This window comes from Pseudarthrobacter sp. DSP2-3-2b1 (genome assembly GCF_049895945.1).
Classification (GTDB): domain Bacteria; phylum Actinomycetota; class Actinomycetes; order Actinomycetales; family Micrococcaceae; genus Arthrobacter.
In genome coordinates this window covers 1-56718 of sequence record NZ_JAFCTI010000009.1, presented here as the reverse complement: position 1 = coordinate 56718, position 56718 = coordinate 1, and the positions used below count along the sequence as shown (strand labels likewise).

The 56718-nt window shown below is 62.5% G+C and carries 51 protein-coding genes and 4 pseudogenes (1 of these 55 only partly in view); 24 read left to right on the top strand and 31 right to left on the bottom strand.

The genetic code is table 11. The features are described from left to right. Positions 1-891 carry the 5' portion of a cytochrome P450 gene (locus ACP7AX_RS12420; protein ID WP_426226718.1) on the bottom strand. Its footprint begins 282 nt before the window's first position, so only the first 891 of its 1173 coding nucleotides appear in the window; its start codon is at positions 889-891; its stop codon lies beyond the left edge, outside the window. A 139-nt stretch (positions 892-1030) separates the two neighbouring features. After that, on the bottom strand, positions 1031-2668 hold the full coding sequence (locus ACP7AX_RS12415; protein ID WP_426226717.1) for an MFS transporter: 1638 nt from the start codon (positions 2666-2668) through the stop codon (positions 1031-1033). Between the two features lie 256 nt (positions 2669-2924). On the opposite strand from ACP7AX_RS12415, the gene ACP7AX_RS12410 reads away from it, so the two are divergent. The 6 genes from ACP7AX_RS12410 (at position 2925) to ACP7AX_RS12385 (ending at position 9782) form a co-directional block, all read left to right on the top strand. Beyond that, positions 2925-3935, top strand: a complete 1011-nt coding sequence (locus tag ACP7AX_RS12410; RefSeq protein WP_426226716.1) for a phosphotriesterase — start codon at positions 2925-2927, stop codon at positions 3933-3935. A 42-nt stretch (positions 3936-3977) separates the two neighbouring features. Next, a complete protein-coding gene (locus ACP7AX_RS12405) occupies positions 3978-4931 on the top strand; it encodes a phosphotriesterase family protein (protein ID WP_426226715.1) in 954 nt (317 codons plus the stop codon). A gap of 64 nt (positions 4932-4995) precedes the next feature. Then, on the top strand, positions 4996-6123 hold the full coding sequence (locus ACP7AX_RS12400) for an FAD-dependent oxidoreductase (RefSeq protein ID WP_426226714.1): 1128 nt from the start codon (positions 4996-4998) through the stop codon (positions 6121-6123). A gap of 5 nt (positions 6124-6128) precedes the next feature. Then, positions 6129-7061 (top strand): alpha/beta hydrolase, encoded by a 933-nt coding sequence (locus tag ACP7AX_RS12395; RefSeq protein ID WP_426226713.1) that lies wholly within the window; start codon positions 6129-6131, stop codon positions 7059-7061. Further along, positions 7058-8056 carry an MBL fold metallo-hydrolase gene (locus tag ACP7AX_RS12390; protein ID WP_426226712.1) on the top strand — a complete coding sequence of 333 codons (999 nt, stop codon included), beginning with the start codon at positions 7058-7060 and terminating at the stop codon, positions 8054-8056. The genes ACP7AX_RS12395 and ACP7AX_RS12390 overlap by 4 nt, the downstream gene beginning before the upstream one ends. Further along, a complete protein-coding gene (locus tag ACP7AX_RS12385) occupies positions 8049-9782 on the top strand; it encodes a CocE/NonD family hydrolase (RefSeq protein ID WP_426226711.1) in 1734 nt (577 codons plus the stop codon). Before ACP7AX_RS12390 ends, ACP7AX_RS12385 begins: the two co-directional genes overlap by 8 nt. 26 nt (positions 9783-9808) lie before the next feature. Here ACP7AX_RS12385 and ACP7AX_RS12380 read toward each other — a convergent pair whose 3' ends face one another. Further along, positions 9809-10411, bottom strand: a complete 603-nt coding sequence (locus ACP7AX_RS12380) for a DUF6919 domain-containing protein (RefSeq protein ID WP_426226710.1) — start codon at positions 10409-10411, stop codon at positions 9809-9811. Positions 10412-10504: 93 nt separating this feature from the next. On the opposite strand from ACP7AX_RS12380, the gene ACP7AX_RS12375 reads away from it, so the two are divergent. After that, positions 10505-11164 carry a phosphotransferase enzyme family protein gene (locus ACP7AX_RS12375; RefSeq protein WP_426226709.1) on the top strand — a complete coding sequence of 220 codons (660 nt, stop codon included), beginning with the start codon at positions 10505-10507 and terminating at the stop codon, positions 11162-11164. A 24-nt stretch (positions 11165-11188) separates the two neighbouring features. Here ACP7AX_RS12375 and ACP7AX_RS12370 read toward each other — a convergent pair whose 3' ends face one another. Then, positions 11189-11836: a hypothetical protein gene (locus tag ACP7AX_RS12370; RefSeq protein WP_426226708.1), complete on the bottom strand. Its 648-nt coding sequence runs from the start codon at positions 11834-11836 to the stop codon at positions 11189-11191. Positions 11837-12054: 218 nt separating this feature from the next. On the opposite strand from ACP7AX_RS12370, the gene ACP7AX_RS12365 reads away from it, so the two are divergent. The 6 genes from ACP7AX_RS12365 (at position 12055) to ACP7AX_RS12340 (ending at position 18075) form a co-directional block, all read left to right on the top strand. After that, positions 12055-13728: a Mu transposase C-terminal domain-containing protein gene (locus ACP7AX_RS12365; protein ID WP_131685160.1), complete on the top strand. Its 1674-nt coding sequence runs from the start codon at positions 12055-12057 to the stop codon at positions 13726-13728. Further along, the gene (locus ACP7AX_RS12360; RefSeq protein ID WP_426226707.1) at positions 13722-14639 is read left to right on the top strand and encodes a TniB family NTP-binding protein; all 918 of its coding nucleotides are present in this window, start codon (positions 13722-13724) and stop codon (positions 14637-14639) included. The genes ACP7AX_RS12365 and ACP7AX_RS12360 overlap by 7 nt, the downstream gene beginning before the upstream one ends. After that, on the top strand, positions 14636-15838 hold the full coding sequence (locus tag ACP7AX_RS12355; protein WP_131685161.1) for a TniQ family protein: 1203 nt from the start codon (positions 14636-14638) through the stop codon (positions 15836-15838). The genes ACP7AX_RS12360 and ACP7AX_RS12355 overlap by 4 nt, the downstream gene beginning before the upstream one ends. A 102-nt stretch (positions 15839-15940) precedes the next feature. Beyond that, a complete protein-coding gene (locus ACP7AX_RS12350) occupies positions 15941-16552 on the top strand; it encodes a recombinase family protein (RefSeq protein ID WP_131685162.1) in 612 nt (203 codons plus the stop codon). 108 nt (positions 16553-16660) lie between these two features. Beyond that, on the top strand, positions 16661-17254 hold the full coding sequence (locus tag ACP7AX_RS12345; RefSeq protein WP_131685163.1) for a sigma-70 family RNA polymerase sigma factor: 594 nt from the start codon (positions 16661-16663) through the stop codon (positions 17252-17254). After that, positions 17251-18075 (top strand): peptidase M56 family protein, encoded by an 825-nt coding sequence (locus ACP7AX_RS12340; protein ID WP_131685164.1) that lies wholly within the window; start codon positions 17251-17253, stop codon positions 18073-18075. Before ACP7AX_RS12345 ends, ACP7AX_RS12340 begins: the two co-directional genes overlap by 4 nt. Positions 18076-18652: 577 nt before the next feature. On the opposite strand, the gene ACP7AX_RS12335 is transcribed toward ACP7AX_RS12340, so the two are convergent. Beyond that, positions 18653-19120 carry a hypothetical protein gene (locus ACP7AX_RS12335; protein ID WP_426226706.1) on the bottom strand — a complete coding sequence of 156 codons (468 nt, stop codon included), beginning with the start codon at positions 19118-19120 and terminating at the stop codon, positions 18653-18655. 683 nt (positions 19121-19803) lie between these two features. After that, positions 19804-20193 carry a heavy metal-responsive transcriptional regulator gene (locus ACP7AX_RS12330; protein WP_031216440.1) on the bottom strand — a complete coding sequence of 130 codons (390 nt, stop codon included), beginning with the start codon at positions 20191-20193 and terminating at the stop codon, positions 19804-19806. A gap of 172 nt (positions 20194-20365) precedes the next feature. Here ACP7AX_RS12330 and merA point away from each other — a divergent pair, with 172 nt between their 5' ends. Next, positions 20366-21808 (top strand): mercury(II) reductase, encoded by a 1443-nt coding sequence (gene merA, locus ACP7AX_RS12325; RefSeq protein WP_011691634.1) that lies wholly within the window; start codon positions 20366-20368, stop codon positions 21806-21808. 52 nt (positions 21809-21860) lie between these two features. Here merA and istB (ACP7AX_RS12320) read toward each other — a convergent pair whose 3' ends face one another. From istB (ACP7AX_RS12320) to ACP7AX_RS12310, 3 genes are all read right to left on the bottom strand, one after another. Then, positions 21861-22676 carry an IS21-like element helper ATPase IstB gene (istB, locus tag ACP7AX_RS12320; protein ID WP_011691635.1) on the bottom strand — a complete coding sequence of 272 codons (816 nt, stop codon included), beginning with the start codon at positions 22674-22676 and terminating at the stop codon, positions 21861-21863. Next, on the bottom strand, positions 22673-24349 hold the full coding sequence (istA, locus tag ACP7AX_RS12315) for an IS21 family transposase (protein ID WP_011691636.1): 1677 nt from the start codon (positions 24347-24349) through the stop codon (positions 22673-22675). The genes istB (ACP7AX_RS12320) and istA (ACP7AX_RS12315) overlap by 4 nt, the downstream gene beginning before the upstream one ends. A gap of 736 nt (positions 24350-25085) precedes the next feature. Beyond that, on the bottom strand, positions 25086-25388 hold the full coding sequence (locus ACP7AX_RS12310) for a hypothetical protein (protein ID WP_426226705.1): 303 nt from the start codon (positions 25386-25388) through the stop codon (positions 25086-25088). Positions 25389-25717: 329 nt separating this feature from the next. Between ACP7AX_RS12310 and ACP7AX_RS12305 the strand changes: the two genes are divergently transcribed. The 4 genes and pseudogenes from ACP7AX_RS12305 (at position 25718) to ACP7AX_RS12290 (ending at position 27455) form a co-directional block, all read left to right on the top strand. Then, entirely contained in the window at positions 25718-26068 is a 351-nt protein-coding gene (locus ACP7AX_RS12305) for an ArsR/SmtB family transcription factor (protein WP_426226704.1), read from the top strand. Then, positions 26065-26529: pseudogene (locus tag ACP7AX_RS12300) on the top strand (SRPBCC family protein); the annotation flags it as partial. The gene ACP7AX_RS12305 and the pseudogene ACP7AX_RS12300, both read left to right, overlap by 4 nt. Before the next feature lie 48 nt (positions 26530-26577). Continuing rightward, a complete protein-coding gene (locus tag ACP7AX_RS12295) occupies positions 26578-26979 on the top strand; it encodes a VOC family protein (protein ID WP_426226813.1) in 402 nt (133 codons plus the stop codon). Next, positions 26976-27455 (top strand): DUF664 domain-containing protein, encoded by a 480-nt coding sequence (locus ACP7AX_RS12290; RefSeq protein ID WP_426226703.1) that lies wholly within the window; start codon positions 26976-26978, stop codon positions 27453-27455. The genes ACP7AX_RS12295 and ACP7AX_RS12290 overlap by 4 nt, the downstream gene beginning before the upstream one ends. 57 nt (positions 27456-27512) lie before the next feature. On the opposite strand, the pseudogene ACP7AX_RS12285 reads toward ACP7AX_RS12290, so the two are convergent. Next, positions 27513-27770 (bottom strand): annotated as a pseudogene (locus tag ACP7AX_RS12285) (transposase); the annotation flags it as partial. A 74-nt stretch (positions 27771-27844) separates the two neighbouring features. Here ACP7AX_RS12285 and istA (ACP7AX_RS12280) point away from each other — a divergent pair. Then, positions 27845-29062 (top strand): IS21 family transposase, encoded by a 1218-nt coding sequence (gene istA / locus ACP7AX_RS12280; protein ID WP_426226702.1) that lies wholly within the window; start codon positions 27845-27847, stop codon positions 29060-29062. Beyond that, positions 29062-29850, top strand: a complete 789-nt coding sequence (istB, locus tag ACP7AX_RS12275) for an IS21-like element helper ATPase IstB (protein WP_426226701.1) — start codon at positions 29062-29064, stop codon at positions 29848-29850. Before istA (ACP7AX_RS12280) ends, istB (ACP7AX_RS12275) begins: the two co-directional genes overlap by 1 nt. A gap of 117 nt (positions 29851-29967) precedes the next feature. Here istB (ACP7AX_RS12275) and ACP7AX_RS12270 read toward each other — a convergent pair. From ACP7AX_RS12270 to ACP7AX_RS12225, 10 genes and pseudogenes are all read right to left on the bottom strand, one after another. Then, positions 29968-30137 (bottom strand): annotated as a pseudogene (locus ACP7AX_RS12270) (IS256 family transposase); the annotation flags it as partial. Between the two features lie 189 nt (positions 30138-30326). Beyond that, positions 30327-30692, bottom strand: coding sequence for a nuclear transport factor 2 family protein (locus ACP7AX_RS12265; protein WP_426226700.1), 366 nt, complete (start codon positions 30690-30692; stop codon positions 30327-30329). Between the two features lie 1039 nt (positions 30693-31731). Next, positions 31732-33009: an ROK family protein gene (locus ACP7AX_RS12260; RefSeq protein WP_426226699.1), complete on the bottom strand. Its 1278-nt coding sequence runs from the start codon at positions 33007-33009 to the stop codon at positions 31732-31734. A 70-nt stretch (positions 33010-33079) separates the two neighbouring features. Then, positions 33080-34186 carry a Gfo/Idh/MocA family protein gene (locus ACP7AX_RS12255; protein ID WP_426226698.1) on the bottom strand — a complete coding sequence of 369 codons (1107 nt, stop codon included), beginning with the start codon at positions 34184-34186 and terminating at the stop codon, positions 33080-33082. 123 nt (positions 34187-34309) lie between these two features. Continuing rightward, on the bottom strand, positions 34310-35098 hold the full coding sequence (locus tag ACP7AX_RS12250; protein WP_426226697.1) for an SDR family NAD(P)-dependent oxidoreductase: 789 nt from the start codon (positions 35096-35098) through the stop codon (positions 34310-34312). A gap of 31 nt (positions 35099-35129) precedes the next feature. Continuing rightward, a complete protein-coding gene (locus ACP7AX_RS12245; protein WP_426226696.1) occupies positions 35130-36458 on the bottom strand; it encodes an ABC transporter substrate-binding protein in 1329 nt (442 codons plus the stop codon). A gap of 21 nt (positions 36459-36479) precedes the next feature. Continuing rightward, complete coding sequence (locus ACP7AX_RS12240) at positions 36480-37544, bottom strand: Gfo/Idh/MocA family protein (RefSeq protein ID WP_426226695.1); 1065 nt, start codon at positions 37542-37544, stop codon at positions 36480-36482. Then, entirely contained in the window at positions 37537-38211 is a 675-nt protein-coding gene (locus ACP7AX_RS12235) for a DUF624 domain-containing protein (RefSeq protein ID WP_426226694.1), read from the bottom strand. Before ACP7AX_RS12235 ends, ACP7AX_RS12240 begins: the two co-directional genes overlap by 8 nt. A 19-nt stretch (positions 38212-38230) precedes the next feature. After that, positions 38231-39091: a carbohydrate ABC transporter permease gene (locus ACP7AX_RS12230; protein ID WP_426226693.1), complete on the bottom strand. Its 861-nt coding sequence runs from the start codon at positions 39089-39091 to the stop codon at positions 38231-38233. After that, complete coding sequence (locus tag ACP7AX_RS12225) at positions 39088-40047, bottom strand: carbohydrate ABC transporter permease (protein WP_426226692.1); 960 nt, start codon at positions 40045-40047, stop codon at positions 39088-39090. The genes ACP7AX_RS12230 and ACP7AX_RS12225 overlap by 4 nt, the downstream gene beginning before the upstream one ends. 97 nt (positions 40048-40144) lie before the next feature. Between ACP7AX_RS12225 and ACP7AX_RS12220 the strand changes: the two genes are divergently transcribed. Continuing rightward, complete coding sequence (locus ACP7AX_RS12220) at positions 40145-40906, top strand: ABC transporter substrate-binding protein (protein ID WP_426226691.1); 762 nt, start codon at positions 40145-40147, stop codon at positions 40904-40906. 2 nt (positions 40907-40908) lie between these two features. On the opposite strand, the gene ACP7AX_RS12215 is transcribed toward ACP7AX_RS12220, so the two are convergent. The 7 genes from ACP7AX_RS12215 to ACP7AX_RS12185 form a co-directional block, all read right to left on the bottom strand. After that, positions 40909-41118 (bottom strand): LacI family DNA-binding transcriptional regulator, encoded by a 210-nt coding sequence (locus ACP7AX_RS12215; RefSeq protein WP_426226811.1) that lies wholly within the window; start codon positions 41116-41118, stop codon positions 40909-40911. Positions 41119-41509: 391 nt separating this feature from the next. Next, positions 41510-43045: an alpha-amylase family glycosyl hydrolase gene (locus tag ACP7AX_RS12210; RefSeq protein ID WP_426226690.1), complete on the bottom strand. Its 1536-nt coding sequence runs from the start codon at positions 43043-43045 to the stop codon at positions 41510-41512. Between the two features lie 64 nt (positions 43046-43109). Beyond that, complete coding sequence (locus ACP7AX_RS12205) at positions 43110-44816, bottom strand: glycoside hydrolase family 13 protein (RefSeq protein ID WP_426226689.1); 1707 nt, start codon at positions 44814-44816, stop codon at positions 43110-43112. A 123-nt stretch (positions 44817-44939) separates the two neighbouring features. After that, positions 44940-45608, bottom strand: coding sequence for a YesL family protein (locus ACP7AX_RS12200; RefSeq protein ID WP_426226688.1), 669 nt, complete (start codon positions 45606-45608; stop codon positions 44940-44942). A gap of 7 nt (positions 45609-45615) precedes the next feature. Further along, positions 45616-46593 carry a carbohydrate ABC transporter permease gene (locus ACP7AX_RS12195; RefSeq protein WP_426226687.1) on the bottom strand — a complete coding sequence of 326 codons (978 nt, stop codon included), beginning with the start codon at positions 46591-46593 and terminating at the stop codon, positions 45616-45618. Between the two features lie 13 nt (positions 46594-46606). Then, entirely contained in the window at positions 46607-47599 is a 993-nt protein-coding gene (locus tag ACP7AX_RS12190) for an ABC transporter permease (RefSeq protein WP_426226686.1), read from the bottom strand. A gap of 104 nt (positions 47600-47703) precedes the next feature. Beyond that, entirely contained in the window at positions 47704-49278 is a 1575-nt protein-coding gene (locus tag ACP7AX_RS12185) for a hypothetical protein (protein WP_426226685.1), read from the bottom strand. Between the two features lie 864 nt (positions 49279-50142). On the opposite strand from ACP7AX_RS12185, the gene istA (ACP7AX_RS12180) reads away from it, so the two are divergent. The 3 genes from istA (ACP7AX_RS12180) to ACP7AX_RS12170 all read left to right on the top strand — a co-directional run bounded on the left by istA (ACP7AX_RS12180) (position 50143) and on the right by ACP7AX_RS12170 (position 53283). Beyond that, entirely contained in the window at positions 50143-51699 is a 1557-nt protein-coding gene (istA, locus tag ACP7AX_RS12180; RefSeq protein ID WP_426226684.1) for an IS21 family transposase, read from the top strand. Next, complete coding sequence (gene istB / locus ACP7AX_RS12175) at positions 51689-52477, top strand: IS21-like element helper ATPase IstB (RefSeq protein ID WP_426226683.1); 789 nt, start codon at positions 51689-51691, stop codon at positions 52475-52477. Before istA (ACP7AX_RS12180) ends, istB (ACP7AX_RS12175) begins: the two co-directional genes overlap by 11 nt. A gap of 566 nt (positions 52478-53043) precedes the next feature. Further along, positions 53044-53283: a hypothetical protein gene (locus ACP7AX_RS12170; RefSeq protein ID WP_426226682.1), complete on the top strand. Its 240-nt coding sequence runs from the start codon at positions 53044-53046 to the stop codon at positions 53281-53283. Here the strand turns inward: ACP7AX_RS12170 and ACP7AX_RS12165 are convergent. From ACP7AX_RS12165 to ACP7AX_RS12150, 4 genes and pseudogenes are all read right to left on the bottom strand, one after another. Beyond that, entirely contained in the window at positions 53259-54038 is a 780-nt protein-coding gene (locus ACP7AX_RS12165) for a ThuA domain-containing protein (protein ID WP_426226681.1), read from the bottom strand. The two genes, ACP7AX_RS12170 and ACP7AX_RS12165, sit on opposite strands and share 25 nt — an antisense overlap. Beyond that, positions 54038-55159, bottom strand: a complete 1122-nt coding sequence (locus ACP7AX_RS12160; protein ID WP_426226680.1) for a Gfo/Idh/MocA family protein — start codon at positions 55157-55159, stop codon at positions 54038-54040. The genes ACP7AX_RS12165 and ACP7AX_RS12160 overlap by 1 nt, the downstream gene beginning before the upstream one ends. A 286-nt stretch (positions 55160-55445) precedes the next feature. Continuing rightward, complete coding sequence (ppgK, locus tag ACP7AX_RS12155) at positions 55446-56231, bottom strand: polyphosphate--glucose phosphotransferase (protein ID WP_426226679.1); 786 nt, start codon at positions 56229-56231, stop codon at positions 55446-55448. Between the two features lie 224 nt (positions 56232-56455). After that, positions 56456-56718: pseudogene (locus ACP7AX_RS12150) on the bottom strand (alpha-amylase); the annotation flags it as partial.

Here is a 56718-nt window from a genome sequence, read left to right as displayed (position 1 = left end):
GCCGGCGGGGATGGTGACGCCGTCGATCTCCACATCGCGGGTTGCCTTCCGGCCCCAGATGTGGACCGGCGCCCAGTAACGCAGCACCTCGGCGAACGCTGCGGGGACGAGTTCCGGGTTTTCCCGGACCAGCTTGAACTGCTCCGGGTGGCGGCCGAACAGCGCAATGATGTTCCCGATCGAGGCGATGGTGGTATCGACGCCGGCCCCGAGGTACTGGTGGATGATGTGCCCTGCCGAGCCTGCCGGAATATCGCCCCGGGTCTCGGCGTCGAAAATGCCGCGGCCGATGGAGCCGGGCGCCAGGTCTTCAGCGGTGACTGACGAGCACCAGCCGTAGAGCTCACCGGCAATGGGGAAGCTTTCCTGCGTGCGCTGGTTCAGCGGGCCGATGACCTGCATGGCGGCCTGGCCCCAGCGCAGCATGTTGTCCTTCACATGGCCCTGGAAGCCGATGAGATCGGCAACGATTTCGATCGGAAAGGCCCGGGCCAGGGAATCGATGGCTTCGAAGCTGCCGCTGGCGGCGAGTTCTGCCACCAGCTTGTCGGCCTTTTCGTCGATGACCACTTTCAGGCCACGGAGTGCACGGGGAGTGAGGTTCTGCGAGAGCGTGGCGCGAAGCTGCGTGTGCACGGGCGGATCGGAGGCGAGCGAGGTGCCCTGGAGCGCCTCGTTCACCATGGGGTTGAAGCCGATGCTGGTGGAGGAGAAGGTCTCCGGATCGCCCAGGGCGTCGCGGATGGCGTCGTAACGGGTCAGGACGTACAGATCGTTCTTGGGCAGGTGGACGACGGCGGCCTGCTCGCGGAGCGAGGCGTAGGTGGGGTAGGGATCGACGAGGATGGCGTCATCCCAGATGTCGATGTCTGACTCGAGGGGTGCACTCATGGTGTTCTCCTTGCGGGTTGGTGGGTGGTCGGCCGGGTCGGCGGGCGTCAGTCTTAGACGGTCGCTTCGGCGTTGGCTTCGGTGGTATCCGCGATGGCATCGGGCGTGGGCGCCGAGGTCCGTGCGGAGATGAAAAGGGTCAGAACGGCGGAGAGGACTGCGGCAATACCGGCGGTGAGGTACACGGCCTGGAAACCCTGGCCCAGCGAGGTCCCTGCCACGCCCTGGATCTGCGGCTGTGCGCCGTTGATGGCCTTGACCATGCCGTCCACGGCCTGTGCGGGTGCGCCGCCTGCGCTGTTGCCTGGCCGGTGAACTGTGCGATCACGCCGTCCCAGCCGGAGAGGAAGCCCAGCGGCGGCACGTTTGCCAGCCCGCTGACGGCCTCTGCCGGCAGTCCTGCCCCGCTGAGAATCCCGGCAAGGGGACCCGCGAAGGCTGTGGCTCCGATGCCGAAGGCGATGGCTGAGCCGACGACGGGGCCGAGGGCGAAGCCCAGATCGCGCAGGAGGTTGGTGGTGGCTGATGCCATGCCGATCTGCTGCGGCGGGACGGTGTTGATGGCAACAGCGGTGACGGATCCGACCGTGAGGGCGAACCCGATGCCCAGCACCAGCAGCGGCGGGATGAAGGCAGTCCACGGGGTGCCGCCGAAGGCCTCGGGAGTGCCCAGGGCGAAGGTGGAGAGCCAGAATCCGGAGACGGCCATCAGGGCGAAGCCCGCGGTGAGGACCCAGCGCGGGGCCACGTGGTGGATGAGCCAGCCCACCACCGGGATGAAGGCGAACGCGGGGCCCTGGATGAAGACGAAGAGCACACCGATCTTCCAGGTCTCGGCAAGGGCAAGTCCGCTGACGGCGACGCTCGTGCTGAAGCAGATAGCGAGAAAGGCGAACATGCCCGTGACGGCAACGATGCCGGTGATGGAGTATGAGCTGTTTTTGAACAGCGACAGGTGGATCAGAGGCTCAGCAGTGCGTGATTCGATGACGACGAACGCGGCCAGGAGGACAGCGCCCACGACGTAGCTTGCAATCACCTGCGCGCTGCCGAAGCCTGCATCCACTGCTGTGACCGTGGCGTAGAGGACGGCGATCAGGCCGAGCGCGAGCGTGAACTGGCCGGGCAGGTCCAGCTTGCGGCCCTCGGCGGCGGCGGAATCCTTGGCCCGGAGCGCGACGATAAGGACGAGTACGGCGATGGCGGCCGCCACCAGGTAGGCCGCCCGCCAGCCGCTGAAGGCGTTGGGTGCGCCCGGCGCAGCGCCCGGGACTGTGAAGAACTGAGCCGTGAAGCCGGCGAGCACCGGGGAGATTACCGCCCCGAGGGACAGGAATCCTGCCCAGGTGGCGATCACCTTAGCCCGGGCGCGGTGGTCCGGGGTGATCGCCGCGATCATGGATAGCGAGATCGGGAACAGGATGCCCGCGCCGATGCCGCCCACAGCCTGGGCGAAGATCATCATTTCGGTGGTCTGCGCCAGCGCTGCCAGCACTGAGCCGACAACACTGACTGCGGCTCCGACATAGAGCAGCTTCTTGCGCCCGAACATATCGCCCAGGAGACCCCAGCTGAGCTCAAACACCACGATGCCCATGAGGAACATGCCTGCGATCCAGGTCAGGCCGGCACCGGAGGTGCGGAATTCGACGGCGAACGTGCCGCTGAGGGCACCTGGCAGGGCGTTGGTGATCTGGGCCAGGGTGACCGCGCTGTAGGCGGCTATGAAGGTGGCCCGTATTGAGCCGGGGCTCTGGACCAAGGGGATCTGACTCATCGATGAAACTCCTTTGTTTCCGGGTAGATGTGGCGCTCCCCACAGTGTGGCTTATAACTTTACATAGTGTCAAGGAACTTTGCGAAGCGTTGTTTTCCTAAGCATTCTGATTATTTGGCCCTTACGCTCCGACTATTTGCTTGACACCATGTAAAGGATTGTGTGATGCTGGCTACACCGCAAGGGAGCGATGGCTCGGTCATTCTCCGCGGCGCCCCCCGCATTTCAGTTCCCAAATCTTCAAGGGAGAAGCCAAGTGAGTAACACCATCCCCGTCGGTACCGGCGATGCGTCCCGCGCCGCGTCCGGGCAAACCGTCAACACGGTCCTGGGCCCCGTCCCCGCCGCTGAACTCGGAGTCGTCGCGGTCCACGAGGCCCTGCTGTCAGTACTTCCCGGCGCCCAGTACGCCCCGGACATTTCCATGGACCGCGCGGAGATCTACGAGGCACTCGCCGCGAAGCTCATCGATTTCCGTGAACACGGCGGCCAGACGGTGGTCGACAGCACCGGCATGTTCCACGGCCGCGACCTCAAGCTTTACGAGGCACTGTCCCGCTCCACCGGCGTCCACATCATCGCCTCCACCGGGCTCGGCCCGGAAGAGGAACTGGGCGGCTACTTCCTGACGCCGCAGACCAACCCGCCCACCGCCTGGCCCGCCGAAAAGTTCGCCGACCTTTTCGGCAAGGAGGTCACTGAGGGCATGGTGATTCCCCGCGTGGAACGCCGCGCCGCCGCCGGCATCGTTGCCACCGTCGCCGACCGCGCCGGAATGACCCCGACCGAGGAGAGCCTCTTCCGCGGTTCCGCCCGCGCCGCCAGCAGCACCGGCGTCGCAGTTTCCATCCGCTTCGGCGCCGATGCGCTGCACGATCTGGACATCGTCCTGAACGAGCAGATCGGAGCCGACCGCGTGCTGGTGGGTGATCTGGACCGCAAGGACGCCAAAGGGGCCGCCATCAAAGTGGCAGGGCGCGGAGCCTTCGTGGGCATCGACCATGTGGGCCTGAATGAGCACGCCGATTACCTCACCGACCATGACCGCGCGGAACTGGTCCTCGAGCTCGTGGAGGCCGGCCATGCCGGCAGGATCATCCTCTCGGGCAACTCGATCGGTGTGGCCAAGGGTGTGGCGGAGTACAACCTGCCCTACAGCCACGTCCTGGCCACGTTTATGCCCTTCCTTAAGTCCCGGGGCCTGAGCGAGGACGACGCCCGCCGGATCCTCGTGGACAACCCGCGCAACCTGCTGATCGTGCGCTAAGCACGCCCCGCCAACAAACTTTCGACACCCTGAGGTGAAGCAATGACCAAGGTCAACACCGTGCTGGGAACCATCCCGGCCGAAGAACTGGAAATCGTGGCGGTCCACGAACACATCGGCTATGGCATGCCCGGGTCCGAGCTGGACACCAAATGGTGGAAGACGCCGGAGCAGGCCTACGAGGAGACCGTGCCGAAGCTCCGGAAATTCCGCGAGTACGGCGGCGGCACCTTCGTGGACGCCACCGGCATCTGCAACGGCCGCGACGTGGACTACTACAAGTCACTGTCCCGGAAGACGGGCGTGCACATCGTGGCCTGCACCGGATTCGTGGGCGGCGACACCGCCCTGCCGCACTTCTCCCGCGCCACCGTTGACTACCTCACGAAGGTGTTCATCCATGAGATCACCGTCGGCATCGGCAACACCGGCGCCAAAGCCGGCGTCATCAAGGTGGGCGTGAGCCGCGGCGGACGGATGACCGAGCTGGACAAGCGGATCTACCGGGCTGCCGCCCGCGCCGCCGTCGTCACCGGAGCTCCGATCCTGACCCACCTGGCCATCGATCCCGAGCCGGCAGTGAGCATCTTCACCGAAGAGGGCCTCCCGCTGGACCGTGTGCTCTTCGGACACGCCGACGACGGCCTGAACGCTCCCGTGACTCCGCACGACTGGATCTACGAACAGGGCGGCCGGATCGGCTTCGACACCTTCGGCTACGATCTCGAACTGCCGGATCCGCCGTTCTGGGGCCGCAAGCGCGCCGAACGCATGGAGCACTTCGTCAAGCTCGTGAACAAGGGCTATGCGGACAAGCTCCTGGTCTCGGCCGACGCAAACTGCAGCCCCCTGGGCTGGCCGGGCGTGAAGGGCCACACCATCAACTACATCTTCGAGGACATGATCCCGGACATGCGTGCCGCCGGGATCGACGACGCCACCCTCAAACTCCTGCTCGAGGACAACCCGGCCGACTTCCTCTCGCTGCACGCCTGACCCCGGACAAAACCCCTAAAACTTACCCCCAGGCGCGGCCTGGCTCAAGAAAGAGACTCACCCCATGAAGGCTGAAGAAACCAAGAACCTCCGGATCGCCATCATCGGCGCAGGCTACGGCGGCGCCGCCGCGGCCAAGGCCCTGAGCCTGCTCGGTGCAGACGTCACTGTCTACGAACAGGCTCCCCAGATGGGGGAGGTGGGCGCCGGCATCGGCCTGCGTCCCGCCACCATGGCCCGTTTCCGCCAGTGGGGCATCTTCGACGCCGTGGCCAACGTCAGCTCGCCGAGTGACTACTTCGAGATCCTCACGGCCACCGGCGATCCGATCATGAAGGACACCTGGCCCGAGTCCGGCGACGAGAAGCAGACCTACCTGATCCACCGCCGCGACTTCATCGAGGCCCTCCTCAGCGTCCTCCCCGAGGGCATGGTGCAGCTCGGCCACAAGCTGCAGGGCATCGAGGAGAAGGACGGCCGCTCCGTCCTGACCTTCACCAACGGGGAAACCGCCGACGCCGATCTGGTGGTGGGTGCCGACGGCATCAAGTCCACGGTGCGCGAGCAGCTGTTTAGCGACAAGGGCCCGGTGTTCTCCGGCGAGCACGCCTACCGCGTAGTGATCTCCGCCGACGACGCCCACGGCATGGTGGTGGACGACAACCTGCGGATGTACATGGGCCGGGGCACCAAGGTCTACCTGCTGCCGCTGCGCCACCGCAACCAGATGTCCTTCGACATCACCGCCCTGAACCCGGACGGCACCTGGGCGCCCTCGATCACCAAGGAAGAACTCCTGAAGACCGTGGAAGGTTTCGACGAGCGCATCGTGGCGATCGCCCGCGGCCTGGATATGGACACCGTCAACATCCGCGCGGTCTACGACATCGACCCCGTCGACACCTGGCACACCGACTCCGTGGTCCTCATGGGCGACGCGGCGCACTCGATGCTGCACCACCAGGGCCAGGGCGCGAACTCCGCCATTGAGGACGCGGGAGCACTGGCCGACGCGCTGGCCGAAGCCGATTCGGTCAAGGAGGCCCTGGCCCTGTTCCAGGCAACCCGGAAGCCGGTGACGGACGAACTGCAGCGCATTTCCCGCCAGGGCTGGAGCGAGGAGGAAGTCAACGATGTCTTCCCGGGCCAGAAGCCCACGTCCCAGCAGCCCGCCGCCCACGCAAAGGCCTGAGCGCCATGACCATCCACCCCGAGATCGGCAAGATCCTGGCAACCCTGCCGGCCCCGCCACCGGGACCCCTGAACCCCGCGGCCATGCGGGCCGGCGAGGCAGCGCAGGTTGCCCTGCCGGCGGACCGGCTGCCGCTGCATGCAGTGGAGGAGGCCACCGTGGTCACCCCTCACGGCGAGGTGCCGGTGCGCATTTACACGCCGGTGGAAGCGGACGCCTACGGCCTGCTGGTGTACTTCCACGGCGGAGCGTTTTTCCTGGGCAGCCTGGACACCCATGACCACGTGGCCCGTGCCCTCGCCAAGGAGTCCGGCCACAAGGTCATCTCCGTCGGCTACCGCCTGGCCCCCGAGCATGCCTTCCCGGCCGGCCTCGACGACTGCTACGCAGTGGTCCGCTGGGCCGCTGAGCAGGGCGAGAGCCTGGGCTGGGACGGGAAGAACCTCGCCATTGCCGGCGACAGTTCGGGCGGCACCTTCGCGGCCGCCGTCGCTGCCAAAGCGCACGACGACGGCTTCGAGAAGATCACCCATCAGATCCTCTTTTACCCGTCGCTGGACCTGGACTTCGACGTCGACCGTTATGCCTCCCTGCGGGAGAACGCCGAGGGCTACGGGCTGGAGACGGCGGGCCTGGCACCGTTCAACTCGTTCTATCTGGACAGCGGGGCGGACCCGGCTGATCCGCTGGTTTCCCCGATCAAGCGCGGGGACCTCACCGGCTTGCCACCGGCACTGGTCATCACCGCCGAGCACGACCCCCTGCGCGACGAGGGCGAACTGTACGGGCAGCGCCTGAAAGAGGCCGGCGTGGACGCAAGGATCAGCAGGTACTCGGGGGCCAACCACGGCTTTGTCCAGAACTTCTCCTGGATTCCGGATTTCTACCGGCCGTTCCATGAGGTGGCCGGATTCCTGAACGCGCGGGCAGCGAAATGACGACACCGGTCAGCGTCCATCCGCTGGTCTCGCCGTGGGGCCGGTTCGGGCTGTACAGCTTCTACATCGATGCTCCGGAGCCGGCCATCGTGGACACCGGGATCGCGTCCTCGCCTGCCGAGGGCATGGTTCCGGCTTTGGAGGCGATCGGCCGGCGGATCGAGGATGTCCGCTGGATTTTCCTGACCCACGGCCACATCGATCACATCGGCGGGGCGTATGCCCTGTGGGAACTGACCGGGCGGCGCGCCCAGGTGGTGATCCACGAGGCTGATGCACCGATGCTCCGCTCGCGCCGGGCCCACGTGGACGAATACCTGGCCGGACGGGGCCAGTATCTGAACGATCCGGACGGTGAAGCCAAACTGACCGCCGCCACCAATGCGGTCATCTCGGGTGAGATGGAACCGACCATGCTGGTGCGCGGCGGCGAGAAGATCTCCCTCGGCGGCGATGTCACGGTCTCCGTCCATTCCATTCCGGGCCACACCCCGGGCTCGGTGGCCTATGTCATCGACGGGCAGGACGACGTGTTCGTGGGTGACGCCGTGCAGGTCCATGGTGCGGCCAACGGCTTCCCCGGCTTTGTGGACCCGGCCGGCTACCGCTCCAGCCTGCAGTACCTCAGCGATCAAATCCGGCCCCGGCATCTCTACCTGGGGCACCCATACCGGCGGGCAGACGGCACCCCCTACGGCGTCGAGCTCGACGCCGAACAGGCCCGGGAAGCGCTGCAGGGGAGCCTGGAGGTTGAAGCACGCGTCAGCGACGCGGCCTGCGGCTGCCTTGCCGCCGGGCTGCAGGAAACCGATTCGCGGTACTCGCCGTTCGCCCCCGTGGCCGAGGACCTGGGCTACACGGGGGATCCCGGCCTGGAGCCGTCCCCGTTCTTCACCACGCTCCACGGCTACCGCACAGCGTTTGATGACACCACGTTTGACAGCACCACGCTCCACCACACGACCGAGGATGAGGGGTTACGCACCCATGGATGAGTTTCAGTTCTGGAATGCCGGCGGCGAGAAGATCGCCATCCGCAAGGACCTCCGGGTCCCCATGCGCGACGGCGTTCAGCTCGCCGCGGACGCCTACCAGGGCGCCGATGACAAGCCGCGTCCCGCGCTGGTGGCGCTGAGCCCCTACGGCAAGGAGCTGCAGGCCCTCGCGCTGACCACCCCGCCGCAGCGGCGCCCCAGCCCGATGTGGGATGGCTGCATCGAGGCCGGGGACATCGCCAGGATCGTCAAGGAAGACTACGTCCACGTCATCGGCGACCTCCGCGGCTCCGGCCACTCCGGCGGAGAGCACATCGGCAACTACAACGCCGGCGGCGTCTCCCTGGGCCAGGACGCCTACGACTTCATCGAGTGGGTGGCCGCGCAGCCCTGGTGCGACGGGAACGTGGGCATGGTGGGCATCTCCTACTTCGGCTCCATGCAGGTCCTCGCCGCCGCGGAGCGCCCGCCGAGCCTGAAGGCCATTTTCGTCTCCGGCGGCCACTACGACTTCTACGAAACCACCTACCACGGCGGCATCATGTGGTTCATGCCGCGTGCCGCCCGCGAAGGCCGGGGCGGGGACTCCGGCTGGGCCTTCACCGACGGCGTGAAGTCCCGCATGATCGAAAAGTACGCCCCGGAGGAACTCAAGGAGCTCGTGGCCAAGCGCCTGCAGGACCCCGACGTCGCCGCCTGGCCCAACCTGGTCCACGTCCTGCATTACCCGAAGAACCACGAGGCCTGGTTCGACATTGTGATGAACGAGCTCGACGGCGACTGGTACGAGGAGCGCAACCCGATCACTCTTGCCCCGAACATCGAGATCCCGGTGTGGCTGCAGCTGGACCAGGGCCGCGGCTGGACCCTGGACGGCACCATCGACCTGTTCAATGAACTCAAGGGCCCCAAAAAGCTCGACATCGGCCCGTACCCGCCGATGCAATCGCGCCCCTTCATCGAGGAACACGAGAAGATGTTCCGGTGGTACGACTACTGGATCAAGGGCATCGATAACGGCGTCATGGACGAACCGGCCGTCAGTGTCTTCGTGGAAGGTTCCCGCGAGGTGGTCACCGCGGAGGCGTGGCCGCCGAAGGAGATCGACTACACCAGCCTGTACCTGCGCCCGCGCCACAAACTCTCCACCGAACCCGAACCCATGGGTACGGAGTACGCTGCGCCGGACGGTTTCTACCAGGCGCCGCTGACGGTCACGGACAAGGTGGAGATCATCAGCTGGTCCACCCCGGTCTTCGAGGAGGCCACGGAGATGATCGGCACGGGCGCCGCGCACATCTTCGCCGAAATCGACCAGCCGGACACCAACTTCATCCTGCGCCTGTGGGACTACGCCCCCAACGGCAAGCGCCAGCTCATCACGAGCGGCTACCTCAAGGCCTCCCACCGCGAGCTCGACGAGGCCCGGACCGCCGAGGGCAACCCGCGCCACCCGCACACCCGTGCCGTGCCGGTGGAGCCGGGGCAGATTGAGGAGTACGTGCTGCGGCTCTTCCCGTTCGCGAACACGTTTATGCCGGGCCACAAGCTCACGGTGGAACTGTCCAACGACGAGCCACTGGCCGACGAACACAACGCGCTGCTCCCGCCGGACGCGTTCCACCTGCCGGTGGGCCGGCCCGTCACGCACAAGATCTACCGCGACGCCGCGCACCCGTCACGCCTGGTCCTGCCGTTCACCACGCGCAGGGCAGCGGAAGGCTAACGACGGCGGCGCACCGGGGCGGTGCCCTACTGCCCGGCGGTCAGTGCTTCGAGGACCGCCGGTAGGAGGACGTCGTTCCGGCCCCAGACCGGGTCCAGGATTTCCACGTACCAGGAGTCGGCGAGCAGCAGGGCGAGGGTGTCGTTGGTTTCGTCCGCCCAGTCCTGGATCTGTTCTTCGTCCACCGGGTTCTCACTGGAGCCGAGCACGGTGACTACCTCGCCGCCGTCGAGCGTTACCGGGATGGCGGCACTGCTGGACTCGCCCGGCGCGTGTGCCACGGTCACCAGGTCTGACCGGGTGGAGAGGGCCAGGAGATCGGCGGCCGTTTCGGCACTGCAGAACCCGGTGACGTACTGGCGCTGCGCCGTTTCCTCCTCCCGGAGGCCGGGCTGGGACTCCTTGGTGAACAGCCCGTTCCGGTTCAGGGCGGCGAGCCCGGCCGCGATGGGTGCCGTCTCGGCGTCGTACGTGGGGGTGAAGGTGGCCGCCTGGTAGTGGCTCTCGCCCTCGAGCCAGCGCGCCGTCAGTTCGCCGGCCGCCGCCAGGGTGATGGCCTGCCGCCAGGCCCCTTTGTCCACCAGCCGCCTGCCGAACTCGTCAAGGACTTCCGCTTCTGTGGGTTCCATCCTCGGATGCTACGGTGTGCGATCCACGGACTCCAGTGGCGGCGACATACCCGTTAACCTCCGTTTGCCGGGGGCGTGTGCCATATTTGTCCCGTGCTCCCAATATCCGAGATCCGGCGCATCAGCAGGACGGTTGATGAAAGCTGGCGCAGTCCCGAAGCCGATGCCGTGGCCAGCGGCTGGAGTTATCCCGCTGGCGCCGCGCTGGCCGGCCTTCACGCCTCCGGAGACGCGCCTGCGGGCGTACCCAACGGGCAGGAAACCGCGCCTGACGGGTTTCGCGACCGGCGGCTGGCCCGGGCCATGCGGGAGGTCGCGGAAGAAGTGGCGGGCCTGGACTCCGGCCAGCATTCACGGGGTATCTGGCATGGCGATTTTGAACTGGACAACATCCGGTTTGGACCCAGGGGAGTGACGTTCTTCGACACCGATGAAGCGCACAAGGGCTGGTTCGCCGGTGATGTGGCCCTTGCCGTCCGGGACCTGACCGGAACAACGCTGGGCTCCCGCGAGCATCCCGGTCTGTTGGCGGCGTTCCTTGCGGGCTACCGCAGCCGCCGCCCGTTCACTGCTGCGGAGGAAGCCAGCTTGCCGCTGCATTCGTTGGCCGCTTCCGCGCGGCTGATCCGGCAACTGGATAGCGTTGTGGATGTGGAGGACGATGGACAGGCTCAATGGGTCCGGGAACTGGCTGCTTCACTGCGGGAACATCAGGAGTGGCACCGGGAGCGCCTGCGGCAGCACCGTACCTGAGCTGGCTGCCCTTTATTCCGCAGCTTATTCTGCGGACGCGGGAATTCCCGCTGCCTGTTCGGCGGCGCTGAGGGCAAGGCCAAGGCGTACGACGGCGGGAGCGTACCCTTGGTGCCGGGCGTTCCGAAGCTGATCTGCCTCCCGCATTGCCCGGACAAGTGCCGCTGTTTGCGGGCGCCGGACGTCGGTCATGGCCGGGTAGTCGATGCAGTACGCGGGATCCAGTTCGTAGCGGCTCCAGCGGGCCAGCAGCGTGTCGTGTTCGGCCTGTGCCGCCGTGTAGACGGGCTGGTCCAGCCGGCGCTGCCTTCGCGCTGATTGCCAGGCCATGATTCTTGGTGTGCTCCGGTAGGCTGCCACGCCGGTTGCCGCGGCCAGGGCAGTGAGGACCACCCCGGACCAGGGCGACGCCAGCGTAGGGATGAGGAGCGCCGGGAGTGCCACCGCTGATCCCATGAAGACGTCCCAGAACACGGTGTCGGCGGCCTCGCGGTCCGGGTCCGGCGTCGAATGGCGGCGGACAGCAAAGACGGTGGCGGCAACCGCGCACACCAGCACTGCCCCGCAGAACAACAGCTGGAACGCTCCGGAAAGGATGGATTCTGCTACTGCCGGCACCGCGGCACCTCCCAGCGTCAGGCCCGGCCCAGGATTCCGGGTTGCTTCTTCCATTCCAGCCCCTACGGGCGGCCGGGTCAATGGGCAGGCTGTACCGGGGGTGTCGTTTTCAGAAGTCGTCTGCACCACTTCATGCGGAAGTATTGCCCGAGTGCACGGGACTATTGACATCCGTTTGTCAGAAGTCATCTGCACTGTCGGCATTTCCATCAGAAGTTGCCTGCACTAGCCTGAATTATGGTCAAGAGTCGTCTGCACCGTCCGCGCCAGCCATGACAGCGGATGACCCGCAGATCTTGGAACGGGGCCTGCTGGGCATGTCGGATGAGGCGTGGGAGCGCCTGCGCCGGCAGGACGAGGTCATTGCGCCTTTGGCGGCCATGGCCACGGTCACCCACGCGGCGGCGGACAGCGCGGCCGAAGAGTTGGGATTGTCGAGACGGCAGGTCTACACCCTGATCGGCCGGCGCCGAAAGGGCACGGGTCTGCTGACGGACCTGGCCCCGGGCCGGTCCGCCGGCGGCCGGGGAGGCGGGCGCCTGCCGGAGCCTGTGGAGGCCGTAATTCGTGAAGTCGTCCGGAAGACTTACCTGACGAAGCAAAAGCCGTCCCTGGCGGTTGTGCACCGCCAAATTGTGCGCGAATGCAAGACGCTGGGGTTGGCCGTGCCGGCAAGGAATACTGTCGCCCACCGGATCGAGGCGCTGCACCCGGTGGAAGTCAGGCGCAGGCGTGAGGGCAGCGAGGCCGCCCGGCCTCTGCAGTCGGCCGGCGGAAAGGTGCCGGACATCGTGGCCCCGTTGGACCAGGTCCAGATCGACCACACCGTGATTGACCTGATCATCGTCGATGACCGGGACCGGCAGCCCATCGGCCGGCCCTACCTGACGGTGGCCATCGATGTTTACAGCCGGGGCATTCTGGGAATGGTCGTGACCCTGGAGGCACCGTCTGCGGTGTCGGTTGGCTTGTGCATCGCGCACATGGCATGTGACAAGCGGCCCTGGCTGGAAGCCCTGGGCGTGGACGCGGCCTGGCCGATGAGCGGCAAACCCCGCGCACTCTATTTAGACAACGCTTCGGAATTTAAGAGCGAGGCGTTGCGCCGCGGTTGCGAGCAGCACGGTATCAATCTCAATTACCGGCCACTTGGGCGCCCGCACTACGGCGGCATAGTGGAGCGCATCGTCGGAACGGTGATGCAGCGGGTCCATGAACTTCCCGGGACGACTTTCTCGAACCCGGGACAGCGGAGCGGTTACGATGCCGACAAAATGTCCGCCCTGACCTTGACGGAGCTGGAACGCTGGCTGGCCTTGGCTGTCGCCGGCTACCACGGCAGCATCCACGGATCCCTGAACCAGACACCCGCCGGACGCTGGGACGAGGGCGTGAAAGAGTTCGGTGCGCAGCCTGTCGTTGCGCATCCCGCCGCGTTTCTCATCGATTTCCTGCCGGTCATCCGGCGCCGAATCACCCGCACCGGTTTCGTCATCGACCATGTCCACTACTTCGCGAACGTGCTAAAACCCTGGATCGCACGGCGGGACCGGGAGGAAAAATTCATCATCCGGCGGGATCCGCGGGACATCAGCAGGGTCTGGGTGCTGGAACCGGAAGGAACGGCCTATGTGGAAGTCCCCTACCGCACCGTTTCCCACCCGGCGGTGACGTTGTGGGAACACCGGCAGGCGCTGGCGCGGCTCCGTCAACAGGGACATGACCAGGTCAACGAGGAAGCACTGTTCCGCATGATGGATCAGATGCGCGAGATCACCGCCACGGCCCAAAAAGAAACCCGCAGATCACGCCGGGACCTGCAACGGCGGCGCCACCTCCAGGCCTCCGGACCCGTGAAGAACCCGTCGGCTCCACCTGATGAAATGCTCCCGCCCACAAATGACGAGGCGGCAGCCCGTCCTTTTGACGAGGTCGAGCAGTGGTGAACATCGATGACTACCCGCCGCCGGATCTGTCCCATCTCCAGCCCTGGGCGCAGGCTATGGCGCGCCTGCCGGCGGAGGAACGGATCCGGCGCATTCGGGCGGACCGCTGGATCGGCTACCCCCGGGCCGTGCAGACTCTCACCCGGCTCGAGACACTCTATGACTGGCCCGGCAAACAACGCATGCCTAACCTCCTGCTGATCGGACCGACCAACAACGGCAAGTCCATGATCATTGAACGGTTCCACCGCCAGCACCCGGCACACTCCACCGCGGACCAGGAACACATCCCAGTGCTGTGTGTCCAAATGCCCTCCGAACCGTCCGTCCCGCGGTTCTACACGGCCGTCCTCGCCGCGCTCGGTGCGCCCCCGGGACCGCGCCGGCGCGTAGCTGACCTGGAACAGCTCACCCTCGCTGTGCTGCGGCGCGTCGGTGTGCGGATCCTGGTGATTGACGAACTGCATAATGTGCTGGCCGGCCGTGCCGATGTCCGGCGCGAATTCCTGAATCTGCTGCGCTTCCTGGGAAACGAGCTGCGGATCCCGCTGGTGGGGGTCGGGACCCGTGAGGCCTATCTTGCAATCCGCTCCGATGACCAGCTCGAAAACCGGTTTGAGCCCGTGACGCTGCCCTTGTGGGAAGCCGATGCCGACCTGTTATCTCTTCTGGCCAGCTTCGGCTCCTCCTTCCCGCTGCGTACGCGCTCGAATCTGGCGACCGATGACATGGCCCGCTACCTCCTGACCCGCAGCGAGGGCACTATCGGGGAGCTCACATCGCTCCTGACCGAAGCCGCAGTAGCCGCAGTGGACAGCGGCGAAGAAGCCATCAACCACCGGACGCTGACCCTGGCTGAATATGACGGTCCCAGCGTCCGGCGCCGGAAGTTCGAACGCGAACTCAGATGAGACCGCCGGAACGCTGGCCCCTGCACCCGGCGCCGGCAGAAACGGAATCGTTGTCCTCCTGGCTGCGGCGGATTGCCGCCAGCTACGGCATGTACTCCTCCGAGCTGCTCGAACACGGCCTCGGCCACCGGGAACTCAGCGACCCCGAGCTGGATCTGAACCCGCCGAGGGACCTGCTCGAAGAGCTCGCCAAGCGCACCGGCCTTGACCAACACCGCGTAAACGCCATGACAATGGCCGGATGGGTGCCATGGCTCTTCGACTGCCTCGACCCTGCCCCCGGCGCTTACGAAACCTATGTGCACCAGCTCTCGGTACTCCTGCCGCCCAAGCGGCGCACTATCTACACCCCGCGGAAGTGGCTGCCATGGCTGTCGGAAACCGGGATGCGGCGGGGCTGCCCGGACTGCCTGGAATCCAGCCCGACGCTACTGCTCTTCTGGCAATTGCCGCTCATGGCCAGCTGCCAGGTACACGGGCGCCGGGTCGAAACCTACGAAGGACGCCCGCCTGACTACATCCTGTGGGCAACTCCCGCCCATGACCAGCGGCCCCTGCCGGAGCCGTTGTCCCTCATGGACCGGCGCACATGGCAGGCGATAACCACCGGATCCGTTGACTTGCCCCGGTATCCGGTTCACGCCGGCACCTGGTTCCGGCTGCTGCGGACTCTCCTGGACGAACTCACCACAGCCCAGGGACGATATGGCCGGCAACTGGAGGACGTGCGCCGTGTCTGGGAACACTGCGGTCACCCGTTCCGGGCCGGCCTGCATTCGTGGCAACCGTTCGAGACCCTCCACTGGACCGCCCAGCAGCAGCTGCTCGAAGCAGCTGCCGCCGCGATGGAAATGATCGAAGCCGGCTCAGTGACCGCCCTGGGCACTTCCGCACACCTCTTCAGGCCCGAACCAAACCCCCGGATCAGCGACGGAACCCCGCCTGGCACACTGACAGCAAGCGCCGGCGCTCAAGAAAGACCGACCCTCGATGAGCTCTTGAAACAGGCAGCCGACGCACTGGACGCCTGCATCGCAGCAGCCAAAGAAGACCCGGTCGTCGCGCAGCACCTCTTCGACTTCGCACGGTACGGATGCCGCAGTGACCAATCCCTGCGCGGCCTCCGGCAAACCTTCGCCGAGCTTCAGATACCCCTCGACTTTCTGTCACAAACAGAGAACCAATCACCCTTTGCCTGACTTAGAATAAATAACGGGTTAAGTGACATATTTTGCATTGGCACTGATTTGCAATCCCAGTGTCACTTAAACGAACGTATAAATGACAGAGGGGAAACTGCTGTGCTGGTTGGATACACGCGCGTCTCAAAGGCCGACGGGTCCCAGACCACGGACCTGCAGCGCGACGCCCTCCTGGCCGCCGGCGTAGGCACAGACTCCATCTACGAAGACCGGGCCTCGGGGAAGAAGGATGACAGGCCGGAGCTGGCTGCCTGCCTTAAAGCCCTGCGCCACGCCGACACCTTGGTCGTCTGGAAGCTGGACCGGATCGGCCGGGACCTCCGCCACCTGGTCAACATCGTCCACGACTTGACTGAGCGGGGCATCGGCCTGAAGGTCCTGACTGGCCAGGGCGCAGCGATCGATACCACCACCGCTTCCGGCAAGCTCGTGTTCGGGATATTCGCCGCCCTCGCAGAGTTCGAACGCGAACTGATCTCAGAACGCACGCTCGCGGGCTTGGCCTCCGCCCGTGCCCGCGGACGAATGGGCGGACGCCCCTACAAGATGACCCCGTCCAAGCTCCGGCTCGCCATGGCCTCCATGGGCGAGCCGGACACCAAAGTCAGCGACCTCTGCACCGAACTCGGCATCAGCCGCCAGACCCTCTACCGGCACGTCTCACCCACCGGTGCACTGCGTCCCGACGGCCGGAAGTTGCTGTCACGCTAGCCATTGTCCCCGTTTCGTTTGGGGATCGTTTAGGGACAGTGTCTGAAAAGTTCTCGAAGTTTTTCTGAACTTATGTAACCTTTTTGATGTTCCCGGACAATACAGGGCATGGGGAACGTTGAATCTGACGATGGTGTTTTGTGGTTGCGCAGCCTCCAGGGCGAGGGTGACGCTTTTGGGGTGTTGTTCGATAGGCACCGTGATCGCGTTTTCCGCCATGCGTACCGGTTGTGCGCTGACCGCCATGATGCCGAGGACATCATGGCGACAGCGTTCCTTGAACTCTGGCGGAAGCGGCCGACGGTGCGGCTGGTGGAGAACTCAGTTCTTCCGTGGCTACTCGTGACCACGACCAACGTGGCCCGCAACAGCGGTCGGGCAGCGTCCCGCTACCGCAACCTCCTCAATAATCTCCCTCGCGCAGGGTATGCGGCCGACGATGATGCGGCATCGCCTTTCTCGCAGGATGCCTTGGACAAGGATGTGTCCCGGGCCCTTGGCAGCCTGAATGCGGCTGACCTGCAACTGGTGAGCTTGGTGGTGTTTGAGGAGTACACGCTTGCTGCCGCTGCGGTGGTCCTCAACCTCACGCCTGGCGCTGCCAAGACCAGGATGCATCGTGCGCGTCAGCGTATGAAAGCTGCAATACATGAGGCCGCCGAAACGGCCCCGTCCCGGGTACTGGAAGGAGAGTGGTCATGAATCAGCTTCGAGTCGATGATCAGTTCAGCAAAGCCCTGCGAGCTGAGCTGGTTACGCGAGTGCAAAAGGCGTCGCCTGCCCGTAGACGCAAGCGGGCCCGGTTGTGGCTTGGGGCTGGTGCCCTGGCGGGTGCCGGAATCCTGGGTGGCGTTGGTGCGACGGCTGCCGGATTATTCGTAACCCCCGGAGGCCAGCAGGTCACGCCATTGTCCTCGCCCTTTGCTGGAACATATGAGGGAACAGCAACGGTCGAGCTCGGTGAGCCGCCCGAGGGCACTACGGGTATTGAGATCGAACTCACCTGCCTGACGCCTGGAATTCTCAAGATTGGCGAACGCGGGGCAAGTACGTCCTGCACCATGGCCGATCTCGCCTCAGGCCCGCATACCACCTGGGGCATCAGCCCGTGGGCCCCGGGGCAAGATACCTTGACGATCACAACTGGTGCGGAAACGCGCTGGAAACTCACGGCTAAGTACGTGAACCAGGAAACAACGGATTGGGCTTTGAACGCCGACGGCAACTCCTATGGCATGCAAAACGAAAACGGAGCACCCGACATGATTTCCGTCGTTGCGACCAATGGGACACGCGGATATGTCTACAGAACAGAACTGGAGGAGGCCGACGGGACGGCGGCGATCAAGACGTTCAGGAGCCCGGAAGAGGCACTGGCGTGGCAGGAGGCTCGCGGTAACGAAGCCATCGCGATCCCCGTTTACGACGTAACGGGCAAGACAGTCATTGGCGAATTCGTCATTGGCTCTGGGCAAGAGGAAATCACGGACAGCGCGGTCCCGCCAGGTAGTGCCGGCCAATAGAGGAATCACTTGCCCGTTTGAGTAACGTTCATAGATTGAAGGGCAGAGTGGCGTAGGGTGAAGCACCTGGTGTTCACCAACACTGGGGATCAGCCACACGGCGGATCCCCAGACAGGCCGAGATGCTGGCCCAGTTCGGACAACCCGTGCCCAGTGTGTAGACGTCTGCACGCTGGCCGACCCGCCGTACTTACGCTGCACCGGCTTCACGTGCATGCTCCTTAGCCGCAGCCAACGGCCATCGCACCAGACGGCCGTCCCGTTGATCTGTTCAAGCTCGAACAGCACGCCCTATTCCGGGCCAACGATTCCTCCATCCGGGAAATCACCGCCAAGAAAGGTCAGAAACGCACCCCTCTGTATAGGCGCGTGCCGACCCCAGCCCTTTTGGTTCAAAAGGTTCGCGTTGATGTCAAGTAGCCAGCGGGCCGCCTGCCATGTTGAATGGGCAGCTGCGGTCTTCCCTCCTCCATGCTCGGATCAGATCGGCCAGAACTCAGCAACGAAAAGCTGACCACCTCCTTTGGCGGAACGCGTTTTGGGAGGTGGTCAGGTCAGCTCAGGTCTAGTGTTTCAGCTACTTCACGGGACCTTCAACTGCGCCGTTGCTTGTGAAGACGAACTGGCCGATCTTCGTGACGCCTTCAACATCGTAAACGGGGACAGTGACTGCCCCGCTGCCCCGGCTCTCCTGCCATTTCAGTGCTTCTGCCGGGGACTTGAACAGTGATGGATCACCTGTCGCAATCTTGCGTTCGCTGTTCTTGATGTACCCAACCTGACCATTGGTTGCAACGGCCCGAATCAACTCGGGCTCCGCACTCTGACCATTGGCCACAACCGGCACGCCGTAGGTTTGTCCGGCGGCATTCTTCTCAAAGCCCGGGTTTCCGTCGAACTTGTCAGCGGTGACTGCTGGGTTCCCGGAAAGAGCTGGCGGCGCAGAAGGTGTCGTCGCAGTCGCTACTCCGACACCGATTCCCCCCAGAAGAAGGGCCCCAACCACCGCCGGAAGTACTTTTCTTTTAGTCCACATGCGATTCATCATTCCCCCTAATGCCTACGGATTCTGGATTCTGGTTGAGAAAGTGCCGTATTGGTTATAATAACCTCCGCTGTTCCATGCCCAAGAGTCTCCTTGGCTGTAAAAGTACTTCCATCCACTAAAGGAATACCCGGCGCTGTATCCGGTCGCCTGGCCGGGGCAGAGAGTCGAGCCTGAGTAATAGACGACGCTCTCCGAAACCAGGGCCGCAGCACTACCGGTAGCGTCGCTGTTGAAGACCTTTCCCCTGACGGCAATTGATCCCGCTGTCACGCAGTGACTGTCTGGACCGCTATGAGTCGCGCCTAATGCGTAGTTGCTACTGACGTTGATTGTCGCCTGATTCCAGTAGTTAATCCCGCTGACGTTGTAGACACCGCGATCACCAGGAGAATACCCAGCATGTGCAGCAGTCGGCATAGCCGCCAAACCGACAGCAAAGCAGGCAGCAGTTAAGGACCTTTTCAATAAACGCATTTAACCCCCAAATTGATTGTGTCAACGTGATCGGAGCCCACTAGGACGGCCCGAACGGTACCCACCCGTCGGACGCCCGGGGATGATGTTGTGAGGGTGTCTAGGGGTTCTTGGCGTGGTTTCTGGGTCTGTGAAAACACTGCCGCGGGTTGGGACGATACCCGGGGTCCCGGTTGTTGGAAGCTGGCGTCTGGCGGAGTAGTGCGTCAGAGGTAGCTGCAGATTTGTTCGGGATCGCAGCTTGCGTCGGTCCCGGACGCGGCAGTGGCGTGAAGGCCGGCGACGATGGATCGCAGCGCCATTAGTTCAGAAATCTGGTGGTCCAGTTCGGCCAGCTGGTTGGAGAGAAGGTCTTGGACGTGGGCGCAGGGGGCTTCTCCGGCGTCACGGAGGCTAAGAATTTCGCGTATTTGGGTCAGGGCGAGGCCTGCGGCCCGTCCGCGGCGGATGAATTCGAGCCTGGCCACGGAGTCGTCATGGTAGTCCCGGTAGCCGTTAGAGGATCTTTTCGCTGCCGGGAGAAGCCCGCTGTCCTCGTAGAAACGCAGCGTCTTGGTTGTCATCCCTGCCGCTGCCGCGGCCTCACCGATACGCATCATGAACTCATTTCTTAGCAGGCGGCCAGGACGGCGATTCCTTGACATTCCAGTGTAGGGGAAGGTTGAGAATGGGATGCAGAGCTGGTCTTCGGTTGAAGGCTGCACATGGCGGTCGGTTGAGCAACAGGTGTGCTGGCGGCTGCTTCCCTTCCATCTTCAGGAGTCCCTCGTGTCGGCAGCATCTTTCGATTATGACCTGGCCATTATCGGTTCCGGCGGGGCTGCTTTCGCTGCGGCCATCCGGGCAACCAGCCGTGGCAAGCGGGTGTTGATGGTGGAGCGCAGCACTGTGGGAGGCACGTGCGTGAACACGGGCTGCATCCCGTCCAAGGCCCTGCTGGCCGCCGCGGAAGCCCGCCATGTCGCCCTCGATGCTTCCGGACGGTTCCCCGGTATCAGCACCTCCGCAGAGCCGGTGGATATGCCCGAACTGGTCGCCGGGAAGCGCTCACTGGTCGAATCCATGCGGTCAGAGAAGTATGTGGATCTCGCCGCGGGCTATGGATGGAACCTGCAGCGGGGGACGGCGGTGTTCGCCGGAACCGCAGCCGCACCGGTTTTGAACATCACCGCCCCGGGCGGAACCACCGAGACAGTCAGCGCGGAACACTACCTGGTCGCGACCGGCTCCACCCCCTGGATCCCTGAAGTGCCGGGAATGGACGAGGTGGATTATCTGACGTCCACGAGTGCGATGGAGCTGCAGGACGTTCCCGCTTCGATGCTGGTGGTGGGCGGCGGGTATGTGGCGCTGGAGCAGGCGCAGCTTTTCGCCCGGCTCGGCACGGAGGTGACCATCCTGGTCCGGTCCAAGCTCGCCTCGGCCGAAGAGCCTGAAGCCGGGCATGCCCTCGCCGGTGTCTTCGCCGATGAGGGCATCCGGGTCGTCCGTCGAGCGACAGCGTCCTCGGTCCGGACCGATGAGGTGTCGGGGGACGTGGTCGTGGATGCTTCCGTCTCAGGAGGAAACGAGGAATTCAGGGCCGCGCGCCTGCTCATGGCAACAGGCCGGCGCCCGGTCACGGAGGATTTGAACCTTTGCATGGTCGGCGTTGAAACCGGGGACCGCGGGGAAGTCCTGGTCGACGGGAGCCTTCGCAGTACTAATCCGAGGATCTGGGCCGCGGGTGATGTGACGGGTCACCCGGAGTTCGTTTATGTCGCCGCCGCGCACGGGGCCCTGATGGTGGAGAACGCCTTTGAGGGTGCCGGGCGTGAGGTCGATTACCGGCACCTGCCCCGGGTCACGTTTACCAGCCCTGCCCTGGCCGCTGTCGGGATGACGGACAAGGAAGCGAACCAGGCAGGGATCCGGTGCATGTGCCGGGTTCTGCCGCTCAAATTTATCCCTCGCGCGCTGGTGAACCGTGATACCCGCGGCTTCATCAAGATCGTTGCCGACGCGGACACGGGTCGGATTGTAGGGATCACTGTCGTGGGTAAGGACGCCGGGGACATCGCCGCCGCAGGGATTTACATTCTGGAGGCCGGGATGACCGTTGATCAGGTCGCGAATCTCTGGAGCCCCTATCTGACCATGGCCGAAGGCATCAAGATAGCAGCCCAGTCCTTCACTACTGACGTCTCCAAACTGTCCTGTTGCGCGGCATGAAGTGGTCAACGACAACCTATGTGTTCGTGGGGCGGGCGGCCGCGGCTACCTTTTAGTGCGCGTTCCTTGTCAGGCTGTGGGCGAGGCGGTAGGAATCGGTGCCGGTTTCGATGATGGTGCCGTTGAACGTCAGCCGGTCAACGATCGCGGCGCAGAGGCGCGGGTCGGTGAATGTCTTGGTCCAGCCGGAGAACGACTCGTTGGAAGCGATGGCGATGGAGTTCTTCTCTTCGCGTTCGGTGAGGACCTGGAAGAGGAGTTCGGCGCCGCGCCGGTCCAGTTCCATATAGCCGAGCTCGTCAATGCAGAGCAGGTCCACTCGGCCGTATCTGGCGATGGTCTTGGCGAGGACTTTGTCGTCGGCGGCTTCGACGAGTTCGTTCACGAGCCGGGTGGCCAAAGTGTATTTGACCCGGTATCCCTTCTCCGCCGCGGCGGTGCCCAGCCCGATAAGCAGGTGGGATTTGCCGGTTCCGGAGTCCCCGATCAGGCATAGCGGTGCACCTTTTCGAATCCATTCGCCGGTAGCGAGGGTATGGATGGTAGCGGGGTTGATGTTCGTGTTCGCGTCGAAATCGAAATCACCGAGCCATTTATCCCGGGGAAAGTTCGCGGCTTTGACGCGTCGGATTGAGGAGCGACGGTCCCGGTCATCGCATTCGGCCAGCAGCAGCTCGGCCAGGAAGCCTTGGTAAGAGAGTTGTTCCTTCCCCGCGACGGTCAGAGCTTCGTCCAGAACCGCCCGGATGGTGGGCAGGCGCAATCGGCGGCATGCTTGGTCCACGGCCGCGACCGCGGCCTGCTCAGTCAGACCGCGGCGCCGTCGCAGGGTTGGGGTGATGGTGGTGGCCGGTGCGGTGGGGCTCATGAGATGTTTTCCTTCGACGCGGTTCCTGCGGAGTGTTCGGTGCGTTTGGCCAGCAGCTCGTCATAGGCGCTGATCGCCGGGAGCGGCCGCTTGTCTGGAGGGAGCCCGGCGATGACCGCCGCCGGGTCCATCAGCCGGCGCTGGGTCAGGCTGACAACTCGTTGCACTTTCGCTTCAGCATGAGCACCGCGATGACGGTCAGGACGGGACCCACCAGCAGGGATGCTGGAGGCATGTCGGCGGCCTTCAACCGCCACGACGTCGGCACTGACGGCACCTACTCCAAGGGCTGCGGTGATCCCTGCCTCGATGTCTTCGGCTTCCATCGATCGGTGCAGCAGCAGGACGTCAATCAGTTCACGGGTCCCCGCGGCATCACCGTTGACCCTGCGCGAGGCAGACCAGAAGGCGTCATGGGCGCTGGTGAAAGCACCCGACTCCCGCGCCCTGGCCAAAGCAGTGGAACCAGGCAAAGCGCCGGGCTTGGTCTTGAGGACCTCCAGATAATGGTCCAACTGGACCGACTGCCCGCCCTTGGCAATAATCCGCTGGTGCCGGGCCGCCACCGCGCGGCCGTCGAACACCACAACTTCGGATGCCCGCAATGAAACCCGGACCCGCCGACCGATGAACCGTGCTGGCACCGAGTACTTCACCATCCGCACGGTGATCATTGAGGACCGGTCCACTCTCGGGTTCAACACCAGACCGGGATCGAACTCGTCGGCCGGCAACGGTGCCAGGAACGGGCGCTCGGCGGCGAAGTCCTGGCCGATAGTGCGGATCCTGCCATCAATCCGCCGCTGATCGTCTTGAACCTCCCGGCTCCGGATCCAGTCGTTGAGCTCATCAAGGGACCTCGCCACGGGCATCGGGGTCAGCCGGTTGCGGCGGAACCAGCCCACCTCGCCCTCGACCCCGCCTTTCTCGTGAGCGCCGGCAAGACCTGGCTGGCAATAAAAGGCATCAAATCCATAGAACGAGCGAAACAACACCCACCGGTCATTCTCCAGGCGGTTCCGCCCCTGACCGAACACCACGGCCCTGACGGCACTGGTGAGGTTGTCATAGCGGATATGTTTGACCGGCACGCCGCCGATCTCGTTGAACGCCTCGACGTGGCCTTCCAGAAACGCTTCCTGGGCCTGGGTGGGGTAAATCCGGTGGATGGCTTTGCCGGAGTGAGAAAGCCGGAAGATGAACATGTGGCATTTCGTCTTTACCCCGTCCAGCACGATCCAGACTTCACCGAAGTCCACTTCCGCTTCCGCGCCCGGGGCGTGCTCCTGAGGAACAAATACCTCAACCCGGCGGCCGGCCTCCACATCGATCTGCGCCCGGCGGACCCGAACGTAGTCACGCACCGTCGAATACGACAACTCGTCCGCTCCATGCTCCTCGATGAGCCGGGCAAGAATCCTCCGGGCAGTGTGACGCTGCTTCCTCGGCGCCGTCGTGTCCTCGACGAGCATGGCGTCGATCGTCGGTTTATAAGGATCAAGCCGCGGCGAGGACCGTACAGGAGTTTTACGCTCTGGCGGGACCGGGGAACTTAACGCCTTACGCACGGTTTTCCGCGCCACCTGGTGCCTGCGGGCAAGCTCCCGGATTGACGCGCCCTCCACCCGGGCATCCCTCCGAATCTGCGCGAACAACTCCACTCTTGACCCCATCCCGGCCCTCCCGTCGTCGATCCAACACTGGATGGATCAACGTTCACAGGTGGGTACCATTCAAGCCGTCATTAGGTTCGGCATGTCCGGCTGGTGGGTACCGTTCGGGCCGTCCTAGTGGGCTCCGATCAGACTGTCATACTCACAAATATTCGCTAAAGACCCTTCGTCCTTGAATTTGCTCTGCGAAGAGTTGGCCAAATATAACAGCCGAAGAGGTGCGTGACAAGGTTGTCAATCTCTTATAGAGAGCGTGTTGCCGTTCTGGACGAGGCAAATAGCCGTTCCGGTCGTTTCATGTACGGCGGTGGAGGGCTTTCGCGCTATGCCATGGAACAGAGACTCAACGCGAGATCGCGGCATCCCTCAAGGCTCGCCTGGTCGCTGCTGTCGAGTCATGTGAAGCCGCCTTGGCACCAGGCGTGAGATGGTGCAGGCGAATTTGGACATTCCATTCAGATGACTTCGGAAAATGACACCACCTCAGTGCAGATGACTTCTGACATTCAGTGCAGACGACTTCTGAAAATGACAGGGGGCCTTCAAACCAGACATGTCAGGCTGAGACTTAGGGCCTGCACGAGGGGCTGTCCAGAATACGCACATCGGACCTTATCCTGACGCATTATTCGACCGGTCCTGACGTCAGGTTGGGGTGTAACCCTGACTGACTCACGGTCGCTTCTACGGCGCGAAGTAGGCGACATCGGATGAAGGAACATGCGGTCAATCTCTTTCAACGCGGAAGTGGGTCTGCCCCGAAGGATTTCGGCTCCAAACTCTCAGATTCCGTCGTCGCTGCCAGTGTGACCAGTACCTTCCTGATGGTGTGCACCTGTGCGTCTATTAGTTTTCGTTCGCCCAGCTCGGCAAACATCCAGAACTTGCCTTGCTCGGGCGCGACGATATCGACTGTTCCACGCCAGCGGTGACTAGTCTGCCGATCCCGCGCTTCGACCGAATCGCCGGGGCTAAGCAGCAGCAGAATCTCAAGTTCGTCCGACCCCCCATCTAATAACCAGGTCGACCGAAAGTCCACGACGCCGGCGCCTTGGGCATGGAGGCGCTGCGCCTACGGCGGGGAAATTTCGGCGGCCAAGCAACCGGGATCGAAGACGCTGCTTTCCGGCAGCCTCTTCACGTCAATGCCATCACGTGGGGACTCTTTGGCAGGAACATCTGGGAGTGAGAACGTCAATCTGATTTGGGTCCATTTGACGTTGGGATTGCAGTGCCATTTGGGTCCACTAGCCGTGGGCAAAGTTTGACGGTCCTTCGCATGGAGATCACGAATCTAACGATTAGACAGCATCAGCGACCACGCCCAGTCTTGTATTTGCGCAGGTGCGCAATTAGGCTGGGCCGCGAATGGATGAACTGAGTGCGATTTTCCTTGCGTTGGCGGATCCCACCCGCCGTGCTCTGCTGGCGCAACTGCAGCAGGGTGAGGCGACGGTGACCGAACTAGCCGCTCCGCACTCGATTAGCGTGCCGTCCATATCGCGCCACCTGAAAGTGCTCGAGCAAGCCGGGCTGATCACTAAGTCCAGATCGGCCCAATGGAGGAACTGCCGGCTTCAACCCGCGCCGCTACAACAGGTTGAGGAATGGATGCGCCCGTACCGGGATTTCCTGAGCACACGGCTGGATCGCCTGGACACTCAGCTCGCCATAAACCCCGATCAGCCCGATGAGCTCACAGAACTGGAGGATAGATGATGACCGACTACCCGACTCAGGATCGAAGCTTCACCCTTACCCGAATTTTGGCTGCATCGCGGCATGCCGTGTTCACCGCTTGGACCGACCCTGAGCATCTTGCATGGTTCTATAACCCTGACATGCCCACACTGACCACACCCATTGAGGTCGACCTACGGGTTGGGGGAACGTGGAAACAGCAGATGGTCGTCAACGAGAACCTTAGTTACCCCACCGGGGGGATTTATCTGGAGATCGTTCCCGACGAACGACTAGTTTTTCGCTGGGGAGCAGTTGGAGGATGGCCCGAACTCGACGGCGAGAACGAACTGACCGCCCCTGTTGTCACGGTGCAGCTGAACGACGTGGGCAAGGAAACGGAGCTCGTCCTCACAGTTCGGTTCTCTGAGCATCTGGACATCGAAGAGGTGCAAAAGCTCATGATGGGAGGCACGCAGGAGGGCTGGGGTGCCACCATCGACCGGATTAAGGGCAGCACCGCCATGACGCCCAAGACTAATGGGCGCATGGCCGGGCCTCAGGTCTATGTCTTTTTCCCGGGAACGGCGCGGGAGGCATTGAACTTTTACGCGGATGTTTTCGGCGGTGAGCTGTCCCTGCACACGTACGAGGACTTCGGCAGGAGCGATGGCCCACCGGAAGCCGTAGCTCATGGAGTGCTCAACGGCGTCGTTGCTCTGGCAGGTTCGGACGCAGCCGAAGGCCAAACAGCGGTCCGGCTCGAAGGCATCATGCTCTCGCTGCTGGGAACCGCCGAACCGGCGGTCCTCCACGAGTGGTTCAACAAACTCTCCGTTGGCGGGGCGGTGCTTGATCCACTCTCGTCACAGCCTTGGGGCGCCTCTGATGGCCAAGTGATTGATCGTCATGGGCTTCACTGGCTTGTCGGATATGAGCCCGCGGCGTGAGCGACGCCCAATTGCTTGCTCAGCTGGCGGGTGAGCGACAGCACGTTCTTCGAACAGTCGACGGCCTCGAGAACGATCAGATGCGTCGGACTTTAATCCCGTCCGGCTGGACGATGACGCAGCTGCTCAACCATCTGGCCTTCGACGGCGAGATGTTCTGGATATCGGCTGTTCTCGGTGGTGATGACAGGGCAATCGCCGGACTTCACAACGGGTGGGCGTCCGGACCGATGACCGGTGCCGAGGCCGTCACCATCTACAAGCGTGAAATCACTCGAAGTGATGAGGTCCTTGCGAAGATCGATTTGGATGCCCCTCCCCGCTGGTGGCCTCCAGCCAGCGTGTTCGACGCACCACCGGTGTCCAACGGGCGTGAGGTCCTGTTTCGCGTGCTCGCTGAGACTTCCGTCCATGCGGGCCACCTCGACATCGTCCGAGAGCTAATCGACGGACATCAGAATCTCATAGTGGAATAGTCCCGAGAGAGTGTGGGACTGTCCGATAAACGGTGTGTGGAGTCCGGCCGGTTTTCATTATTGAGTGGTTCTTTCGAACCGGCCCGCGAAGGTAATCGTGAACGCGCTTAGCGCAGGCTTCCACGTCATCACCCAGCGTGCCCGGCCACCGCCGGTGGGATCAAGAGATCTGGTGACCAGGTACAGGCATTTCAGGGCCGCGGTCTCGTTCGGAAAGTGCCCGCGGGCCCTTACTGCCCTTCGGTAGCGTGCGTTGATGGACTCGATTGCGTTCGTCGTGCAGATCACCCGGCGGATCTCCACGTCGTACTCCAGGTGTCGGTGACGGTCGAAAACTGAGCCATTGTGACGGTTGAAAACTGAGCCACCCGTTCCAAACGATTGGGTGGGTGATCACAGTGGAGGATTGGGCGCTTATTCGGCGGTTGCATCTTGCCGAGGGTGAGTCGATGAGATCGATAGCCGCGCGGCTGGGGATCTCCAGGAATACGGTCGCGAAAGCTGTCAGCGCTGACGGTCCGCCGGCGTACGTCCGTGCGCCGCAGAACTCCGGGATCAAAGCTGTGGAACCGGCAATACGTGCGCTGCTGCTGGAAAACCCGCGGATGCCGGCGACAGTATTGGCTGAGCGGGTTGGCTGGTCCGGATCGGCAGCCTGGTTCCGGGAGAACGTGGCCAGGATCCGGCCGGAATATGCCCCAGCTGATCCTGCAGACCGGGTCAGCTACGAGCCCGGGGACCAGGCGCAGTGCGACCTGTGGTTCCCTGAGGTCCGGATACCCGTTGGCGCCGGCAAAGCCAGGGTGCTGCCGGTACTGGTGATGGTCTCCTCCCATTCGAGGTTCATCATGGCCCGGATGATCCCGTCCCGGATGACCGGGGACCTGCTGGCCGGAATGTGGGAACTGCTCGGTGGATTGGGGGCTGTTCCGCGGCGGCTGATCTGGGACAACGAAACCGGCATCGGCCGCCGAAACAGCTACGCTGCCGGCGTTTCCGCGTTCGCCGGTGTCCTGGCCACCCGGGTCGTGCAGGTCAAACCCTACGACCCGGAAACCAAGGGCGTGGTCGAACGGGCCAACCAGTTCCTCGAGACGTCCTTCCTGCCGGGCCGAATCTTCACATCGCCGGAAGACTTCAACAACCAGCTCGGCCAGTGGCTGCCGAAGGCCAACACCCGGCTCGTCAGGCGGACCGGCGCCCGGCCCACGGAGCTGCTCGCAGCGGACAAAGCAGCCATGCTGGCGCTGCCGCCGGTTCCACCGGTGACAGGATTCGTCGCGCGGGTCCGCCTGCCGAGGGACTACTACGTCAGGATGGGATCAAATGATTACTCCGTTCACCCGCAGGCCATCGGCCGCTTCGTCGACGTCACCGCCGACCTGACGACCGTCATGATCAGCCTGGACGGCAGATCCGTCGGCACCCACCCTCGGTCGTGGGGCTCCGGCCTGACCATCACCGACCCGGCCCACGTCGAGGCGGCAAAGGCACTGCGGAACGCCTTCCAAACCCCACCGCCCGTGGGCGAAACAACCGGGCTGCGGGACCTGGCGGACTACGACCGCGCCTTCGGTGTCGTCCTCGATGACGGGCAGGTCGCCTGATGGCCAACGTCAAAGAAACGACTGGCCAGATCGAGTACTACTCCCGGGCGATGAAGGCACCCCGGATCCGGGAAGCAGCAACCCGGCTCGCGGACCAGGCCCGTGCAGGAGGCTGGAGCCATGAGGAATACCTCGCCGCTGTCCTGTCCCGGGAAGTCGCAGCCAGAGAAGCCTCCGGCGCCGAGCTCAGGGCCCGGGCAGCTGGTTTCCCGGCCCGGAAATCACTCGAGGACTTCAACTTCGATCACCAACCCGGCCTCAAACGCGACACCATCGCGCACCTGGCCACCGGCGCGTTCCTCACCGAAGCGTCCAACATCGTCCTGCTCGGACCGCCCGGCACCGGCAAAACACACCTCGCCACCGGGCTGGGCTTACGAGCCACCCAGCTCGGTCACCGCGTCCTGTTCGCCACCGCCATCGACTGGGTCGCCCGGCTCCAGGCAGCCCACCAGAACGGCCGGCTGCCCCAAGAACTGGTCAGGCTACGCCGCTACGGACTGATCATCGTCGACGAAGTCGGCTACATCCCGTTCGAGCAGGACGCCGCAAACCTGTTCTTCCAACTGGTCTCATCGCGCTACGAACACGCCTCGCTGATCCTGACCTCAAACCTGCCCTTCGCCCGCTGGGGCGACGTCTTCGGCGACCAGGTCGTCGCGTCAGCCATGATCGACCGCATCGTCCACCACGCCGAAGTCATCACCCTCAAGGGCTCCAGCTACCGGCTCAAACACACTCAGATCGACTCGCTGCCCTCGACAAGACCGGAAAATACGGCAGAATAACCAGCGTCAAAGTGGCTCAGTTTTCAGCCCGCGAAATGGCTCAGTTTTCGACCATCGCTGACACCAGGAACGGCACGAACTCAGCCCAGGAGGATTCCCAGAGCCGCACGATCGCCGGAGATGCTCGGTCAACTCCGCTTCCAGCGCGGTCTCAAGCACATTCCTCGTGAGCTGGTTCAACAGCCCGCCTGGCCGACCAGGCTCACGCCCTGTTCCTTGGCCTGCGCGAGCAACCGCTCCGCAAGCTCCTTCTGATCGATGATCTCTCCCGTCACAGGATCGATCATCACCCCTGTCATCTCGGTCGTGGGCTCTGACACGGCCGTCTCCTTTCGGAGCAGGCCGGACCCCACACACCGTCGACAGTCCCGAGAGTGTGTCCGAATTCGGCCTTGGAAGGATTATCTGCTGTGGCTCTGTGGTGCCTCGCCGGGGAGGGTCCTTCTAGCCTGCATCGCGGTACTGCCCTGGCGAAGCTAAAGGCGTGGACCTGCATGTCCTGCAGCGAGTAGCCATCTGCCACCTTCATGGATCCAGACTTGAGTCATGGGCATACGGTAGCGGCTCCTGCCGGCCATCGTTGAAACATCGTCTGTAACGATGCAAGTAAGAACAGCGGTGACACCAAACATCGTGATACGGGTCTGTTCGAGAGTTTGAGCGTGCCACGTGTTCTGGCCCTCGAGGTTGGACCGAAGGTAAGCATCCCGATCAAACTGGTCTCCTTTGTGTGAGATCCAGCAGAACTGCGGATGTAGTAAACGACCTAAAGTTTCACCGTCCCGTCGCCTTAGGGCGTCGGCTCGTTCTAATGCAGCATCTAGCACGTCCTGACTGAGCATTTATCGAGTGTGTCAGTGATTGGCCGCTCTGGAAACATTTTCAGCGGCCTGCTGCGCCTTGAGTTTGGTCCCTGTCCCGCCTGCTCCAGGGCAATCAAACTGAGGGGACATTGTGTCACTTCTTTCTGCCGGCTAGCGGCGCCCTGCCGATGAAGGCATGCAAGCCCGGCCCGGCCGAACGCGGACTGAGGATTTAGGCCTTGACGAGTGAGGGCATCCGGAGGAACTGTGCGACCATGCCGCCACCGCCAGGCAGAGGGGGCGTTGATGCCAATGCCCGGGAGAACTGTGCTCAGGACCTTGCCCGCGACGCCACTACTGGTGCCGTGCTGAAGCAGTGACGCGGAGATGATGGTGCTCATGACGGTTATTCCCATCGTTAGGGCAGCGAGGGGAGGCGCATTCGAACCATCTACAGCACCGATTGAAACGCGTATTCATTTCCACCCCCGGCTGACAGATCCTCATGGGCAGGTAGAGTAGGGCCCCTTCAAACCCGTCCCCGGCGTATTTTTGCAACGCCGATAATGGATATTCCGTCAACCGACTGGGGCTCGGACAAGCTCGCTCCGGTGACTCTGATCCGTCCACAGCTGGGGTCAATTCGGGTTATCCACGGCTGGGTATTGAGGGAGCCGTTGGGGTAGCTCCCTTAGCAGCAGTAGCGGTGGATAACCCATAAGAATTGTCCCCGGGTGTGGGCGGTGGGACGGCGTCTCCTGGATCGCAGAATCAAGCCCGTCATTTCGGGAACCTTGCATGCCCCTGTCAGGTTGGGGTGTAATTTGCATGGCCCCACCAACGACACAGCATCGAGTTTTGGATCTAATCGATGTGCAAGCTAGAGCACTACGCGACCCTTCAATGGGGCGATTTAAGCGGCTGGCCCTGGGTGCCCCGCCATCCTGGCGGGCTCCGCAGATTAGAACACTGACTCCGGCGCGCGGGCGTGCTCAGAGTGCCGCGCGGACCGGAACACCAACAACGCCGGAGCCGAGACAGGCAACCGCGACATCGCCGCCAGCCCGCCTTGGTTTCTTCAGGACGCGGTTAGCACGTGTTCCTTGGTTTCGAGCCAGGAGTGGAGGTCCGCGATGACGCCCTGTAGGACGGTCAGCGCTCCCCCTCTCATTGCGGCGTGCCGACTGGTCCTTGACACCTCGAGGGTCGGCAGGAACCATTCGGAGGCCGATACTCTTGCCTTTAACTGGTCTTCAACTGGACGCCGGATCCAGGGAAACAACTGGGCAAGGTTGTCCGCGAGGACAATAGTTTTGACGGGGCAGAAATTGATGAGATCAGCCAAGGCCTCCCCCAAGGCAACACCGGCCCGCTCCAGTGAGGCGGTGATCCTGGCGTTCTCTCCGGCGGAAGCTTGCGCGAGGAATGTGTCCAAGCTCATGTTGGGCGGGAATCCTGCTTGAGCAAGCAAATACCGGCGGCCTATGTAGGTGTCTAGGCACCCCCTAGCCCCGCACCTGCACACCTGCCCGTTTGGGTCAATAACGGTATGCCCGACATTGCCGCTCCATCCCGACATCCCGGTGAGGGGCTCACCATTCACCACTAAAAAGCATCCTAGTGCGTTGTCCCCGGCGACATACAGGAAGTTCTGGCTTGATCCGTCCTGATGGCGGAGCGTCGCTTCCGCAACAGAAGCGACGGCGCCGACACTACCGAGCTGGATTTTCGAACTGGGAATGGAACCGATATCGCCGAGGAGCTGCCTGGGATGGATGTTCCGCCACCCAAGGAGCGGTGCCACGTGCAACGCCCCCGAGGATTCGTCAATGATGCCTGGCAGTGACAAGTGTGCTCCCACAAGTCCATAGGGTGTCTCCCCGGCTTCGTCCAGTACCGAACCGGCTAACCGGTTCAACCGCGCCAGTGTCGCGGCTGGTTCGCTGTCGATGAAGTTGCCTTCGACCATAGCGGACGCCAGAACCTCCCCGGTAAGGTCCACGACGCATGCACCAAGAGTCGCAGTGTTCACTTCCAGACCGAGAGCGGCCATGCTCCTTCGGGCGGGAGCCAACGGCACCACAGGTCTTCCTACGCCGCCTGCGGGCTTGGTCGGCAGTTCCTCCAGGATGCGTGCATCAATCAGAGTCTCAACGATGCGGGTCACAGTAGCGCGCGTCAGTCCGCTGGCTTCGGCGATGCCTGCGCGGGAAACCGGCTCGTCTGTAGCGAAGACGTGAGCGGCAACCGTGGTCAGGTTGGATTCGCGAAGGGTCGCTTGCCGCGCGGGTTTCCCCAGGATGGCACGGGCATTGATACGGGGACGAGTGGTGAGAGCAGGGTCGGCCTCTTTCATTCGTTTCGACGCCCCTTCATCCTGCCCGGCCCCAACCTGCTCCCGAGCCGGGTTGTCGGGAAAACTGGTTTCACAGTGAAGCATAGTCCGGGATTTCTATTCTTTGCCCTTCCCTGAGGGCCGACTCGTGCGCGCAGAGTCCCACAGATGTCCAGTTCGCGGCTGTAACGTGATCGATGGCTGGCCGTCGCCGTTCCTGAATACTCCGAATGAATTCGTGTACGAGGTGCGGATGTGATCCGCCATGACCGTTCCCTTGCTTGAAGGACAGATGTTCGTTGCCGGCGTCGTAGACGCCCTGCATGGTGAACGAGCGGATCTCTTCCGGTAGTAGATGGGCATAATCGGGAATACTCGTGCGTTTGCCTTCTTCGCCTTGGAAGAGCACCGGCTCGTCATCCTGGGTTTGCCCCCATTCAAACGACATTTCCGAGCCATAGACAGAGAAGCTCTCTACATATTGCCGGGAGGTTTCAAACAAGGATCTTGTAATTTCGGCGGACACGTCAGATCCAGCCAGTTTGACGAAAGCGCTCTCGACGGCGAATCTAGATCCATATTTCTTGGCTAAATCCTCCGAGATCTTTCCCGAACCAACGCAAATCACCGATTCGGCATGAGATTCCGCCATGGCGAGGAGAGGACTAATGGCGTGGGTTGCGTAGTGCATGGGGGGCAGTCCTTCCCAGTAGCCCGGCCATCCGGACATGTCCTGGAGGTGGGAACCCCGAAGGAACTGGAGCTTCCCCAGTTCCCCGGCCCGTTGCAGCTCCTTGGCAAAGAGAAACTCCCGCGAAAAGACCACGGTTTCCATCATCATGTAGTTGAGTCCTGACTCGTTCGCCGCCTGGACGATCTGCGCGCATTCCTCGAGCGTGGTGGCCATTGGTACCGTGCAGGCAACATGCTTTCCGGCTTTCAGCCCTGCGATTGTCATAGCCGCATGGTCAGGAATGGGGGTGTTAATGTGGATCGCATCAATCTCGGGATCCTTGAGCATCTGATTAAACGCCGTGTAACGTCGGTCGACATTGAATGCGTCGCCTGTCCGGTTCAGAGCCTTTTCATCCCTTTGGCAGATTGCCGCCAACTCGGCATCAGGATGCTGCTGATAGATCGGAAGAAACTCGGCTCCGAAGCCGAGCCCGACAAGGCCTACACGTGTTTTACGGGACATATCTCTCCTAGGATTGGGAAAATGATCGTGGGGTGGGGCGCCGGTGCGGACGCGTCACGACGGTGCGATAGCACCGCACCGGCGATCATCGCTCGTGTACGACCGGTGAAGTCACCAGTGGCTTCAGCCGAGTCGGCCGCTCAATGCGGAGAGGCCCCCATCAGGCGCCAGGCAGGCTCCCGTGATGAAGGATGCCTCGTCACTGGCGAGGAAGACCACCGGGTGGGCGATCTCTTCGGGACGACCCTGGCGCCGCTGGATTCCGGGGCCGTCCTCGTGCGGTTCTACGATCTGCGGATCGATTTCTCGGCCCTCATCCTTGGCCCGGTTCTTGTGGAAGTCGGTCAGTGTCGGACCGGGCAGGATTGCGTTAACTCGGATGTTCTGGTGAGCGTGATCGCAGGCCATCGAACGGGTCAGCCCCAACACTCCTGCCTTGGTGGCATCGTACTGGGCCATCCCTGGCCTGCCCACCACTCCGTTTGCCGAAGAAATGTTCACAATAGCGCCGCCCCCGCTCGCCACCATGAGGGGAATGATGTGCTTTGAAACCATTCCCACACTGATCAGGTTAATCATCGTGATGCGGTGCCACGATTCGAGGGTCACTTCCGTAACAGGTCCCCACACTCGGGCGGCGGCGTTGTTCACGAGGACATCAGCCCGCCCGAATTCTTCTTGCACAATACGCGCCAACTCCAGAATGTCAGCCTCCTCGGCTACATCCATTCGGACCGGAATGGCCTTCCTGGCCCCGGCCTCCATCAATGCGTCACAGGTCTCCTTCGCCAAGATTTCGTCCCTGTCCGCAACGACCACATGAGCCCCTTCGGCTGCAAGTATTTCGCTGACCTTACGGCCGATGCCTGAGGCACCTCCGGTAACGACGGCTACTTTTCCTTGAAATCGCATTCTTTTCTCCTTTATGGGTTAATCGGTTCGGCTATTTTGAGAGCAGCGCGTCGGCCTGGGTAAAGAAGTTATCCACGGCCTGGGTAACGCTTGCCCGCTTGAACTGCACTTCCTGCGCGGTACGTTTGAGGAGGTCGTAAACGTCCCGTCCGCCTTTTGGTGTGAGGCTGTCCATCGGGGAACCGATCTCGCGGATCAGTGCGACATACTCTGCCGGAGTGCGCTGGCCACCGGGATCGGTAGCCTTAACCAAGTCTGCCGATTCTGGTGAAGGAGGTACGCCCCGCGAGGCCCCGATGACTTTCACCGCATCGGGGTCGTTGATCCAGAAGTTGATGAACTTTGCTGCTTCCTTCGGGTAGGCCGTGCCCGTCCAGCTGCTGATAAAGAGGTTGGGGCGGACGAAGTTGGCCTTCTTCGGACCGTTTACTTGATCCGGCATCGGTACAGCCTGGCAGGGTGCCCTCATGAGGGCTCGTACACCGACGATTTCGCTGCTAGGGGTGAACATGAGGGGAGCGAGCCCCTTGACGAAGGCGCTGTTTTGAACGCCTTTCGACTCTTCGGTAGCCATGTCCGCGGAAATCGCAGAGCCTTCTTCCCGGCGTTTGTCCCACCAGTCCAGGAAGTCCCCGATATCGGTCTTATCGAACCCAAGGGTGACAGGATCACCTGTGGTGTTAAAGAAGGTCTTGCCGCGTCCTCTGACCCAGGGTTCGAGCACCTCGTACCGCGAGGATCCATCCGACATTCCCCACGTGCCGGGGCCCCCGGCCTTCGCGGCTTCCCGCGCGGTTGCCGCGAGGCCGTCCCAGGTCCATGTCTTGGTGGGCATGGTGATTCCGCGCTTGGTCATGAAATCGACGTCGTACATGACTGTGAATGCATCAGTGCTGATGGGAATGCCAACACGCTTGCCGTCGATCACTCCGTACTTCCGCAGGTTCTCGTCCCAGCTATCGAGTTTGATGAGGTCGCCGATGTGCGGCTCGAAATCGAGGAGCGCACCGCGTTTGGCGTAGTCGGTGATCATCTGGTTGGACATCTGGAAGGCGTCAGCACCCTTGCGTCCGGCGATCTCCGTGGCCATCTTGTTCCAGAAGTCATCCCAAGGTGCAGTTTCGGGGGTGAATGTCACCTGCGGGTTCTTCTCGTGGTAGAGCTCCAGCGCAGCCCTGGTGGTCTTATTCATGGTGTCGTTGCCCCACCAGGCGAACCGCATCGCTTTCGATGCTGCCGTATCTTCGGCTGCCGACGGGGAGTTGCGGGACCCGCAGCCCGTTGCGGTGAAAATGGGGGCACCGGCTGTAACGATGCCGGCCGTTCTGAGGAACATTCTTCGATCGATGGATGTATTCATGGGCGGTGGCGCTCCTTCTTGTTAGCGGGAATGGGCAGGAAAGTGGTGATGCTGTGAAGCGGATGTAGCGTCAGCGCTTGTAGAGGCATAGATGTTTTCGATGAGCCGGAGGGTGGCCGCTCCGTTCGCCGCATCCACGGGTGCCGGGCTGTTTCCGTGCAGTGAACGCAGGAAGAAATCCATTCCGCGTTGCATGAGCAGGACGTTCTCCCGTTGGGCCTTCTGCTGACGTTCATCCTCCGCCTCGGGGGGCGGCTCAAGGACGTCGCTCCAGCAGTAAGAGCCCTGATTCATCTGTGCCCAGGACGGGGTGAGGCCGGCCCTGAAAGTTCCCTCAGTGCCATAGAGCTCTATGCTCCAGTTCTCATTCCACGTGTTGGCCTCATGCGCGGTGAAGTCCAGTGAAGCGACAAAGTCCTCGAACTGAAGGCTTACCGACAGGGAGGCCTCCGCATGATTGTTACCGCGGCCAGGCACGGCCTGGGCGGAGACCGCCGTCGGCTCCCCCAACAGGTGGCGGACAATATCCACCATGTGGCAGCCGGCCTCCATGAAACCCCCGACGACGTTGGTGGGATCTGCAAACCACGTCCCCATGGTGGTCCAGGCCTGGTGCGGGATCGCACAGTGGAATCGAGCGAGGGTCAGCGTTCCCAAGGAGCCTGAAGTGATTGCATTACGGGCTGCAGAAACAGCGTCCGAGTACCGAAGGAAGTAGCCCATCTGGGTGAGCAGTCCCCTCGTCTTCGCAGCATCGGCGACAGTCTGCAGCTCCACCGAACTCATGCCGCCCGTCTTTTCCAGGAACACAGGGAGGCCGGCGTTGAGCGCGGTGAGGGCAAGAACGCGTGCCTGGTCATTACGACCGTCAATGACTGCAGCGCTGTACCCTCCGTTGGACAAGGCATCGAGTGAAACAACAGGCGCGGTGTAACTGGCGGCGAAAGTCCTTGCTGCGTTGGGATCAGGATCGTAGACGGCGCTGACGAGGGTGTCAGTCCGGTCATGTGCAGCCCTTGCCCAAGCATGGGCATGTGGGTGGGTGACGCCGACGAACGCGACCCGGACGGGCAGGGAATCAGGCAATGGAATCTCCTTGGGAGCGATGTGAAGGAAAACGATGCGCGGTCAGCGCGATGGCAACAAGCGGTAGGACCGCGGCGTAGAACGCGGCCGCCAGCGGACTCAGCACGGTCAGCGCCACGGAGGTCACCACCACGATCAGGATGACGAGGTTGGCGGCGGAGATCTGGAAGGCGGCACGAAGAGCTGCCGCCAAACACAATCGGACGGACGAAGCTCCGGCGGCGCTGCGGACCGCACCGGCCGTGCCGGTCACCCAAATCAATGCCAGCAGGACGTTGAGCATGTAGAACGGGAGGGCAACGGCGGCGGCCTGTTGATGCAGAAATTGGAGGTTCCCTGCGACCAGGGCCAGCAATACCAGGAAGAGCACGCCAAGGAAGACCCGGCCCGGGAAGTCCTGGCGTAGGGACCGTACGAAGTTTGAAACGACGCGGTCGTCTCCGTCTTTCAGAAGGGCCTGGAGCGATGAGTAGCCGGCAACAAGGGCGGGAAAGGTGGTGATAATCCCGAGACTGGTGACGAGGATGAGAATGTTGATGAGCGCCGCCTGTGAGAGGAACCTGAATGCCTCAAAAACGGGTTGCAGCAAGCGGCCGGGAGCGCGGGTAGCAGCCCTAATAGCGCCGGATGCGGTCGATTGCCGCCGAGGCTCCTGCATCGTGGTCATAAGTTGATGTTTCATGACGCTACTTCAGGCCGGTGGTGGAGATTCCCTTGATGAGGAACCGCTGCCCGGCGAGGAAGAACACAAAGACCGGCACGAGGGACAGGACGGACATGGCGAACAATGCGCCCCAGTTGGTGCCGGCGGTCGGATCCACGAAGAGGCGCAGAGCCATCGGCACGGTGAAAAGGTCCGATGACGTGATGAAGATGAGCGGCCGAAAGAAATCATTCCATGTCCAGATGAAGGTGAAAATGGCGGTGGTGGTGAGGGCCGGAACTGTAAGAGGAAGGATGATGCGCCAGTACATGCGGATGGGCCCGCACCCGTCAATCCAGGCAGCTTCGTCCAGCTCCTTCGGGATGGAGCGCATGAACTGCACCATGAGGAAGACGAAGAATGCCTCGACACCGAAGAACTTGGGGATGATCAGAGGCAGGTAGGAGTCCAGCCAGCCCAGCTCAGAGAAGATCAGGTACTGGGGCACTATCGTCACGTGTTCGGGCAGCATGATGGTGCCAAGCAGGACCGCAAGCCAGAATCGCTTGAAGCGGAATTGGAGGCGTGCAAACGCGTAAGCCGTCAGGGAGCAGGCCAACAAGTTGCCCAAGATCGATGCTGCGGTGACCAGGAAAGAGTTGAGGAAGTACCTGCTGAAAGGAAACTGCTGCGCGGTCCAGCCGGTCACGTAATTGGAAAGTGTGAGGGAGTCGGGGATAAGGGACGGGTTGCTGAAAATCTCGTCATTGTTCCGCAGCGAGCTGACGATCATCCAGGCCAGCGGATAAAGCATGCCGACGGCAAGCATCAGAAGGACTGCGTGGGTCAGTGCCGATTTCCATCTGACCGCCGCTTGGGCCGAGGTGTTTCGGTTCTTACTCATGCGTTATCTCCGTAGAAGACCCAGTATTTCGAGAGCAGGAAGTTGATGCCTGTCACGGCGCCGATGACGAGGAGCAGCGTCCAGGCCATGGCACAGGCGTAACCCATGTCGAAACTCCCAAAGCCTTCCTGATAGAGGTAGAGGGTGTAGAAAAGGGTCGAATCGGCCGGTCCGCCGAGGCCGCCACTGATGATGTACGCCGGGACGAATGCCTGAAAAGCGTGGATCGTCTGCAGGATCAGGTTGAAGAAGATGATGGGACTAAGAAGCGGCAACGTGATGCTGATGAACCTTCGAACCGGCCCGGCACCGTCAACTTCGGCCGCCTCGTACAAGGAGGCCGGAACTTGCCGCAGGCCTGCCAAGAAGATAATCATCGGGGATCCAAAGGTCCAAACATTCAGGACTACTAACGTGGATAAGGCAGTATCCGGATTACCCACCCAACTCATCTGGGCGTCGACCCCGAAGATACCCAGGAACGAGTTGAGAAGACCCTTCTGGCCGAAGACCTGCTGCCATAAGATGGCCACCGCCACGCTGGTTCCGAGCAGCGAGGGCAGATAGAAAATGCCGCGATAAAGCGTTGACCCGCGAATTGCCCTGTCCAGGAGAAGCGCGAGCATCAGCGCGAATCCGAGCTGAAGGGGAACGGAGATCAGCACATAAGTCGCCGTCACCCGGGCGGAGGTCAGATACCTGGGGTCCTCCAGAAACATACGGATGTAGTTGCTGAACCCCACGAATTCCGGAGGCTGCAGAAAGTTGTAGTCCGTCAATGACAGATACAACGAGGCTGCCATCGGTCCCAGGACGAAGAGCGCGAGACCAACGAACCAAGGAATAAGGAATAAATAGGCAACCTTGTTCTCCTTCCGGAACCGGAGGGACGTTTGGTTCTTACCGGGAAGCACGGGAGGTGTTTTTAGGCGCGCCGGTAAATCGAGAACAGTCATGGTTATCCAATCGCTACGCCGCGTCGGACGAGGAGCGGGAGATGCAATGGCGAAGAGGACTAGTGCCGTGCCTCACATCAAGTAATTACAGATAATCATGCAACTAATTATTCGTCAAGGAAGTTTTGAGATCTCGCAGCCCTGGACGTCGCCAGCGATAGACCGGGCGGCGCAGGAGTTGGTCACAGAATGGGGCGATTCGTCCGACGGCGGCACTCCGGCCCTCCCGTTCTCTCTTTCTGCTGCCGGAGTGATCTACAGCAAGGAGATCTTCAAGCACGTCGGTGTTGAGGTTCCCACCACGAGGGAGGAATTCAAAGGCTGTCTGCGAGAAGGTCGAGGCCGTCGGCATTCCGGTCTATGGCACCTAGAAAGACGGATGGACCGCAGGCGGGCTCCTGGACGTCGCCGGATTCTTCCAGACACTCCAGGTCGAAGGCGTGACTTCAGTTCGCGGAGCGAGAAGACCTTCAGCAACACCTTCGATGTCACGGCTGAACCCATGGAGTTCATCATGGAGCACACCCAGGAGGGCGCTGCATCGCGCGGCTACCCGGATGGCAATGTGGCCTTCGCCAATGGAGAGGCAGCCATGTACCTCCAGGGTCCGTGGGCGCTGTCCGAGATCAGGGAGGCTAATCCCGAGGTGCAGGTCGGTACCTTTCCCATGCCGCTGACCAACAATCCGGAGGATACCCGGAGCAATGTGTCAGCTTCGGGTTTACTTCAACCAGACGGGAGTCTTAATGAGACCGTTTTGCGCAACCGCTGCAGGAACTTTCACCCGCCAATGGGAGATGCTTGCGGCTTGCTGCCCAGCGGCGATTTCATTGACGGCGATGAATCCGTCCCGGGATAGAACTATGATGCGTGCTGACCTGTCAGCCCGTTAGATTCTGAGGACGAAGGTTGTCGGACGCCGACTTTTTGGCGCTGCAGTGCCACCGCATGCTCATTTCGTTCAAAGCCTACTTCGCTGAGGATCAGTTCCACGCGTGCCCGTGTGGACGCCGCTACAGAGTCCTGCTGATTGATCACTCTGGAGACGGTGGCTATCGAGACTCCTGCCATTGTCGCGATGTCGCTCATACGGATTGTGGGTACTGCCATTTCACATCCTGCCGTGCTGAGGGTGGTTGGGCTGCGCCAGGGGAGTTACCCAGGTCGGCCGGAATGACCCCGAGTCATCAGACTGAGGTGTGCCGCAGGAATGCGTCGCTGTGACCTGAAATTTCCCCGCAAATGATGGTTAGGTCCGGTGATAACAGAAACTCCACCCCTGAGAGTTACCGATGCGGACGGTCTGCATACTCCATCCAGCGCATGGCCCCTTTTTTGCGCACAACCGCAGATGCCCGCGATTCTGCCTTACTGCCGTCGATTTCCAGACGCCCAACTCAAAGTTCGGTACTGATGTTCCGTTCACGATGACGCGCGGGGGGTGGGGCTGAACAAAAGCGGTTCACTGGACGCGTTTGGCGGCGCTGTATCCGCCCGGTTCCTGCGTGCGCGGGACGAGCACGATGCATGTGTGTGGGGGGAGCAGGACCTCGGCCATCCCTAGGAACGGCGCGATGACCGTCTCGGGATCGAGGGCGTCCACCAGGGTGTACATGAGCTTGGAGTCGGGCAACTGGACGATCTCGGAGACAGGCTCGTCGCCGGGGTTCGCGAGCACGATCACGGCCTCGGCGGCCCGGTCGGTGTAACGCTCGAACCCGATGAGTCGTTCGGTGTCGAGCCAGCGCAGGTCGCCCACCCGCAGTGCCCGGTGGTTCCGGCGAATGCCGATGAGCCGCCGGGTGAATGCGTACCAGGGGTTGTCGTCGGAGACGAGGTCCCAGCGCATTGGCGCGCGCATCTCGGGGTCTTCACCGCCTGTCATGCCCACTTCGGTGCCGTAGTAGACGTTCGGGCTGCCCGGCAGGGTGAACTGCAGCACACGTGCGAGGCGCTGCGCGTCCGGATTCGGCACGACGTCAGGGAGGCGCGGGGTGTCGTGATTGTCGACGAACAGCCAGGACCGCAGCATGTGCTCGTAGTCGGCATCTGCGTAGGCGCGCGCCAGGATCCGTTGGGCGTGCCCGGCCGAAAGTCGCCCGTTCGCGATCTCCACGAGCACGCGGCGTAGGTTCCAGTGCAGGACGCCGTCGAGCGGACCCAACCATGCAGCTGCGTAGGAGGAGACCTCACCGACGATCAGTGAGCCGGGCTTGCAGGCGTGGGCGGCGAGCCTGAGCTCCTCGAGGTAGCGGAACCCGAGGTCGGAGGCGACGTCGAGGCGCCACCCGTCTACGCCGTCGCGCAGATAGGAGCGCACTACGGAGTCGGGGCCGGCCCACAGGTACTCGGCGACCTCGGGGTTCTCGTGCACGAGCTCCGGGAGGTTCTCCGCGAGCGACCAGGACCGCGCGCCTCCGGGGTAGGAATCAGAGAAGTCGAACCAGTGGCGGTAGCGCGAGCTGGGGTCGGCGGCCGCTTCCTGGAACAGCGGGTGGGCGCGTCCGAGGTGGTTGAACACGCCGTCGAGCACGAGTTTGAGGCCGCGGTCGTGCACGTCCCCTGCCAGCTTGGCGACATCGGTTCGCGTGCCGTACCAGGGCGCGATGGCGAGGTAATCGATCGCGTCGTAGCCGTGGTTGGTGTACGAGGCGCAGATCGGGTTGAGGTAGAGCACGTCGACGCCGAGCTCGATCACGTGCTCGAGCCGGGACCGCAGGCTCGCGAGGTCGCCGCCCCAGAAGTCAATTTCGTGGCTGTGGACGCGAACCTCCTCCACGTAGTCCCCCCTGGAAGGCGACTCATCCCAGGAGCGCAGTCGCTTCGGCACCGGGTACAGGTGCCGCTTGGCCTCGAGGTCAAGGGCGGGCGCAAACCGGTCGACGATCACCTGGTAGACCACGGCGCCCTGGCGCCAGTCTGCCTCCCGCCGCTCGTACCGGCCAGCGACCTCACGGTCTTGGGCGTTGGCGTACGGGTTCGTGTTAGCGTCGGTCATCACAGTTCTCCTCCGGAACGTTCAGCAGATTGGTCCCGGCGGGTGGTCGGGCGTTGCGAGGCCCTCACGGCGCGATCCAGACGGTGGTCTCTGCGGGGAGTTCCGCGCGTGTGGGGCCGCTGGACAGGACGATGCGGCCCGGAGGCAGTGGGACGGGCTCGGTTCCAAAGTTCGTCACGACCTCCCAACCATTGGGACGGAGGAAATGCAGGACGTTGGGGTTGCCGGTCTCGATCCACTCCAATGATTCCCCTGTCTGGAGCTGGCGGCGCAAGTCGAGCGCGCGCCGGTAGAGCGTCAGCGCGGAGTCAGGGTCGGGTTCCTGGACATCGACGGCGTACTCCGCGAACCACTCTGGCTGTGGGAGATGGGCGTCCTCTGCGCCGAATCCGTAGGACGGTCCCCGGCTCGCCCAGGGGAGTGGGACCCGGCACCCGTCGCGCCCGAGGCCGTCATGATTACGGTTGCCCTCGTCGAGAGAGCGCCAGTAGGCGGGGTCTTGGCGCCGCTCGCCCGGGATGCGCGCCACCTCGTGCAGGCCAAGCTCCTCGCCCTGGTACAGGTACGCGCTCCCGGGGAGGCCGAGCAGGAAGAGAGTTGCCGCTCGGGCGCGACGCTGACCTCGCTCGAGATCGATGCCGTCCGCTGGGCCGCCCGCGAGGATCCAGTCCACGCCGTGCTTGCTGGACTGCGTGATCGCGGGGTCAGCGGGACCGCCGGCAGCGTCGGTCAGCCCGTAGCGAGTGGCGTGCCGCACCACGTCGTGGTTCGAGAGCACCCACGTCGAGGATGAGCCGACGGCGCCCGACTGCGCGAGGTTGTCGGTGACAATGTGCCGGAACTGACCTGCGTTGAAGTCCGCAGTGAGGAGATCGAAGTTGAATGCCTGCCCCAGGCTGGACTGGGTGGCATACCGGGCGCGTCGCTCGGGTGTGGCCACCCATGCCTCAGCGACGGCCATTCGCGGTGGATCGTATTCCTCAAAGACGGTGCGCCACTCCGCGTAGATGTCCTGCAGCTCGTCCCGGTCCTCGAGCGGGTGCGTCCCGGGGGCGGCATCGAGGGCGCGGAGCTCGGCCTGGCTGGGGAGGGCCTCGGGCAGGTCCTTGACGAGCAAATGAGCCACATCGACCCGGAACCCGTCGACGCCGCGGTCCGCCCAGAATCGGAGGGTGGTGAGGAAGTCCTCGCGTACCTCGGGATTGTCCCAGTTGAAGTCGGGCTGCTCGGGCGCGAACGTGTGGAGATACCACTGGCCGTCGCCGACCGGCTCCCATGCGGGGCCTCCGAAGGCCGCTTGCCAGTCGGCGGGCGGCAACGCGCCGTTCTCCCCCTTGCCGTCGCGGAAGACGTAACGGCCGCGTTCCAGTGAGCCCTTGGGTGAGGCGAGTGCGGCCCGGAACCATTCGTGCCGATTCGAGGAGTGATTCGGGACGATGTCCACGATGACTTTGATGCCCGCTTCGTGCAGCGCGCCGACCAGCTCATCGAAGTCGGCCAGCGTGCCGATCTTCGGGTCGATATCCCGGTAGTCGTCGACGTCGTACCCGCCGTCCGCGAGAGCGGAGGGGTAGAACGGGCTCAGCCAGATCGCGTCGACACCGAGCTGTCGCAGATACGGCATCCGCGAGATGATCCCGCGCAGGTCGCCGATCCCGTCTCCGTTCGCGTCCGCGAAGGACCGGGGATAGATCTGGTAGACGGTGGCTTGCCGCCACCAGTTGGCACTGCTGAGAAGAATGGTGTCTGGGGTCGCAAGTGGCGAAGTCAAGCGTGGTTCCTAACTCATGAGAGAAAAACAGGTTTGTATTCGAATAGATAAGGTGCTTCCGTCGAGCGCTGACCCGCACAGCGCGGTCACGACATCGGATGGTTCGCTCTCAGACGGCACGATTCATGCGGCGGCTTTGGCCGCCGGTTCCTTGTCCCTGCGGGCGTGTGAGTCCAGTCCGGGGAGTTTTCCGAAGGAGTAGATGGTCGTGACGATCGCGAAGATGGGCGTGGCGAGACCAAAGCAGACGAGAATGCCGGGCCAGGTGTACCACGCCCAGGCAACGACGGCGAGGAGGACGACCAGGGCCAGACTGCACACTGGTCGCGCCAGTATCATCCACAGCGACGTGCGCACGATCCACCGCGGCCGCTCGGCGAAATGAGAACGGATCGCCCATGACACCGCCGCGAACAGGGCGAACAGGATGTTGATTACAAGCAGCAGGCCGGAAACCGCGATGCCGGCTATCCCCATGTCGTTCCAGTTAGCGAGGTAGTATTCCCACGCCAGCAGCATCCCGACCGCAAGCTGCGGCCAGCCGAAGGCGTTGGCCGAGAGCAGTTCCTCCCTCCACGTGCGGTGGAACATAGTCCATGTCTGTCCGAAGGTCCATGACTTATCCTCAGCGAGGGCCCAGGCGCGGAAGGTGGAATAGGAAGCCGCCACGGAGGGGAAGAACCCTGCGACGATCACGCCTATGAAAGTGTGCACGAGAAACGCGACGTTCACGACGAATACCATCACGATGGTGCGCGCAAGGCGCTCGTAGCCTACAGCGAAGTTCCTCATGGTCGTCTCAGCCCTTCACAGCGCCGATCATGACGCCCTTGTTGAAGTACCTCTGCAGCAATGGGTATAGCACCAGGAGCGGCAGGGTGGAGACGATGATGATGCCGAACTTGATTTGATCGGCGAACTCCTGGGCCTGACCGGCAGTCTGGCCGACGGAGGTTGAACCGCCTTGCTGGGTCTGGTTGGCCATGAGGATCTGCTGCAGTACGTTCTGGAGCGGTTGCAGTTCCTGCGATCGGATATAGATCAGGCCGGTGAAGAAGTTGTTCCAATGGGCGACAAAGTAGTAGAGGCCGATGACAGCGATGATCGCCGTGGAGAGCGGGATCACGATCTTGAAGAAGTAGCCGAAGTACGACAGGCCGTCGATCTGGGCGGCGTCACGCAACTCTTCCGGGATCGAGGTCTCGAAGAAGGATCGGGCGATGATCATGTTGAACACGGAGAACGCGCCGGGCAGGATGAAGACCCACATCGTGTCCAGCAGTCCAAGCTGTTTGATGAGCAGGAAGCTGGGGATCAGGCCGCCTCCGAAGAACATCGTGAACGCGAAGAGGAACATGATGATCCGCCGCGGGCGGAACTCAGGTCGTGACATCGCGAACGCTGCGGGAAGCGTCACCAGGAGATTGACGGCGGTGCCGGCGAACGCGTAGATGAGCGTGTTCTTGTAGCCGGTCCAGATCCTGGAGTCGTTGAGGATGAGTTCGTACCCGGCGACGCTGAACCCGACGGGGAGCAGTGTGACTTGCCCTGTGGCGACGGCCCGGGGTGCGGAGACAGAGGAGATGATGACCCACCATAGGGGGTAGATCACGGCTGCCAGGGTCAGGACGATCAGGACGCCGATGGTGATGTCGACTGCCCAGTCGCCAGCCGTGCGCGGCTGAATCCGCCGGCGCTTGTTCTGGGGAAGGCCGATGATCGCGGCAGGGTCCAGCTTGGGTGCGGGCGATCGGGGAGTGGCTTTCGTGGTGCTCATGATCCGCAGCTCCTTAGAAGATGCTCGTGTTGCTGGCCCGCTTGGCGATGTAGTTCGCCAGGATCAGGAAGGTGAAGTTAACGAGAGCGTTGAACAGTCCGATCGCCGTGGAGTACGAGAATTGGCTGCCGAGGATTCCGACCCGATAGGTGTAGGTGGAGATGACCTCGGCTGCGGTGATGTTCAGCGTGTTCTGCATGAGGAAGACTTTCTCGAATCCGACGCCGAGGACGCTTCCCATGTTCAGGATGAGGAGGATCCCTGCTGTCGGGAGGATGGCAGGAATGTCGACGTGGCGTATCAGTTGCAGTCGCCCGGCTCCGTCGATCTTCGCGGCCTCGTAGAGTGCGAGGTCGATGGATGAGAGTGCGGCCAGGTAGATGATGCAGTTCCAGCCGGTGTGCTGCCAGATCTCGGATATCCAGTAGATGTGTACGAACGCACTCGGTTCTCCCATGAGATTGTTGTCGCCGAGGAGCCGCCCCAGAACGCCGTTGTCTGGTGCGAGGAAGATCTGGATGATGGAGACCATCACTACGACCGAGATGAAGTGCGGCATGTAGGTGATCGTCTGGGTTAGTCCCTTCAGCCGCTTGCTCGCGATCTGGTTGATCAGAAGGGCGAGGATGAGGGGTGCGATGAAGCCCATCACGAGTGTCCAGAGGCTGATCCACACTGTGTTGACCATGATCTGGCCGAACAGCGGGTTGGCGAAGAACTGCTCGAAGTATTTGAACCCGACCCAGTCGCCCCCGCTGAGGCCTTTGGTGACGTCGTATTCGCGGAACGCCAACTGGATACCGTACATGGGCACGTATGAGAACACGACGATGAAGGCGATGGCGGGCAGCGTCATCACCCACAGCTGCCAGTAGCGGTGCATGTGCGCGGTGAAACGTTGTCCGCTGTTCCTGCGGGGCCGCGGTGTCCGAGCGACTGCGGTAACGACGACCGCTTCCTGCTCGGTCTGGGCCATGGTGGTGCCTGAGGCGAAGGTGTCCGACACGATCTTGCCTTCCTTGGACTATTCGTGGTTTGACGGCAGGCACGGAGGCCTCCGGGGGAGTGATGTCGGGCGCGCCCCACGGCGCCCGACATCACCAGCGACATCTATCGCGACAGGGTTGCTGACCCGTCATTGTTGTCGGTCCAGACCAGGCCAGGATCGGTCAACTCGGTGTTGAGATCGACATCGTTCTCTGCCATTACCTTGAGGAAGCGGTCGTATGCCTGCTGCTGGAGCTTGATCTGGTCGCCCAGCTTGTTCCGCTCAAGGTCAGCGACATAGGCATCCCACTCATCCTCCACGCCGCCCTTAGTTACCCATTGGGCGAACTTGCTCATGACTGCCTGGGTGATTCCCGTGTTGTTCAGGCTGTACTGCTTGCTTTCATCAGCGGTGAATGAGGCGCCCCCGTAGATCACGTCCTTGTTGAGGTCCATGTTTGCGAAGTCGGCGTTATACACGGCGTCTACCCCTCTGACCTCGGCGAACTGCGCAGGAATCGTAAGCGTCACTCCCGGTTGCGTCACCCAGCCGGGTGCGCCGTCAGCGAGCGAGTTCATGAACTGCCAGTCCGAGAGATTCTTCGAAGTATCTGCAGGATCGAGGACGGTGTAGTTGTTCTCGCCGTTCTTCTTTACCCCGACGTCGAAGGCCCCGTAACGCATCTGCACGCCGATGTCCGCCGTGTACATGCTGTCGACCAGCTTCAGCGCAGCCGCCTTGTTCTTGACGTCGGCGGAGATCGAGACCTTGTTCGACTGGTAGTTGATGGCGTCGCCGTTGAAGGCCCACTTGGTCTTTTCGCTCTGTCCCGGCTCTGCCTTCAGCTGCGGGATGGTGATGTACTGGTCGGCCAGCTGGGTGCCGAAAAGGTCGGACGGAGTCCACATCCAGCTCATGCCGACCTTCGCAGTGGTGCCTTCACCCTTGGCCGTGGACGTGTACTGCGACCAGTCGTGCGTGAACGCCTCCTTGGAGATCAGGCCCTTGCTCCAGAGGTCTCGCGTGTACTGGATGAACTCCTTGTAGGCGGGATCCGTGAGGTAGTTCTTGATCGTGCCGTTGTCGGCGTACATGCCGATGCCGCCGCCGGTGACCGGAATGCCCTTGCTTCCGACAAGGACGTTCGGCTGGAACGCTCCCCACCCGTCGGTGCTCGGAGCGTTGAAGTCCAGCGGGATCTCGTCGGCTTGGCCGTTGCCGTTCGGGTCGCCGGTCTTGAACGCTTCCAGAACTGTCTCCATCTCGTCCCAAGTGGTGGGAACGGCGAGGCCCAGCTTGTCCAGCCACTGCTTGTTGATGAACATGTGGCTGCTGGAACTGGCCATCGTGCCAAGCATGACCCCTGGTCCTCCATAGATCTTGTCCTCCCACGTGGAAACCACGCGCGAGAAGGACGCCTTTTCGAACACCTTTGAGAGGTTCGGCATGTCCTTCAGTTCGGGTGTCAGATCCAGGAAGAGACTGCTGTAATCGCCCCAGTCGCTGTTGCTGTAGCCACCGATGGTCACATCGGCAACATCGCCGGCCGCCAGCGACGCCTGCTTCTGTTGGCCCCAGGAGGACGAAGCGGTCTCCTGCCACTCGATGGTGCACTCGCACGCCGCTTCGAGATCCTTCGTCCAGGGCATGTCCTTCATCGCGATCGCGCGGGAGTCCTTGATGACCTGTACCGTCACGATCGGCTTCCCCGACTCATCGGTACCGGCATTGCCTGTGCACCCCGACAGAGCAAGAGCGCTAGTAAGCCCGACGGCCACTGCTGCCCTCACCTGCCAGCGGGATCGATGCATTTTCATGTGTTAACTCTCTTCTTCGAGTGGTTGCCGACCTGCTACGGCCCGTAGAGCACGGAAAGGGACTTCGCCTGGTTCTTACTGGCGGATCAGTTTAGATTTAGACGCTAAATATAGCGGCAAAATCAAAGCTATACCTTTGTCGGCCGGCGCGTCAATAGGTTGAGAAGAATTAGCTGGCCTGCACTCATCGTCAGTTCCGCCGTGCATCTTCGTCTTCGTCGGGCGTTGCGTCCCCTCGCGCTGGCCGGGAGATTCCGACGAACCGCAACCCCACCTCTTGTTGCCCCGCGTGTTCCTGTTAAACGGGCCCGCTCGATGTCGCGTCGTTGGCCACCCCGCGGCCACGGTCACGCGCGCTGGGTCTATGAGATGACAAAGGGTGGCGATGGTCATGGCTAGCCGTTTTGTGAGCTGCTCGATGATCTCGATCAAGAACAAATCGCCGTTGGCCGTTGCATCGAAGACGTTCTCGAGGTGCCGTTTTCGGCACTCCCGTCGCTCGACTGTAAGCGGCAACTTTAAACTGACCGGAGACGGCAAAACTGATTGACCGTTCGCGGCAGTGGTTTTGACCAGCGGCGGCAAGCATTTTTGAACAGCAGTCCGCCACTACGGGTGGCGCTGTGTGCCGGGATTCCCTTGTTCATCCCTCGTGTCGTTACGGGGAGAGCCCCTTCCTTCCGCGGTGAAATGGCGATGCCAATCGTCTGTATTTCACCCGTGATGGGAAGGAAGGGGCTTGTTGTGAAGTCTCCAGGAGAGTTCATGGAAATTTTAGCTGCTTACGATTTGACCCGGTCATACCGGGATGCCGCGAAGATCTGCGGCGTTTCACACAACACGGTGCGCTCGTATGTGAAGGCCCGCCAGGACGGTGCGCAGGCGCCGGTTGCCCGGCAGCGCGGCCGGATGACCGACCCGTTCCTGCCCCAGATGATCTCCTGGGTGGAGCAGTCCCGTGGGAAAATCCGCGGCGACATCGTGCATGAGAAGCTCCGCGCTCTGGGGTTCACCGGGTGTGAGCGGACGACCAGAACCACGCTGGCTGAACTGAAGGCGAAATACCGGGCCCGGAACGTGCGCGTGCACCGGCCCTGGACGCCTGAGCCGGGTCTCTGGCTACAGTTCGACTACGGGGATGGACCCGTCGTCGACGGTGTGAAGACCGTGTTGTTCGTGGCCTGGCTGGCCTTCTCTCGGTTCCGGATCGTGATCGCCTTGCGGGACAAGACGATGCCGAGCGTCTTCGCCGCTCTGGACCGGTCGTTCCGCCTGGCCGGCGGCGTCCCGACCTACGTTCTGACCGATAACGAGAAAACGGTCACGGTCGAACACGTCGCCGGGATCCCGGTGCGGAACGCGCAGATAGTGGCTTTTTCCAGGCACTATTCGACGTCCATGCAGACGTGCATCCCGGCCGACCCTGCCTCGAAGGGCGGGGTGGAGAACGCGGTCAAGATCGCCAAAGCCGACCTCGTCCCCACAGAGACCAATCTCCTGCCGGAATACCGGTCCTTCGCCGAACTGGAAGCCGCGTGTGAGGCGTTTATGGAGGAAGTGAATTCGCGGGTGCACCGGGCCACGCTGGAGATCCCGAAGGACATGCTCGAGGTTCTCGAACGGCCCCGGTTGCATCCGGTCCCGGCGACACCGGTGACGGCGAGTTTCGGCCACACCCGCCAGGTCCCGCCGAACACACCCATGGTCACCTTCCAACAGTGCCGCTACTCCGTCCCGCACACCCTGATGGGTCAGGTGGTCTGGGTGCGCGGCACCGAGACCGAGATCGTCATCGTGCACGTCGGCACTGCGGGCCCGGTCGAGGTCGCCCGGCACCAGCTCACCCGTCCCGGCACCCCCGCTATCATCGACGCCCACTTCCCGCCGGCCCCTGCCGGGGCGCTGGAGCGGGTGATCCGCCCGACGAACAAGGCCGAGGAAGAGTTCCTGGCCCTCGGCGCCGGCGCCGCGCTATGGCTCAAGGAAGCCGCCGCTGCCGGAACCGGAAAGATCCGGCACAAAATGGAACGCGCCGTCACCCTCGCCAAGGTCGTCGGCGCCGACGAGGTCGACAAGGGCCTCGGTGCGGCAGCGGTGCACCAGCGATTCACCCACGAGGACCTGCTCTCCATCGTCAACAGCGCCGGCGGGACGGACCACACAACCGGCACCACCCACACCGTCACAGACCAGGGCCGATGGTTGAGCCAGGGCACCAGTTCCTGGGCCAACTTCGGCACCACCCCCGCCACCGGACCCGCCGTTGACGGCGATCTTGAAGGAGCCATCGATGAGCGCTAATACGATGGCCCCGGCCCTGACCGATACGGCGGTAGAGAACGTGATCGCGCTGATGCGCACGACCAGAATGCCGCATGCCCGCGCGGTCGTCGCCGAGGTCCTGGCCACCGCAAAAGCCCAACGCTGGGACCCCACCGAAGTCGTCCGCGTCCTGCTCGAAGCCGAAGCCACCGGCCGGAACGCCTCGATGCTCGCCACCCGGCGCAAACGTGCAGGATTCCCCACCGGGAAGACCTTCGATGTCTGGGACGAGGCCCTGTCCACACTTCCGGCGGCGACCACGTCGTTTCTGCGGACACTGGAGTGGGTGCGGCGGCGCGAGAACCTGATTGCCTGCGGGCCCTCCGGCACCGGCAAGACCCTGCTCCTGGAAGCCCTCGGCCAGCAGGCTATCGATCAGGGCATGTCCGTGTCCTGGCTGAGCATGGAAGACCTCGGCGCGCTCGTGCGGCGGCATCGGATTGATGACAGCGTCAACAAAGCCATCGCCCGCGCAACCAACGTGGATTTGATTTGTATTGACGATATAGGCCTGTTGCCGGTTTCCGCCGACGCGGCCGAGGGCTTCTACCGGATCGTGGAAGCCTCCTACGAGAAACGGTCACTCGCGATCAGCTCGAACATCCACCCCTCCGGGTTCGATGAGCTCATGCCTAAAACCATTGCCACCGCGACCGTGGACCGGCTCCTCCACCACGCCCACCTCTGCCAAACCAGCGGCGAGTCCGTCCGGCTCATGCAAGCCCAAAACGGGAAAGGAACCCGCCCCATGAGCTAAGCCAAACCTGGTCAGGCGCCCCCGCCCACCCGGCACACCCGGGGCGCCTGACCCTGTCCAAAAATACTTGCCGCCACCGGTCAATCACCTGCCGCCAGCGGGCAAACCAACATTCCCCCACCGGTCATTTCTAAGTTGCCGTTGACACTCGACCGCAACAGGGGCGCTGGCCCTGCAGCAAGTGCGTCATCTCGTAGCAGTCGGGCAGTGCGTGAGAGACCGTATGAGTTGCGACCCCTTCGACATGATCCAGATATGCCATCTCACCTGCGGCGCCGTTCGCGCCACGCAGAAGCTTGCGCCCGACCGTGATTCCTGCTCCAAGGCGATCGGAGACGAGGAGGGTGCTCGACGGCGAAGGGGCGCCGAGCTGCACTCAGTGACAGGGGGTGACAGCAGCGAGGTCGGCGTCGTTCTCAATCTGGAGAGGGTCACTTGTGCTGTGAAACTGAGACAGCCTGCTACGCCCGCTTCACTGATTGGGCCGAACGCGCACTTGACCGATCACCGCCAGGATCACCGAGACATCATCCGGTCGCTACATCCTGTGGCACCACCAACGCCGAATGAACCAGATAGACGAAGTCATCCACGGCACCTACCTCAGAGCCAAGCCATCAGGCACCGCCATCGGCCTGCTGAACTGGTTCCCCGAACAGGACACCGAGCCCGCACTGCTGAGTCAGGCACATCTAGCGAAAGGTTCGGGTGGTCCGACGCCTGTGAGTTGGGACTGCGGTGGTGGAGCCGGAACGCGTTTCCTGTTAGTGGGCGCTGGAGATCACCTGATGCTGGCAGTCTCGTAGTCGTTGTTCTGTCGTTGTTCCGGGGTGGCGTGTTGTTCAGACGTTGTAAGCATCAGGGGCGCGGGGTTCCCGAATTGATGTGCCACCTCGTGGTTGCGGGTAGCCCAGCGCGCGGCATTGGCAATGACGCGCTGGATGCCCTTGTTGTGATAGGTGGGGTACGTTTCATGGCCCGGGCGGAAGTAGAAGATTTTTCCGGCACCGCGCTGGTAGCAGGCCCCGCTGCGGAATACCTCCCCGCCTGTAAACCAGCTGATGAAGACCAAGGCGTCCGGGGTGGGTATGTCGAAGAATTCGCCGTACATTTCTTCCTGGTCCAGGATGAGGCTCTCCTCCACACCTTCCGTGATCGGGTGTCCGGGTGCGACGTTCCAGAGGACCTCGCTGTCCGTGCTTTCCCTCCATTTGAGATTGCAGCTGGTGCCCATCAGGCGTCGAAAAATTTTCGATCCGTGCCCGGAATGCAGCACAATCAGTCCCATGCCGTCGAGGACGCGCTGCTGGATACGATCCACCACAGTGTCGTCGACCTCATCGTGTGCACCGTGACCCCACCAGACGAGTACATCGGTGAACTCCAGAACTTCCGGGCTAAGTCCGTGTTCCGGTTCGTCGAGGGTTGCGGTCGAAGCATCGATTCCCTGCCCACGCAGCGCGGCGGCAATCGTGGTGTGAATGCCGTCCGGATAGATCGCGGCTACTTCCGGGTTGTCTTTCTCGTGGCGAAATTCGTTCCAGACTGTAACTTTTGGCATCAGATTTTTCCTTGGGTTGCTGCTGTAGAGTCCGTGGCACGAAGGAGCGAACGGATGTCCTGTGGCATGTTTGTTTTGGCTGATTCGATTGCGCCGAGAGTCATTGCGAGAGTGGGGAGGTTTGCCTGCCCGCTCGTCATGGGAGGACGACCTTCGCGGATGGCCGATCGAAACTCCGAAAGCGATCCGATACGGTCGAACGTGTCCATCCGCGGAAGGGTGAGGACCTCGGTAGGCCCGTTCAAGGGGCGCACCACGACTGCATCCGAGGCCGTACCGGTGTCTGCCCGTCCTGTCCATTCGATCGTGCCTTTGGAACATTCGATCAGCCACTCCCCGGCCCAGAGAGTCTCCTGTTCGGTACTAACCCAGCTTCCCTGATAGTTGACGACGGCTCCGCCGTCGAAGACCAGGGTGGCGATGGCAGCAGCGGGGTCCGTGAACTTGCTCCACGGGGGATTCCAGGCGTGGCAGTCGATGTGCACCGGCTCCTGGCCGGTGATGTACCGCATGAGGTCAAAGTGGTGAATGGACATGTCCATGAGGAGCGGGTCGGCCAGTCCGTAGTGGCGGTTAGTGCCGACCGGAGCGCTGTTGGCGTACTTCCGGAACTTCACGGTCACTGAGCCGATGTCACCAAGTGCCTTTTCCCGGACGAGCCGGGAAACTGTCCGCGCCGCGGGGTAGAAGCGGTAGTTCTGGCTGACCATCAGTACCCGCTCGGAGGCTGCAGCAGTCTCCACCATCTGCTCTGCGTCGCTGAGTGTGGCCGCGATGGGCTTCTCGACCAGCACGTGCTTGCCTGCGGACAGGGCTTCGATGGCTACCGCCGCGTGGCCGGATAATGCCGTCGTTACCAGAACCGCTTCTGCATCGGTAGCCGCAATGGCGTCTGCAAGCGAGGCAAAGCAAAGGGAAGGATCGGTTTCGACGTCGGCGCTCAGCAGCTTGAGCATCTCGGGTACCACGTCGACGTAGCCCGCTGTGCTCAGGAGGGTTGGGTGCTTCTTGAGTTCGGCTGCCCAGGAACGCCCCCATCCTCCGAGCCCTACCTGAAGGATTCGCAGAGGAAGCGATGGTGGATGGCCCAGGGACGTGGGCAGCGGAGAGGTTACGGTCATTAAGGTTTCCTTTCGTTGTTCCGGTCGCATATTTGACTGCACCGGTGGTGATTCCTGCGACGAGGTGTTTATGGCCTACGACGTAGACGGCGGTGACGGGTATCCCGGCCACAGTTGAGCCGCGACAACAAGGCCCTAAGCCGTGCCGTCGCCACCAGTACCAGTCCCCATTCGGGCTGTCCGTTAACGAGCGTGACTCGGTGAACCAAACACGAAACGAAGCAGTCCCACTGGGCCTAAACGTTGGGACCGCTTCCCCATGCCCTAGACAAATGAGAACAACCAATCAGACGGTCCTTGCGTGTAGGGCAGCACCCACAACGCCCGCAGAGTTTTCCAAACTGGCCGGGATAACCGGGGCACGTAGTGACAGGTGTGGCAGGTATTCGTTGCTGCATGCTGAAATTCCCCCACCGACGATGATCAGGTCGGGTGAGAAGAGGAACTCCACATGTGACAGGTACCGTTGCAGCCGGTCGGCGTACTCCATCCAGCCAAGGCCTTCATTTTCACGGGCGATTGCCGATGCCCGGGATTCGGCTTTGTAGCCGTCGATTTCCAGATGGCCCAGCTCGAAATTCGGTACTAGCTTTCCATCAACGATGAGAGCTGATCCGATGCCCGTTCCCAACGTTAGAACCAGAACAACGCCGTGTTTGTCCTTCCCAGCGCCGTAATGGGTTTCCGCCATACCAGCTGCGTCAGCGTCATTCACCACGCAAACAGCTCGACCAAGACGTTCACGCAAGTAGGCCTGAACATCCAGTCCGATCCAGCTGTCGTCCATGTTTGCTGCCGACATGGCCACTCCATGCTGGACTATCGAAGGGATAGCGACCCCGACACCAAGGCCGGTATGCCCCAGGCTTTCGGGTCCGAGCTCATCGATGAGTTGGTTCAGAGTGTCTGCGACTTCATCCACCATGCCCGAGGCAGGCGTCCGAAGATGACGGACGCCGCCGACCGGGGTACCGCTACTCATGTTTATGGTTGCACCCTTGATCCACGTCCCCCCGACATCGATTCCTATCCGAAAATCCAGTCCGGACGGCACGTCGGTGGTAGCGGTCATGGGTCGTGTCATCACGTTTCCTTCATAGTTATGGGGGGTCATGACCGGAGGGGCCCAGTTCCGCGGCGGAGTGGGACGTCGAACTCTCAAACTCGACAAGCAGCAAGCCAAAACGGCCTGGAAGGCGGGAGGACCTGCGAGTGATGCAAGCCCCATCCGATGTGCAGATTACCAAGGAGATGCCCCCGGTGCCCGAGCGCCGGGGCACGTCCCTGCATGTAAAGCTACGGCTGGAGCCAGGCGGTGGTCGCTCCGGGCAGGGAGTCTGCGTTGAGTGGTGAACTGGAGACCAGTACCTTGCCGGCGGGCAGTTTGATGGCTTCCGTGCCGAAGTTCGTTACGGAGGTCCAGCCGTTGGGGCGCCGGAAGGCCAGGACGTCGGTCCGGCCGGTTTCCAGCCATTCGAGCGTTTCGGTGGTTTGCAGCTGTGACCGTAGGCCCAGCGCCCGGCGGTAGAGGGACAGAGTTGAGTCTTCCTGCCCTTCCT

Bases quoted from the DNA above. Each gene is read 5' to 3' on its own strand.
- ACP7AX_RS12415 (WP_426226717.1), bottom strand. From the start codon at position 2,668: ATGAGTCAGATCCCCTTGGTCCAGAGCCCCGGCTCAATACGGGCCACC.
- ACP7AX_RS12405 (WP_426226715.1), top strand. From the start codon at position 3,978: ATGACCAAGGTCAACACCGTGCTGGGAACCATCCCGGCCGAAGAACTG.
- ACP7AX_RS12400 (WP_426226714.1), top strand. From the start codon at position 4,996: ATGAAGGCTGAAGAAACCAAGAACCTCCGGATCGCCATCATCGGCGCA.
- ACP7AX_RS12395 (WP_426226713.1), top strand. From the start codon at position 6,129: ATGACCATCCACCCCGAGATCGGCAAGATCCTGGCAACCCTGCCGGCC.
- ACP7AX_RS12390 (WP_426226712.1), top strand. From the start codon at position 7,058: ATGACGACACCGGTCAGCGTCCATCCGCTGGTCTCGCCGTGGGGCCGG.
- ACP7AX_RS12385 (WP_426226711.1), top strand. From the start codon at position 8,049: ATGGATGAGTTTCAGTTCTGGAATGCCGGCGGCGAGAAGATCGCCATC.
- ACP7AX_RS12380 (WP_426226710.1), bottom strand. From the start codon at position 10,411: ATGGAACCCACAGAAGCGGAAGTCCTTGACGAGTTCGGCAGGCGGCTG.
- ACP7AX_RS12370 (WP_426226708.1), bottom strand. From the start codon at position 11,836: ATGGAAGAAGCAACCCGGAATCCTGGGCCGGGCCTGACGCTGGGAGGT.
- ACP7AX_RS12365 (WP_131685160.1), top strand. From the start codon at position 12,055: ATGACAGCGGATGACCCGCAGATCTTGGAACGGGGCCTGCTGGGCATG.
- ACP7AX_RS12355 (WP_131685161.1), top strand. From the start codon at position 14,636: ATGAGACCGCCGGAACGCTGGCCCCTGCACCCGGCGCCGGCAGAAACG.
- ACP7AX_RS12345 (WP_131685163.1), top strand. From the start codon at position 16,661: ATGGGGAACGTTGAATCTGACGATGGTGTTTTGTGGTTGCGCAGCCTC.
- ACP7AX_RS12340 (WP_131685164.1), top strand. From the start codon at position 17,251: ATGAATCAGCTTCGAGTCGATGATCAGTTCAGCAAAGCCCTGCGAGCT.
- ACP7AX_RS12335 (WP_426226706.1), bottom strand. From the start codon at position 19,120: ATGAATCGCATGTGGACTAAAAGAAAAGTACTTCCGGCGGTGGTTGGG.
- ACP7AX_RS12330 (WP_031216440.1), bottom strand. From the start codon at position 20,193: ATGCGTATCGGTGAGGCCGCGGCAGCGGCAGGGATGACAACCAAGACG.
- istB (WP_011691635.1), bottom strand. From the start codon at position 22,676: ATGAGCCCCACCGCACCGGCCACCACCATCACCCCAACCCTGCGACGG.
- istA (WP_011691636.1), bottom strand. From the start codon at position 24,349: ATGGGGTCAAGAGTGGAGTTGTTCGCGCAGATTCGGAGGGATGCCCGG.
- ACP7AX_RS12305 (WP_426226704.1), top strand. From the start codon at position 25,718: ATGGATGAACTGAGTGCGATTTTCCTTGCGTTGGCGGATCCCACCCGC.
- ACP7AX_RS12295 (WP_426226813.1), top strand. From the start codon at position 26,578: ATGGCCGGGCCTCAGGTCTATGTCTTTTTCCCGGGAACGGCGCGGGAG.
- istB (WP_426226701.1), top strand. From the start codon at position 29,062: ATGGCCAACGTCAAAGAAACGACTGGCCAGATCGAGTACTACTCCCGG.
- ACP7AX_RS12265 (WP_426226700.1), bottom strand. From the start codon at position 30,692: ATGCTCAGTCAGGACGTGCTAGATGCTGCATTAGAACGAGCCGACGCC.
- ACP7AX_RS12260 (WP_426226699.1), bottom strand. From the start codon at position 33,009: ATGAAAGAGGCCGACCCTGCTCTCACCACTCGTCCCCGTATCAATGCC.
- ACP7AX_RS12255 (WP_426226698.1), bottom strand. From the start codon at position 34,186: ATGTCCCGTAAAACACGTGTAGGCCTTGTCGGGCTCGGCTTCGGAGCC.
- ACP7AX_RS12250 (WP_426226697.1), bottom strand. From the start codon at position 35,098: ATGCGATTTCAAGGAAAAGTAGCCGTCGTTACCGGAGGTGCCTCAGGC.
- ACP7AX_RS12245 (WP_426226696.1), bottom strand. From the start codon at position 36,458: ATGAATACATCCATCGATCGAAGAATGTTCCTCAGAACGGCCGGCATC.
- ACP7AX_RS12235 (WP_426226694.1), bottom strand. From the start codon at position 38,211: ATGACCACGATGCAGGAGCCTCGGCGGCAATCGACCGCATCCGGCGCT.
- ACP7AX_RS12230 (WP_426226693.1), bottom strand. From the start codon at position 39,091: ATGAGTAAGAACCGAAACACCTCGGCCCAAGCGGCGGTCAGATGGAAA.
- ACP7AX_RS12225 (WP_426226692.1), bottom strand. From the start codon at position 40,047: ATGACTGTTCTCGATTTACCGGCGCGCCTAAAAACACCTCCCGTGCTT.
- ACP7AX_RS12220 (WP_426226691.1), top strand. From the start codon at position 40,145: ATGCAACTAATTATTCGTCAAGGAAGTTTTGAGATCTCGCAGCCCTGG.
- ACP7AX_RS12215 (WP_426226811.1), bottom strand. From the start codon at position 41,118: ATGGCAGGAGTCTCGATAGCCACCGTCTCCAGAGTGATCAATCAGCAG.
- ACP7AX_RS12210 (WP_426226690.1), bottom strand. From the start codon at position 43,045: ATGACCGACGCTAACACGAACCCGTACGCCAACGCCCAAGACCGTGAG.
- ACP7AX_RS12200 (WP_426226688.1), bottom strand. From the start codon at position 45,608: ATGAGGAACTTCGCTGTAGGCTACGAGCGCCTTGCGCGCACCATCGTG.
- ACP7AX_RS12195 (WP_426226687.1), bottom strand. From the start codon at position 46,593: ATGAGCACCACGAAAGCCACTCCCCGATCGCCCGCACCCAAGCTGGAC.
- istB (WP_426226683.1), top strand. From the start codon at position 51,689: ATGAGCGCTAATACGATGGCCCCGGCCCTGACCGATACGGCGGTAGAG.
- ACP7AX_RS12170 (WP_426226682.1), top strand. From the start codon at position 53,044: ATGAACCAGATAGACGAAGTCATCCACGGCACCTACCTCAGAGCCAAG.
- ACP7AX_RS12165 (WP_426226681.1), bottom strand. From the start codon at position 54,038: ATGCCAAAAGTTACAGTCTGGAACGAATTTCGCCACGAGAAAGACAAC.
- ACP7AX_RS12160 (WP_426226680.1), bottom strand. From the start codon at position 55,159: ATGACCGTAACCTCTCCGCTGCCCACGTCCCTGGGCCATCCACCATCG.
- ppgK (WP_426226679.1), bottom strand. From the start codon at position 56,231: ATGACCGCTACCACCGACGTGCCGTCCGGACTGGATTTTCGGATAGGA.